Raw genomic sequence first — 57,671 nt, forward strand, 5'->3', positions numbered from 1 at the left:
CTGCACTTTCACTTCTGCCAACCGGAACTCGTTTTTCGCTGTGACCACCACCGTGTCCGCTTCCACTATCTGGATGTTCTGAATTTCGGGAGAATGAAATGCATCCTTTACCGCCATATTATAGGCATTCTGCCCCGGACCTGCTTTAGATTGATAGTAAGCCCGGATCTCCGGATCTTCAAGTATAGCTACCGCATACGCACTCGCCACCTTCATTTTCCACCTTACATCCAGCTGTTTCTGCGTAGGTTTCTTATTTGACGGCCGGCGTTTGGCAGCGATGATCACCTGCTCGTTTCGCTCGTAAATAGTGAATTGTTTGCCTATTGTGCCACGCACAAATTGAAGTAACATGTTGCCTTTTACCAGGGCCATATGCAATTATTTTGAGGTTAAAAACAATACACTGAATATACAGCTTTTATTCGAAGAGTCCGCTAAATTGACAAAATAAGATCACCATATTATCACTTCATTATCGATTGGATAATAAAGTGATAATATGGTGTGTTTATAATGCTGATAACGTGATATTTTCTTACCTTAATTGTGACGATGTTAGCACCACAAACAGGCGAGATTTTCCCCGTTATAAATTTGAGTATGAAAAGACACCTGCTAATTATTTTATTATGCGTTGCCAGCCAGACCAACGCCCAATCTATTGTATTCAAAGGCGATACTGTTTTTACCAATAAATCAAACCTGTCTGTTACGGTTACCCTCCGGCAACCTTTGATGGCATACCTGCAAGCACTGGCACCCGGTCAGGATTCCCTGGCTAAAAAAGGCAACTATCAATTCACGTTCTATGTGGATAACCACCTCGTATATCACACGGAATTATGGCCGGGATTCCCGGATCCCAACGAACAGCAATGGACCAAACCATTGATTGATTACAATCATGAAGGAACCTATTGGAGCCAGTATGCCTGGTACCGCTTCATGAACAACGGCGGGGATAGCGCGCTTACAGAAGGACCACATACGCTGAAGATTGAATTGCGTCCGTATGTAAAGACGCCGGATCTGAGAATAGGCGCGGTCATCGCCGAAGGACAGTTTCCGCTCTACGTAAAGCGTAAAGTAGCCATCAGACCTTTACCGTTGGCTAAAGTACAGCCCTATAGAGACCTGCCTGTTTCTCATGAAAAATTTGATACCAACAAGATAAAACAGCTAAAAGGTGAAATTGATGCTGGCGTATTTCGCCACATTACCAGCATTGTCGCCATCAAACACAACAAGATCCTTTTCGAAGAATATTTCGATAACAATACCCGTGATAGCCTGCATGACGTGCGTTCTGTAGGCAAGACATTTGCAGCTGCATTAACAGGATTAGCCATCCGGGATGGATACCTGCAATCGGAAGATCAGACGTTGGGCGCGTTCTATCCGCTTGCAGCGGAAAAAGCAAAGATCTCGCTGAAACAACTCCTCACCATGAGCTCCCCCTTTGATGGGGATGATGATGACGATCAGTCACCCGGGAATGAAGAAAACATGTACCCTACTCAAAACTGGGTGCAATTCACCCTGGGGCTTCCTGTAGATACGGTTAAATATCATGGCCAATGGCATTACTTTACTGCAGGCGTAATGCTGTTAGGAAGTACGCTCGACAAGATCATTCCCGGCGGATTAGAAAAATATGCAGATAGAACACTTTTTGCACCACTACACATTACCCGTTACCAATGGCAGTACACCCCACAGCATGCTCCCAGTACAGCTGGTGGTATTCGCATGAATAGCCTTGACTTTGCGAAGTTTGGCTTATGCTATGCCAACAGGCTGCTCATTCCTGCTGAATGGATTAAAAAAAGTATGTCTCATCAATTGCCCGTTACTGGCAGGAATAACGAATATTATGGCTACCTGCTCTGGAATAAAAAATACGGTCAGCATGAAACGTACTATTGCTCCGGCAATGGAGGGAATAAGATCTTTATCTTCAATGACCTGGTAATAGTGATCACGGCTACAGCGTACAACATGCCTTATGCACATGGGCAGGTTGATAAAATGATGGAGCAATACATTCTTCCGGCTATTTATTAAGCACGGTGTCGCCGGAAAAGCAAATAGTTGACCTGCGGGTTTGGCTGCCCTTCCTGAAGTGATCCGGCCGGTATTTTTATATAAAGTTGTTCCCGGTATTTTGATCGCAGGTGATTGATTTTAAAGAAGTGACGCAAGCCATCAGGTGAAGGAGAGGTAGATAAATATAAAATAATCTAAATATTATTATACTTTTGCCTGACGGGGAACACCAACATTTAAGAAGCATTACCACTACCCTGTATCTTAATCAGATAACAAATGTCCAAACTAACTAGCCTGTGCCTGTGGCTGATCATTGCATTGTTGCCTGTGCAAGCGGCATTTTCGTTCAATCGTATTTATGTCAATGTGAATAATCCAACACCTGGCGCTGGAAGTAGTTGGGCTACGGCCTATAATGACCTGGCAGCAGCATTGGCTGCCGGCAATCAGGCAGATACTTTTTGGGTGGCACAGGGTACTTACCTGCCTACTAACACGGGCAACAGGATGATTGCGTTTACGCCTAAACCCAGCCAGGTGATCTATGGAGGATTTGCGGGAACAGAAGTGTTGCTTTCACAACGAAACTGGAAAACGAATGTGACGATTTTGAGTGGCGATATCGGTACCGCCGGTATTGCGAGCGATAATTCTTACAATGTAGTTCGTATTGTCAATGCCACAATAGATGGTGTAACAATCCGGGATGGACAGGCTACTTATGGTTTTCCTTCGCTCACTGCCAATCAGTACAATACAGGTGCGGGTATTAATCTGTATGCAGATGCCACTCAACCCACGGTGGCTGCAACGATTGTCAATTGTACATTTACCAATAATTATGCAATATATGGCGCCGGTTTAGGCGTACTGGGCGTCGCTTCAGGCACCACACAACCTCACCTGGCTACGAAAGTGTCAAAATGTATTTTTGATGGGAACTCGGCCGCAACAGCAGGTGGCGCCATCTCCATTTCTTACCAGGGAGCATGCTGGGGAAATGACTATACCGACAACAGTATTTTTATCGGCAATACAACAATATCAGGACAGGGTTCAGTAATAGCCAATATACTGGATGGTAGTACCTCTATACACAGGCCCTGGATGGACAACGTGGTGTTCTGGGATAATGGGGAAAACCTGGCGTACAACTCCCTGGCGAATGGTGCAACAGGAGGCCCTTATATTGAGTTTGCAATCATCTGGCGGTTAGGTGCGAAATATAGCGCTGCTAATTTCAGCGATGCAAATATCACCTGGCATGACAGTGATATCTATGTGGATGACGCAAATTTGCCGGCAAACAACATTAACAGTGATCCGCAGTTTGTAGACGGTCCCGGACATAATTTTCATGTAGCACCCTGTTCTCCGGTCATAGACGCGACTATTTTGCCGGCTGTGGGAAGTAGTACCACCGATTATGACGGGAACCCACGTGTTGTAAAAACGGTGGATATTGGGATCTATGAATCTACAAAAACATTGTCTGTCACACCAACAGCAGCCACCCAGTATTTTTGTCAGCACATGAATGCAACGCCACTGGTAGCAACCGGCGATAATTTACTTTGGTATACCGCGGCTACTGGTGGAACCGGCTCTTCTACCGCACCCACGCCCGTGACCACGGCCACCGGGGCGACTTATTATTATGTAACACAAACAAAGGCAGGTGAGTGTGAAAGTAATCGTACATCCGTAATGGCCTATGTGCGACCACAACCAGCGGCACCGGTGGTAACGGATGTCACTTATTGCGAAAATGCAGTAGCAGCACCTTTAGGAACTACCAGCACCACTTACCTGTGGTATACCACGGCAACAGGTGGAACCGGTGATTATACCCCACCTACGCCAGTTACAACTGCTGTGGGTACAACAACTTATTATAAAGTAACAGTAAGCAGCGGATGTGAGAGTACCCGTTCTCCGCTTGTGGTAACAGTGACCGCAGGTTCCGCCGCACCAGTAGTGTCAGATGTCACGTATTGTACGGGTGCTATCGCATCACCACTGACGGCTACAGGTGTTAACCTCACATGGTATCTATATGCATCAGGTGGGAGCGGTACTACTGTAGCACCCACACCGAATACAAGTGTGAATGGCACAACTTATTACTATGTGACACAGACGGAAACAGGCAGTTGCGAGAGTGCACGTACACCTATAAAGGTGACGGTAACGAATAATCCGCCCATGCCCGTAGTGAGTGATATTGCTTATTGCGAAGGGGCTGTGGCTGCACCATTGACGGCGACAGGGACAGGGCTGATGTGGTATACATCCATTGCAGCTGCTGCCGGTACTTCTGCTGCACCTACACCATCGACAGCGGTAGTAGGTACGGTAACTTATTATGTGTCCCAGAATGTAGGTTGCGAGAGCGATCGCACACCGCTGAAGGTAACCGTCCATGCAATACCTGCCGCACCTGCGGTGACAGATGTAACCTATTGTATAGGATCTGCTGCAGCACCCCTGACTGCAACAGGTACAAACCTGACGTGGTACACAACGGCTACGGGTGGTACGGGTACTGCTACAGCACCTACGCCTTCGACAGCTACAAACGGAACAACAACTTATTATGTATCTCAATATATAGGTTGCGAAAGTGATCGGGCTGCGTTGACGGTGACTATCGGCAGCCAGGCCATGCCACCTGTTACACATGACCTGGCTTATTGCCAGCATGCAGTGCCGGCTGCATTGTCTGCATCCGGAACGAACCTCATGTGGTATACAACCGCTACGGGAGGTATAGGGACTTCAGTGGCACCTACACCATCAACCGCCGCTACAGGTACCATATCTTATTACGTAACCCAGCAGGATGCAGGTGGATGTGAGAGTGATCGTGCCACGCTGAAAGTAACGGTGAGTGCACAACCTGCACCACCTGTGGTAAGTGACCTGGAATATTGCCAGAATGAAGCAGTCCCTCAATTGACCGCTACAGGCACCTCATTGCGCTGGTATACAGCAGCAAGTGGTGGCACAGCTACTGCAACTGCGCCGATACCAGTTACATTGAATACAGGAACGACTACCTATTATGTGTCCCAGACAATAGCTTGTGAGAGTGATCGTGCAGCACTGACAGTAACAATAAAAAAGACGAATGCACCGGTAGTCGGGCCGGTGAAACTTTGCCAGTATGCAACCGCTGCCCCTTTGAGTGCAATAGGTACAAATTTATTATGGTATACAACGGCTACCGGCGGCACAGGTTCATCAACGGCACCAACACCTTCTGCCTTAGTAACGGGAACGACTACCTATTATGTGAGCCAGACCGATGTATGTGAGAGTGCAAGGGCACCGCTGACAGTGACAGTGGTCAGTAGCCCACAGGCAGATTTTACAACAGCTGGCGGATGTGCGGGTACGCCGGTGACAGTGACCCTTATACCTGATGGATCACCTACGGCTATTTATACCTGGAACTACTATAACGCGATAAATGTGACGGGGAATGATCCCGGGCCTTACGAGGTGACATGGCAGGATCCGGGTGATTACAAGGTAACATTGACGACATATGATGGCACCTGTGAAGGAAAAGTGGAAAAAGTGGTGACCATTGGATTGGCACCGGAGATAAAGGTGACGCCCACAGTGGGTGCGTATTGTATCAATGATACGGTGACCTTGCGCGCAACAGGTGCGGAAACGTACGAGTGGAGCCCGGCTACCTTATTGTCCACCAATAAAGGCGATCATGTGACGGCTACATTCAGGGGTGCAACAAGCTACACGGTAAAAGGTAAAGATGCAAATGGTTGTGTAGGGAGTGCAGCGGTGTATTTGGGCCTGAGTCCGGATTGTAAGATCTTTTATATTTTACCTACGGCATTTTCACCAAATGGTGATGGCTTGAATGATGTGTTTAGAGTAAAGACCTCAGACATACCTTTGTCATTTAGTATGCGGGTATTTAACAGGGTAGGGCAGTTGGTGTTTGAGACACATGATATCAGTGAGGGATGGAATGGCTGGCAGAAGAGTCAGCAGGCACCGGTAGGGGCGTATGTGTATATGATTAGCGCGGTGACCTCAGAAGGAAAGCATATAGAACAGCATGGAAGTGTGATGGTCACGAGATAAGGACGGCCGTTGCCTGTCAGCGACCTGCGGATCTGCTATCATCCTGCTTCTCCTGGCAGGATATCAAATATCTATTTCTTCAGATGGATCCCAGAAGATCTTTCTGAAATCCACAACTTTATCATTTTTCACTGCTACGCCTTCCTTCTCCAGCAGCTTTTTCCTGTTTGCAATACTACCAGGATCACCAGTCAGCTGTCCCTGGCTGTTTACAACTCTTTGAAAAGGAACCGCTGGTTTCTCCCCGGCTACAAACCCCATAGCCCGGCCTACCATGCGGGAAAGATTCCCTTTGCCAAGGGCCTTTGCGATGGCACCATAAGAAGTGACACGCCCTTTGGGAATGGCACGGGCGATGTCGAAGACAAGTTTGTTGAAGTCCGGATCGTTTTGCATTTTTCAAATGTAGGAAACAACCGGATAAATCACACAGTTTACAGGTACTAAAAAGAAATATGAAATATTTCTGGTATCTGATAGGACCTGTTTTCCAGGTGATACCTGGTTCCGGTTGTTCATCTGCAAATTGATTTCTCCAATCAGCTTTTTAATTGTAAATTATACAATTAATTCTCACGTTCATGAAAACCAAATTAACCCTCGTTGCGAGCGCAATGCTTGCCTTTGCCTGCAACAAAGAACAGGCAGATCTGTCATCGCTCAAACTAGACAATTCTACGGCTGTAGTAGCCGTTGCTGTCACCTCTGGCGACTTTAAAGGTGTTAACTGGGCGGATAGCAGGGACAACTTTGCCGATGACGCATTGATCCTTTCCGGCACTGTATCGACAGATACGTATGCCAGTATGCAAACAAAGGCTGACTACATTCTCAATGGCTTCATCACTGCCGGTGCAAATACGGTACGGTTGCCGGTCAATCCATCTACGGTCGTTAGTTCTTTCTGGGCCACTTACAAGGGTGCTATTGACAAAGCGACTTCTAAAAACATGAAGGTCCTGCTGGGCTATTGGGAAGGAGCTTCGTCCCGCGATGGCCTGGTTGATAACACCACTACATTCTGGCAGATGTGGGATACGATTGTGGCGAATTACAAATCCAACACACTGGTGTATTTTGAGTGTTTCAATGAACCGCACGGCTATAGTGCGACTAATTTAAAAACACTTTATAACAGCTTTGTGACCCGTTACCCCGGTGTGCCCAAAAATCGCTTCGTGCTGGATGGAGTTGGCTATTCTTCTGATGTAAACACCATTGGTGCTGATTCCCGTTTTGACAGTTGTCTCTTGTCTTTCCATGATTACACCTGGTTTGAAACCAGTAAGACGACTACTGCTGATTGGGAACAACCGGTGAAATCACTGGCTTACCCTACGCGTACAATCGTGACTGAATTCGGCACTGTGATGACGGATGGCACCAATTATACAGGTGCACCGGGTTCAAATGTGAATAACACGTACCTGCAGGGGATGACGAATTCGTTGCACGACCTGGGCGTTGGTGGTGTGTACTGGCCCGGATTGAGAACAGGGGATACTTACAGTATGTTTACTTCTACCGGGTCATCTCTGACCACCAATAATACATCTGGTCTTACTCGTTTGAAATATGCATGGGGTACAGGTTCCATCACGCCGCCCTATGCATCGTTCACAGCAGGTACTTATTACAAAGTGATCAACAGGAACAGTGGGAAGTCACTGGAAGTGTATAATCAGTCTACTGCCAATAGTGCAGCGATTGACCAGTGGGATTACTGGGGTGGAGCAAATCAGCAGTGGACGTTTAATGCACTGGCGAATAACTACCAGTCTATCATCAATAAGAACAGTTCAAAGGCACTGGATGTGAGTGGAGGTGCTACGACTGCGGGCGCGGCGGTGATTCAATATGATTATGCCGGCGGTACAAATCAACAGTGGCAGGTCATTGATATCGGTTTTGGATATTACAAGGTATTGAACAGGAATAGTGGGTTTGCGTTGGATGTGAATTCCACATCTACGGCAAATGGAGCGACCGTGATACAGTGGAACTGGAATAGTGGTACGAATCAGCAATGGCAGGTAACGGCCTTATAAAGTAATACCATCCTGCCGGTAAACAATCATATCGGCAGGATGGTAATCGACTAAACAGGACTATGTTGACAACTGGTTTTAATAACCCGGGTTTTGTGTTAAGTTGGGGTCATTGTGAATATCGCTGAGTGGTATCGGGTATAGTGCATCGGTGGCAGACCAGTTGCTTTTCGTAGCACCTAATACCGCATCAATTCTACCTGTACGTTTCAGGTCCATCCACCTGTGTCCATATTCAGAGAACAACTCCAGTCTTCTTTCTTTTTCAATGGCCAGTTTCAACTGATCTTTTGTAGTGGCAGTTGTATTACCCAGACCAGCACGATTGCGGATAATATTTATGTCGCTGATGGCTGCATCCAGGTTATTCAGTTCCATGTTTGCTTCCGCACGGATGAGATACTGTTCTGCCAGCCGCAGGTAAGTGGCATATTCCGCAGCACCCGGATTATTTGCAGTTACCTTGTACTTATATGGATAATGATAAGTTACATTGTCGACGGTAACAGTGCCTATCCAGTTACTATACCTGAGATCACCTGATTCAAAGGCACCTAACAGCTGGTCAGTGATCAGATAACTCGGCGTAGGGCTCAGCAACAGGTAATACTGGCCTTCAGTAGTATACCCTGTGGTAAAGGCGGCTTCCAGCTGCCAGATGGCTTCCTGGTTGTTCTCAGTCATAATGGTTCCTATATTATCAGACGACAGGAGACTGTACAAGCCATTGCTGATCACAGTATTTGCATAATCTGCAGCCTGCTGCCAGTGGCCCATATAGAGGTGCACCCTTGCCAGCATCGCCATGGCAGCGTATTTATTGGGCATGATCTTTTTGCCACCTGAAAAAGTATAATTGGTATTCAGGTTGGCCGATGCAAATTCAAGATCTGCGATAATCTGTTTGTATACACTATCACTCTTACTGCGCGCAATTGATTTGGTATAGGTGACATTGGTGGTAGTGACAAGTGGTACATCGCCCCATATATTCACCAGGTAGAAGTGGCAGAATGCCCTGATAAAGCGGCTTTCCGCCAGTGCATCCGTTCTTACAGAATCCGAGATCGCTCCGGAGCTCTTATTGATTCCATCAATAATACTGTTTGCCTGGTAGTTGACTTCGTATAAGGCCGTCCACAGACTTTGAACATCCGGGTTATTGGCCCCCAGGGCATTTTTAACGAACGGATCATAGGTGTCAGAGGTATTATTAAATACCAGTTCATCGGCAGTCATCGCGGTAAAGGAAGACAGACCCAATTGCAGCTGGTAGGAATCTGATGTGCCCAATGTACTGAGCAAACCAGCCATTGCAGCGCCTACTGTGGCATCAGTTGTAAATACGTTGCCGGAACTCAGCTGGTTGGAAGGGGCGTCCACATCGGCAAATTTTTTACATCCTGCCAGCAGGAAGAAGCAAACTACCGGTAATATGTATTTTATATTGTGTGTCATGATTGTCTGTTTTTAGAATGTCAATTTAAATCCTCCGGTAATTGTTCTTAACGGTGGAATACCTGCCGCACCCGTCTCCGGATCATAACCATCAAAATGCGTAACCGTCAGCAGGTTTTGTGCCCTGACGTAAATCTGTGCAGCAGTCAACTTCACTTTCGAAATCCATTTGCTGTCAAAGTTGTAGACGAGTGATACATTCTTCAACCTTGCATATGCGGCATTACTATATACAGCATCGGATAGTCCGTACTTGATGGCAGACAGGTAAGGAGTATTCTCGCTGTACGAAAAAGTCCGGGTGGCAATCTTTCCATTCGTTTCCTTAAATAACTTATAAGTAGACTGTGTCATATTCACAGGATTATATCCCGGTACGTTTGTTAATGACTGCGAGTTCTTCTTCAGGTTCCTGCCGGTGAACTGTATAAACACATCCAGCTGAAAGCCTTTGTACCGGAATGAGTTGCTAAAACCGCCGTAATAATCGGGATTGCTTTTACCGAAATACACGTAGTCTCCCAGACCATTTGCCATCAACCCGGTTTCAGTGGTAAATGAAGTGGTGCCATTCTTGTTCGCATCCAGGAAATAGGGGAGGTGGCTGGTAGGATCAATCCCCATGAATTGATACCCATATAATCCGCTCATAGATTTACCTACTACATTTGTATATGCATAGGAAGTACTCTGAATGGAAGGGAATGAGGCGAGTTTGGTGTCGGCAAAGGTGATGTTGAAAGTAGTTGACCAGGAGAAATTTTTCCGTTTGATCGGTTGTGCATTAATGGAATATTCCATCCCCTGTTGTTTTAAGGTAGCCGGGAGGTTCATGAAGGAAGTAGGGAACCCGGTTACTGTAGACAGCGGACCCTGTACAAGGGGATTACTTGTTTTGTTCAGGAACCAGGCACCGGTCAGGAGGACACGGTCTTTCAGAAAACCGAGTTCTAACCCGACTTCTCTTTTTTTACTTACTTCCCATTTCAGGTCGGGGTTGGCAATACGGCTGGGAATGATCGCTCCTACGCCGTTATAACCATAATAGCTGGTGGAGTAGGTGTCCATATACTGGTAATTGCTGATCTGGTCATTGCCGGATGTACCATAACTGGCTCTCAGTTTACCAAAGCTGATAACCTGGCTGAGTGATTGCATAAATGCTTCCTGGGAGAATACCCACGCAGCGCCTACTGAAGCAAAGCTACCATAGCGGTTGTTGATCCCAAATTTTGAACTGGCGTCCCACCTGTAATTAGCATTCAGAATATATTTATCGTCCCATTTATAGTTCATACGCCCGAATACAGACTGATACTTGTACTGGGAGGAGAAGGTATATACACGTAGCGAACCCGCAGCACTGGGGCTGGTCAGCAATGCATCTGATGTATAATTGGTGGCTACCAGGTAATAGGGCTGGTTAAATGAATTCGACTGGAAGGTGGTGCCTGCCAGCACATTTAAAGTACCACGACTGATAGCATGTGTATAATCGGCTTGTGGTTCTATGTTCCAGCCTTCCAGTACATTCTCCATGAAGTATGCGCTGGGCAGGGTATTCTGATAAGGATTAATAGATTTGCTATAAGACAGCTTCTGTGAGTTAGACAGCAATTTGTTGTATGCGGAACTGACTTTTATGTTCAGTCCTTTCACGGGAGTATAGCGCAGGGAGATATTGCCAATCAGGTTGTTATTCTTCATGCTATAGGGCGCATATATATAACCCAGTGGATTATCGTAATTCAGCGAAAAACTGTTCATCCAATATAATCCCCCATTCTTGTCGTATAACGGAAAATTCGGTGCTTTGGTGAGGCCTACCAGGGCCAGGTCATAAGAATATCCCAGCCTGTCGATGTTATTATTTTTATCCCATGACATGGTAGAACTGATGGTAGCGTTGAATTTCCTGTCTGGCGAGGTGTGCTCGGCTGTAAAGTGAATCGCTCCCCGCTGGTAGTTATAGTCACCCGGAATAACGGCAGTTTCCCTGTGGTAAGTACCACTTAGCAAAAAGTTAGTTTGCTGGCTGCCACCGGAAAATGTAATGTTTGCGTCGTGCGTAACAGCTGCCTTGCCAATCATGAGTTTTTGAAAATCGGTTGACTTTGTTGTATCCCATACTTTGAGGTCGGGGGCATTGTTCACCGTAGGTGTCGCATTTGAATTGGCAAAAGCTGTTCTGCGAACTTCCAGGTATTGCTGCAGGCTCAGTGGTTTTACCGCGTGTATATCTGCTACGCGGGTAGATCCGGTGGAGGCTGTGATATCAACATTTGTTTTACCCGGCTTTCCTCTTTTTGTCGTGATCAGCACCACCCCGTTAGAGCCGCGGCTACCGTAGATGGCAGTTGCATCTGCGTCTTTCAGGACGTCGATACTTTCAATATCTGCCGGGTTAATATTATTAAGCGGACTGCTGCCAAAGGAAGGTTTAAGATAACCATTGGTATTCCCCCCGGCTGTATACACAGCTTCTGAGGTAAATGGCGCACCATCAATAATGTATAAGGGGTCCGTACCTGACAGGAGAGAGCCAATACCCCTGATCTGAACGGAGATACCAGCGCCCGGGGTACCACTCTGCTCGGTAATGAGAATGCCTGGTAACCGGCCGGAAAGTGCCTGTAAAGGGTTTGTAACAGGCTGTTGCGCAATTTCTTTTGAACTGATGGTAGAAATACTTCCGGTTGAAAAACGCCGTGTGGTGGTACCATATCCCATTACCTGCACTTCATCCAGCTTGCTGGTAGCTGGTTTGAGGTGGATATTAAGAAAGTTTTTCCCATTATACGTTTGCAGCAGTGTTTCGTAACCTATAAAAGAAACTTCTAACACAGCTTCGGCCGGAATACTTTTAAAGGAGAAGGCGCCCTGTACATCGCTACTGGTGCCCAGTTTTGTATTTTTAACTTTGATGGTCGCTCCTGGCAATGGTACGAAATCATTGCCTGTTACGATACCTCTTACCGTTGAATCCTGTGGGGCACTCAGTGCGCGTTCTACAATATAGATACTGTTTCCGCCTGCAAGATTAAAGGTAAGTGGCTGATCGGCCAGCACCTGTTCCAGGGCACTGGTCACAGGGATATTGACCAATTTGATATTTACTTCATGACTTTTTTGCCTAACCATGGAAACATCATATACCATATTATACCCGCTTTGCTGGCGGATCTGTTGCAGCACTTCTTCGAGTGTAGCTTTCTTCATGGTAAGGGTAATCTGTGCATTGCTTTTGGAATAGACCTGTAAACAGGTTATTAATAAAAGCCAGGCAGTAAGCTTCATAATCAAAAGCGATTTTGGTGACATAAATGGCAATATTTTGCCATTAGCAGGTAACTGCATAATTTTGGTTGTTTGGATGTTAAATAAATTAGTCCCCTCAGACTATGTTTTCTAATGTCCAGCTTATACCGGAAGTGGGTCCAATCACTTCCGGTTTTTTACTGATAATGGTTGGTTCCTGATTACTGTGGTTGAATGATCAGACTTTTTTCCTCCTCATTGATTTTGTAATTTATGTGATAGATCTGTAGAAAGCGCAGTGCCTCAGCCAGGGTGGCCGATCTGGATACGCTGAAGTAATACCTGTGTTCCTGCAGTTTCCCTTGTATGACAACCTTTACATCGTACCATCGTTCAATTTCTTTGAGGATGGTGGCGATATCTGCATTCTTAAATACCATACTACCGTCTGTCCATGCAATCGTTTCTTCAATGTCCGGATGTTTGTTCACTGATATGTCCGCGCTGTTATTGTCAAGAATGGCCTGCTGTCCCGGGTACAGCAACTGAGTGGTGGGACCATTCATTACCTTAACACTGCCTGCTATGAGTGTGATGCGCGTTGTACTTTCATCGTTATAGGCGTCTACATTAAACCTGGTGCCAAGTACAATCACCTTTTTATCTCCTTTTGTTACATAAAATGGTTTGTTCGGATGTGGTGCAACAATAAACCATGCCCTGCCTTGCACCTGCACCTCCCGTTCGCTGCCTTCAAAGCTGACAGGGAAGCGGAGCGAAGAAGACGCATCCAATAATACCCTGGTGCCATCTTCGAGGGTCACGGGATACTGTTGCCCTTTATATGTTGTCAGTATGTTATACCCCGCGCTGCCACTGCTTTTTCCTTCATATTGCAGGCCGGCCGGCAGGTTGTTGACCGTTATATTGCCCTGGTGTGCCAGCAGTCCATGTCGTGTACTATCCAAAGTGAGCGTGCTGCCATCATCAAGGGTGAGTGTAGCCTGCTTACGTCCGGCTGGCAGGTCATGCACTGCCAGGGTGGGGGCGGTAGGTGTGGCTGGTTTATTCCACCACCAATAGGTGATGCCTACACATATCAGTAGTACAGCTGCGGCAGCAGGCCAGTAGGAACGTTCCGGCCTGCTGAACTGGATTTTCTTTTGTGCCAGCACCCGCTGTAGTAATTGCTCACTGTTCAGTTCACTGGCGGGAGATTCATTTTCCCAGTATTCCAGCATGGCAGATTCAAGGAATGCTTCTTCATCCCGTCGCACGCCGGCCATAGCGTCCCAGAATTGCTGTTGCTCTTCCAGGGTTGCTTTTCCCTGCATATATTGCTGAAACAGGTATGCAAACCTTTCCTGATTATTTGCCATAAAATAAATCTCTATTATGATAAGACGAATGAAAAGAGTGGGGGTGGTACTGCCCTGGAAAAATTATTTTCCGGACATTAAATAGTATAATAATATAACACTTTCCACACCGCGTTGTTGTAGAAAAGCACGCATACTTTTGAGCGCTTTAGACATGGTTGTTTTTACAGTTTCGGGAGATAAACTCAGCGCCTGGGCTATTTGTTCATGGGTCATGCCCAATTCGCGGTGCATGATAAAAACCTTTCTACGCTGGGGGCTTAAATGATCGATGGCTTCCTGCAGGATACGTTTGGTCTCAGCTTCCAGCAGCCTTTCATCGGCATTCGGGGTGGTGACAGGGTGTGCCATCCGGGAGGCCACTACTGCCTGTAAACGTTGACGGTTGGCTGCAAGCCTGAAGAAGTCCATCGCCTTGTTGTAAGCAACTTTAGAAAGAAATGCATTCACATTGCGGATGTCTGGTAGTAAGTCGCGACCTGTCCACAGGCCGGTAAAGATATCATAGGTAAGTTCTTCTGCTATTTCCGGAATTTTGGTTGTCCTGTTGAGATAAGCGTATATTTTGGGACAATACCTGTTGTACAGGGCTGTAAATGCGGTTTCATCTCCATCCGCAATCAGAGGAAGTAACATTTCATCATTAAATTGATCATACGCCGCCATATAATTCCGCTGATTACTTGCTCATAAAAGTAGAAAAGATGTGTTGGAATTACAAATGGCCACGTCTTATTTTACAACGTTTGAAAAACGAATGACCCGTTGATTCTTTATTAATGGCGGTTATATAATTTCGCCCACTTCCTCAGCCTTTTGATTTTCTCTTTTTTAAATTGTCCGGCCAGCATCCGCCATTTCCAGTTTTCTTTACTACCGGAAGGATTGTTCATCCTGGCTGCAGCAGGTAATTCTAATACATCCTGCATGGGGAGTATCACGATATCTGCTACGGACGAATAGGCCATCCTGCACAGGATGCGTGCTACTTTTTTAGCAGACACTTTAAGTCCTGTATATTCGCGGAGGTTTAATTTCGTTTTTCGATCTGCTTCTTCCTCAAACCATCCGCGTGCAGTATTGTTGTCATGTGTACCTGTGACCGCCACTACATTTGAAATGAAGTGATGCGGAGCATGTTCATTCTGTGGCATATCGTCACCAAAGGCAAACAGTAGTACCCGCATTCCCTTCGGCTGAAACTGTGCCTGCAATGCTCTTACCGGTTCATCTATTGTTCCCAGGTCTTCAGCAATAAAAGGCATAGAAGGGAATAAGGCCTGCAATTTTTGAAACAGGTCCGCTCCCGGGCCCGGTTTCCACTGGCCATTGACGGCTGTCGTCTCTCCGGCCGGAATTTCCCAGTAAGCAGCAAAGGCGCGGAAGTGGTCGAGTCTTAACAGGTCGAACCGTTCCATATTGCGTTGCATCCTGCGGAGCCACCATTGATAATTATCGGCTTTGAGGGCTTCCCAGTTGTAAACGGGTACATTCCAGCACTGCCCTGTTTCACTGAAATAATCAGGCGGCACGCCTGCTATTCCATTCATGTTGAAAAATTCAGGGTGTGCCTTTATATCACAGGCCTCACTATGTATGTAGAAGGGCAGGTCTCCAAAAATGAGGATGCCCTTGTCATTGCAGTATTGTTTGAGGGCAGACCATTGCTGGTCAAATTTGAACTGGTACCATTTTTCCCTGGGAATTTCCGTGAACTCATCCAGCCAGTAGGCCTGTTGTGTGCAATACGCTTCGAATGCTGACTGATCTTCATGCTGTACGAAGTTCAGGTAAGCAATTTCAAGTAGGGCCGATTTAATAGGAATGGCTTTTTCAAAATCAGCTTTATCAGAATTGGGCAGGTGACATCTTTTGAGTTGGGCCTGTGTGAGCAAACCTTCCTGTTCAAGCAATTCCGGGCTGATCAACATCGGGTCGCCAGCCATACTGCTGATGGGGCTGTAGGGTGATAGTGCAGCAGCATCTACGGGATTGACGGGGAGTACCTGCCAGTAACGTTGCCTGGCTATATGGAGCTGATCTGCGAAATGATAGGCTGCCGGCCCCAGATCGCCGGAGCCAAAGGGGCCGGGCAATGAGGTGATATGTAAAAGTATACCAGCACTGCGTTGTGAAAGAGTTGTCATATGCACATGTACAGCTACTACTGTGCCAGTCCGTTTGAGTAAATACTCAATATATCATTACTTCGTATAGATTGCCGGATCAAACTTGTATAGATGTGGTGCTTTATGCGCCCCTCCTGTTTTTGCTTCTCCCTGTTTAATCAGGATATTTTCTTTCATTATTTTCCTGTAAAAATTGCCCCTGTTGAATTTCTGATTCATAATCTTCTCGTAGAGGGCTTGCAGTTGTGGGAGGGTGAAGATCTCCGGCAACAGGTTATATCCAATAGGCTTATGATATAGCTGATCCCTTAATTTCTCCAGTGCCTTCTCAATGATCTGCTGGTGATCCATGACCATTTGCGGCAATTCATAGACCGGCATCCATTCACAGGCATCACTGAACATATCAGGTACAGGCGTCACCTGCGACTGGTCAATCACTGCATAGTACCCGATGGTGACAAAACGCATTTTATGCCAGAGGTTGTCATCATACTCGACAAAGTAGTCTTCAGAACGATTTGGTTCGCCAAACACGCCAAAAACTTCCAGGAACACTTTCTCCGCACCACTTCTTTCGAAGAGGATCCGCTTGGCTGCATCGTCAATAGATTCTGTTTTTTGTATATAACCCCCAGGTAGGATCCACTTGTCATCTCCTTTCATCCTGGCCAGCAGCACATTAAAGCTGCCCTGGTGATAGCCAAAAACGACACAGTCGACAGATAGGTGGGGTAGGGCATTTTTCCATAACGCCTCGCTGGCTTTTTCAATATCAATATTCCGCATAATGACAAAGATAAACAGATTTAACATTAGTGATGATTTTGCCCGGGGAATTGACTGATTCTCGTTCCCATGGCGGGGAAACTTATATGATTTTGAAAGTTTTTGTCGCTTTTTTTGACAAAAATGATTCAGATAGATGTATGTTTGTGTTTTGCCAACTTTAACAAAGAAACGTAAGTCCGGGTTATGAACAATCATAAGAAAGGAAACAATGCAATTCCACTGATCACGATCACGTTATTGTTTTTTATGTGGGGATTTATCACGTGTATGAACGATATTTTGATCCCTTACCTGAAAGAGTTGTTCCAGCTCACCTTCTTCAAATCGATGCTGGTCCAGTTTGCATTCTTCGGCGCATATTTTATCGGTTCGCTGATCTATTTCATTATTTCCTATTACAACGGGGACCCTGTCAATAAGGTGGGGTACAAAAAGGGGATTATCTTTGGTATTATCCTGTCGGCACTGGGCTGTGTATTGTTCCTGCCAGCTGCTACGTATGGTGTGTATGGCCTGTTCCTGAGTGCGTTGTTCGTGCTGGGGCTGGGTTTTACCGTATTGCAGATTACGGCGAATGCCTATGTATCGCTATTGGGGCCTGAGGACAGTGCTTCCAGCAGGTTGAACCTCACACAGGCATTTAATTCATTCGGTACTACGATCGCGCCTATATTAGGTGGTCACCTGATATTTGAGCTGTTCAAGGATCCAAATGGTGGGTTTAGTGCCGCGGCAACCAGAATCCCTTACCTGATCTTTGCAGGCATCCTCTTGCTGGTAGCGGTGTTGATCTGGCGTGTAAAACTGCCAAATTTTGCACAGGACGAAGAAAATCAGCCTAAAGGATTGGGTGTATTACAGTTCCCTCAGCTGAAAAGAGGTATCCTCTCTATCTTCTGTTATGTAGGTGGAGAAGTTGCCGTTGGTAGCTTTATGATCAGCTTCCTGGGGCTGCAGGATATCGCTGGTCTGCAGGAAAGTGAAGCCAAGAAATACCTGGCGATCTATTGGGGAGGCGCGATGATCGGCCGCTTTGTAGGAGCCATCTCGCTGAGTCATACGATGAGTCAGGCCCGGAAAGCGGCGTATATGCTGGTGACCGCCCTGGCAGTATTCGGGGTGATTTACCTGCTGGTAGGTATGCCATTTGAGCAGATCAGTTTCTTCCTGATCTTTATTGCACTGAACTTTGTAGGATTCCTGGTAGGTCGTTCTGCGCCTGCACGCACGTTAGTTATATTCTCCCTGATCAACATGTTCCTGCTGGCGAGTGCCATCATTAACAAAGGAGAAATTGCGATGTTCAGCATTGTGGGTATCGGTATCTTCAACTCTATTATGTTCTCTAACATCTATACACTGGCGATAGCAAAACTGGGTACCTATACCAGCCAGGGTTCTTCCCTGTTGGTGATGGCGATCCTGGGTGGTGCTATTATGCCTGTCATACAGGGTGCATTGGCTGATGCCATTGGCGTACAGTATGCACTGATCGTTCCGTTGATCTGTTATGCAGTGATTCTGAACTTCGGTTTTTATTGTATGAAGCGGTTCAAAAACCTGGAAATGACATCGGTGAAGTCAGGACATTAATACTGCGCTTTAACCATCAAGATATAAAAAAGCGTTCCTCGTTCTGAGGAGCGCTTTTTTTATGATGATGTAATTGCTGCAACGTGTAATAAATAATCCCGAACATGCCCCCGAAACCGATACTAAAAGCCCATGCTCCCAAATGATGATAGGGCTTAAATAAATGTCCTGCCACGGTAAAAAACAATGTTTCAGGATTTGTCACTGCATCCCAGCTATTGAACCGCAGGTAACGGCCAATATAGACGCCATACCCGCACAACACAAAGCTCACCAGCACAATCGCCTTTACCCACAGGCCTTTCAGATGCCTGGCAAGAAAGTGCTCCACCTGCATCAATGAAATAATCCCTAATAGCAAGCCATTCCACGCCGCAGACGATACAATCAGCAGATCATACCAAAGTGGCACCGGAGGTCGCTCACTAAAATGAAAGATGTCGGTTACCATATAAGCTGCATTTGGAAAGAATACCAGCCAGCAGGCCATGAGGCCAACAGACCGCAGGTGGATCCCCGACATTCCCGCCAGCCGGCGGCTGAAGATTAATGGGAGTATGCCCAGAAATGTATTCCAGATATAAAAAATATAAATATTATCATGGTAACGGAGCACGCGTACCACCAGCAATGTCATCGTAAAAGCAATGGCAACAGCCAGCATTTTTTCAAGCGGAGAAATTCTTTTCAACATAATGGTCAGGCTTTTCAGATCCTTAATTTACGGTTTTAGGCTGCAATGATGGTTCCGCAATATAGCGCGGGTGTGGCACCGGAGATGTAACTCTGGCAATGGTCTTATGATATTTATACGTCATCTTATCAATGAAAGACGAGAACGTATTGCCACCTGCCCTGAATAATTTACGATGTCCCAACCACACAACTACTGCAACAGAGAAGAAGGTAATCTGGTAAAAGATACGCCAGAATGGACGATAAAGCACAAACTTGTCCCGGAATAATATAGCGAGTCGTTCCGTCTGGAATTCAATATGTGGGGCTTCGTCAATGAGGATATCTGTACAAATTTGCCTGAGCAGTGTACAATTGCTGGCATCTTTCAACGATTGATAAAAGATCTGGGCGGCGCTCTCTACCGTGAGCACGGTGAGCGTCCAGCAATCCATACTGGTATTGAAATAGCGGCACTTTCTGAAGAGGGTATCTCCCCAGTCGGACTTAACCCTTGGCTGATGAATAGCATCCAGGTAGCGGCCGAGGTGGTTACCGTGTTTTTGCTCTTCTTTTATAAAGAGCTGTACAGCGGTGATATAAGAAGGATCTTTGATCCTGTTGGCATAATTGGTGGCCGTGCGCAACAGATGACTACCATCTGAGGTTTCCCCGAGTTGCCAGGCCTGAAGGGAGCGGAGGATGGGAGCCAGTTCCGCCGGGGAAATGTTGGGGGCTATGGACCAATCGACCCTATGTTTGGTGGCATTTAGCTCAAAATGAGCGATCCATTGGGTACTTGTTTTCATACTATTGAAAGTGCTTTGTAATACAAAGTAAGTGAAAATTATTTTTACCGGGCAAAAAAAATCGAGGTTGTTTCAAAAGTAATCTGAAGGCTATGAGAATCATTAAATGAAATTCTCTCCAACAGGTATCCGGATTAAATCCGGGAAATTTTACTTTTGAGACAACCTCGATTTTTTAACAAAGCTTTAAAAGCAAGAAGGGATTATTTGCTGGCAGTATCCAGTAATCCCAGGTCCTCTGCATCCAGCTGTAAAGCCGGTGCGGCGACCAGCGTTTCCAGCTGTTGCTGGCTCGTAGCACTCACGATGGGTGCTGCAATAGTCGGTTGCGCCAGCAACCATGCCAGGGCAACAGTTGCAGGTTTAGAATCATGTTTGGCAGCTACTTTATCCAACGCATTCAATACGCCAATTCCTTTTTCATTCAGGTATTTTCGCACACCTTCACCACGCACACTCTTCTTAAAATCTTCTTCAGAACGATATTTTCCGGTCAGGAAACCAGCTGCAAGTGACCAATAGGGCATTACACTCAATCCATATTCCTTTGCAACAGGCTGGTATTTTGTTTCGAAATTTGTCCGCTCTACGAGGTTATAATGTGGCTGTAATGCCTGGTAGCGTGGCAACCCTTTCGTTTCTGCCAGTTTCAGGGACTCGGTCAGGCGTTCCGGTGTTAAGTTGGAAGCCGCAATATATCTCACTTTGCCCGCCTTGATGATTTCATCATAAGCTGATAAAGTTTCTTCCACGGGCGTCACATTATCATCAAAGTGTGTATAGTACAGATCGATATGGTCTGTTTGCAACCGCTGCAATGACTCATCTACTGATTTCAGGATGTGTGCTTTGCTCACATCTTCTTTATGTTCTCTGTTCCGGGCACCTACTTTTGTAGCCAGGATGATCTGATCACGATTGCCACGTGCCTTCATCCATTTACCTATAATTGCTTCTGACTCACCTCCTTTATTGCCTTCTGCCCACCAGGAATAGGTATCAGCAGTATCTATAAAGTTAAAGCCGGCATTGACAAACGCATCTAATATTTCAAATGATTGTTTTTCGTCTAAAGTCCAGCCGAATACGTTACCACCAAAGTTGATGGGGGCTACCTGTAAGTCTGTTTTTCCTATTGTAATCTTTTTCATCTGTCATCAATTTGAGACTATAAAAGTACCCCGAATGACAAAAGTGGGGTTTGTAAAATGGGGGCAATTAATTGTAGATTTCTTTTACTTTTGTTTAGGTAGTGTTTCAACTACATTTTTTTCCAAAGAATCACCCGACTCTCCGTGCAGTTGCCGTAGGCAACTGCACGGAGAGTCGGCATGGGCCTGCGGTTGGCTTGACTTAATTCAAAAATCATACACTACCTTTGTTTATTATGAGTTTTTTAACAGTAACAGGGATCTGTACACAGGTGAATGGAGAATTGGTTTTAAAGGGTATTGATTTTGTGCAGGAAAAGCACCAGCAGATTGCAATTGTGGGTGCCTCCGGTTCCGGGAAAAGTACCTTATTGAAAATTGTAGCCGGATTATTGCAGACGGATGAAGGGGAAGTAAGATTTGAAGGTAACCGGGTGAAAGGCCCACTCGAACGACTACTCCCCGGTGAACCTGGTATTGCTTACCTGAGCCAGCACTATGAACTGCGATTGAATTATAGGGTAGAAGAGGTGCTGGAATATGCCAATAAAATGACGGAGGAGGAAGCGGATGAACTCTACAGCATTTGCAGGATCAGCCATTTGATGAAAAGGAGAACCGATGAGCTCTCAGGTGGAGAAAAGCAGCGTGTGGCGATGGCGCGTTTGTTAATCGGTAACCCCCGGTTATTCCTGCTGGATGAACCATTTTCCAACCTGGATTATTCTCATAAGCAGATATTGAAAACAGTGATCAAAGAAATAGGGGAGAAGCTGGATCTGACCTGTCTGCTTGTTTCTCATGATCCACAGGATACACTGTCATGGGCCGATGAAATCCTGGTTGTAAAAGATGGATTGATCGTACAAAGAGGTACGCCATTTGAAGTATACAATCATCCTGTAGATGAATATACAGCCGGCCTGTTCGGACCTTATAACCTGGTAGCACCCAACGTACTGGAGCAAACAGGCGACAGGAAAATATTTATCAGGCCGGAAAATCTGCAGTTTGGATATAAGGCTGGCATCAAAGGACTTGTAGAAGAAGTGAATTACATGGGAAATGCTTATGAGATTGGTGTGAAAGTGCCGGGTGGGTCTGTGCTGATAAGAACGACTGATTTAATTGCAATACCTAAAAAAGGGAACACGGTATACCTGGGTATAAAACCTGATACAATATGGCATCTGTAGACAAGTTTAACTCAAAGGAGCGATTTTCAGACAGGGTAGACAACTACAAAAAATATCGTCCTACCTATCCGGATACGTTGATTGAATTTTTGCAGACCAAGGCAGGGCTCACGACTGGTTCAGCCATTGCAGACATTGGTTCCGGCACCGGTATCCTGACAGAATTGTTGTTAAAGAAAGGCTGGACCGTATATGCTATTGAACCAAATGCAAAGATGCGCGAGGCGGCGGAGGCACAGTTGAACGATTATCCCAATTTCTCTTCACTCAACGGATCGGGAGAATCGACGGGGTTGCCTGATCAGTCAGTACAACTGATCACCGTAGCACAGGCTTTTCACTGGATTGATCCTGTCGTAGCCAGGAAGGAATTTGACCGTATCCTGTTGCCAGGTGGTTATGTAGCATTATTATGGAACCTGCGTACACTTGAATCACCGTTTGATAAAGGATATGAAACACTCAAGGCGACTTATGGCACGGATTATCATGAAATCCGGAAGGCACATGAACCTGAGTTAACCGCATTTTTTGCACCCGCTGAAATGGAAGTACATTACTTCAGGCATAGCCAGCAGCTCGATTTTGAAGGGTTGAAAGGACAGGTGCTGAGTTCTTCATATATGCCACAGCCGGGGCAGGGAAATTACGAGGAGATGATGCAGGCGTTGACGGAGTTGTTTGAGGTGAATCAGCGGGATGGCGAAGTGACGATCACTTATGATACCAAGTTGTACATCAACAAATAGCGGGTAGATGGGCATGTACAGGGTAATTGAATAAAGGCATGCCATTTATCATTAAAAAGAGCCTGCCGCAGGAGACCCTGCAGCAGGCATTGCATCTTAACGCTCTTCTTTTAAAGACCAGCCGGTCTTTAATCCAATTACAAAAATCACCAGCAGCGATTCACCTGCTGCCAGTAATATATCGCCTGGCACTCTTAACCAGCGCAGTGTCTGCATCGTATCAGTATGCATAAACTCCGCAGATCTTGCATACCAGTAACCATGTTGTATAGAAGCAATCGCCTGCAGGATACCCATTGGCAGCATGCTTACAGTTACCATCACCAGCAACCCTATATTTGTCAGCCAGAAAGACCATCCCAGCAGTTGATCATTCCACTGCCTGCCAGGATATAAGCCTCTCAATACAAACAGCATCAGGCCAATACCAAGTATACCATACACACCGAACAATGCCGCGTGGCCATGAACGGCCGTGGTATTCAGACCCTGTATGTAGTACAATGCAATGGGAGGATTGATCGCAAAACCAAAGATGCCCGCACCCAGGAAGTTCCAGAAGCACATGGCAACGAGGCAATAGATCGGCCATTTATAGGCCCTGATCCAGGGGGTTGCCTTACTCAGCGTATAGTTGTGATAAGCTTCGTAACCAATCACCACCAGCGGCACAATCTCCAGTGCACTGAAAGTAGCACCCAGTGCCAGCACAGAGATCGGCGTAGCACTAAAGTACAGATGGTGGAAGGTACCGATGATACCACCAAAGAGGAAAATGATCGTAGAGAAAAGTACAGCAGTCGTAGCAGACCTGATCTGTAACAATCCAAGCCGGCAAAAAAGGAAAGCCCCCACCACTGTGGCGAATACTTCAAAGAATCCTTCTACCCACAGGTGCACTACCCACCAGCGCCAGTATTCTGCAACAGCCATGTGTGTCTGTCTGCCATACATCAATCCTGCAGCATAGAACACGGCAATTGCAATAGATGCGATCACGAAGAGGGTAAGGAGGTGGCGGCTTTCATCTTTCTTCCGCAATGCAGGCAACAGTGCTCTCAGCATCAGTACCAGCCAGATCACAAGACCCACGAGCAACAGTATTTGCCATATTCTTCCCAGTTCAATGTATTCATACCCCTGGTGTCCCCACAGGAAGTTATCTACGAGTCCTAATTTTTGCATCACACCTAACCACTGCCCGACCAGGGAACCTACTACGACGATGAGCAATGCACCGAACAGGATATTTACACCCAGGCGCTGGAATTTAGGTTCATAGCCGGATACAGCAGGTGCAATGTACAGGCCTGTAGCGAGCCAGGAAGTGGCGATCCAGAAAATAGCGAGCTGCACGTGCCAGCTGCGTGACACAGACGCAGGCAGGAATTTGTCTAATGGCAATCCGTAAAATGCGTTGCCTTCTACGCCATAGTGAGCCGTGATCACACCTGCCAGCATCTGTACGATAATGAGGGCACTTACAATCCAGAAGTACTTTAACGTCGCCTTCATGGATGGTGTAATCACGGTATGGCGCAGGGGATCTTCATCAGGTAGGATAGCAGGATGCTCTTCTGCGTTGCGTGCGTGGTATAAAATAAGCAGTGCGGTACAGGCCAGTAGCAGCAACACACTGAATCCTGACCACAGGTGCAGCGAGGAAGATGGTACGTTGCCCACCGTTTCATCGCCGGGCCAGTTGTTAGTATAGCTCACTGTTCCACCAGGACGTTCAGTAATACATACCCAGGTAGACCATGCGAAGAATGCATTCATCTTACGCATGCGTTCAGGGTCTTTAATGGTATGCCCCGGAATAGCGTATTGTTCACGGAGTTTGGAGAAAGCAGGATCACCTTCCCGCATGAACAGGTTGCCATAATACGTAGCGAGTTCGTTGAAAGCAGTTACTCGTGGAGCGGCAAATATAATAGTGTTAGTTACCGCATCGAAAGTGTTTTTACGAATAATGTTTTTGAGTCGCTGTTGGTACATTGCCTGTATATCATCAGGCAGTTGTGCATAGTCTTTCTGGTCGGCTGTTGCGAGTGCATGCAGCATGATGACGGATTCCCTGTGCAGGTAGTCTGCTGTCCAGTCGGGAGCAATATAGCTGCCGTGTCCCCAGATGCTGCCGACGGTTTGTCCGCCAATGGATTGCCATACGTTCTGTCCGTCGCGGATATCCTGTCCGGTAAAAAGCACATTGCCAGATTCGTCTGTGACCTGATCGGGTATAGGAGGAAGTTGGTGATAAATGTCTCTGCCAAAATAGATTAATACGGCAAAGCTGGATAGTAAGACCATGGCAAGGCCTATCCATAGTTTTCGTACGGTCATTTTTAGTGAATTTAGATAAGAAGAGAGGTGGTATTATGCCTGGCGGGCCACTACATGCTGCATGACAACTGATATTTTTTGCGCCCTGTTCTTGGCTGCCTGTGCCGTCTCACCAGCGAACAGTTCATCGATGGTGCTGTTAAAGATGGAAAGCCAGGTGTTGAAATGCACCGTGTCGATAGCCATTCCGCGGTGTACACTCATGGGATCGCCCTCATAAGTTTTGGTATAGAGCAACAGTGTACTCCAGAAGTTACATAGTTTCTGCAGGTGCGTATCCCAGTCCTGGATGCGGGAGTTGAAGATGGGACCTATAGTATTGTCCGCTCTGACCCTGGCATAGAAGGTATGCACCAGGAGTTGTATGTCTTCTTCGGTTGTGATATCGGTTTGCATAATTTAATACCTTTTTGTCTTTTATTAGTATAAAAAAAATGTCAGCGTTTCAGGAACCCAATGTCCTTGGCGAGTTTTTCGTGAAACTCATCCAGTCTGGTGTTGTTCAGCATATCAGACATCTCTTCCCTGATCTTTTTGAACTCGTGGTGGATAGGGCAGGGTTTGGATTCCGAGCAGTAATCCAGGCCGAGTCCGCAGCCTGAGAAGATCTTGTCGCCGTCGATCGCTCTTACAATATCAGCTATAGAGCATTGAAGGGCTTTTTTGTCCAGGTAAAAACCCCCGGTAGGGCCTTTGAAGGAGAGTAAGAGTCCTTTCCTGGTAAGCTCCTGCAGGATTTTGGCGATGAAGTATTCAGGGGAGTCTATACCCGCAGCAATATCCTTAACGCCCACTTTAATGTCGTTTTTGGATTGCTGTGCAATGTAGATCATTGCCCTGATGCCGTATTCGCAGGTTTTTGAGAACATAGTGCAAAGATAGGGGGAAATAATAAAAGACAAAAAAGTATTTTATTGGGTGCCGGGTAGATTTTATAAGAGCGTAGAATTTATTGCTGCCGATGTGGCGGGGGATTTCATTTTTGGAATTGTATCCTGTATTTTTAAGTGTAGCCTTTACAATCAATTCCATGTTATACAGATTTTTGTTATCCTGTTTATTACTTATTTCTATTACTGCCAATGCCCAGGTTGTATGGAACACACAAAGCCTGCATTCCGGTGAATCTATGCCCTGCGGAGGAGGGGACATTGGTTTGAATGTGTGGGTAGAAAAGGGGGACCTGCTGTTTTATTTGTCGCGTAGTGGCACTTTTGATGAAAATAATGCGATGCTCAAGTTAGGCAGGGTAAGCGTACATATATCCGGACAACCTTTTGACAAAGGAGATTTCAAACAGGAATTGCAAGTGGAAGATGGGCATGTGGTGGTGAGTGGGGGTGGTGTGAACATCCTGTTATGGGTAGATGTATTTCATCCGGTAGTACACGTGAGTATGAAGAGTCAGCATGCTGTGGATGTGCGTGTAGTGTATGAATCCTGGCGATATGAAGATCACGTGATACAGGACGGAGTAGAGTGCAGGGCAAATTCGTATAAGGTGTTACAGGCGTTTCCCCTCATTACTTACAGGGATTCAATTTCATTTGTGAATAACAATGTTGTTTTTTATCATCGGAACAGGTCCGACGTGGTCGATATTTTCGATTATACGGTGAGAATGGAAGGCATGTCTTCCGTGAAAGGGCAGTTGTACAACCCTATTCGTAACAACACTTTCGGAGGCATATTACAGGGAAAGGGAATGGTAGCAGATGGTATAACGAATGGGCAATATGCCGATACAAAGTACCGCGGATGGGCGTTAAAAACACCTGAGCCGGTGCGTTCGCAGGAGATCAGGATTGGTTTGAATGTAGCACAGACAAATACAGTACATGAGTGGGAGCAGGGGGTGCAGGCACTGATGCGGGTACCTGTTTCACAGCAACCTAGTCTTGCCTGGTGGCATCAATTCTGGCAACGAAGTTATATTCACCATGATGCCATTGGCCGTAACTATAAATTATTCAGGTATCAACTTGCCTGCAATGCTTTTGGCGTATGGCCTACAAAATTCAACGGGGGGTTATTCACATTCGATCCGTGTTATGTAGACAGCAGCAAACATTTCTCGCCTGATTTCCGTGCATGGGGGGGCGGTACGATGACTGCGCAAAATCAACGGCTGGTATATTTTCCCATGTTGAAAAACGGCGATGGGGACATGCTAAAAGGGCAATTTGATTTTTATCTGCGTTTGTTGCACAATGCCTCTTTACGTAGTAAGGTGTATTGGAATCATGGGGGAGCCTGCTTTACAGAGCAGATAGAAAATTTTGGTCTGCCGAATATAACGGAATATCACCCGGAACGGCCGGCAGGAACTGATCCGGGGGTGGAGTATAACAAGTGGCTGGAGTACGAGTGGGAAACGGTGTTTGAGTTTTGCCTGATGATGCTGGATCAGCAGCAGTATGAGGGAGGGAGCCTCCAAAGATATTTACCCTTTATAGATAGTTGTCTTTCTTTTTATGATGCACATTATCACACATTCGATGCACAGGGGCATTATATTTTCTATCCTACTTCTGCTGCCGAAACGTATAAGATGACGTACAATTCGACTACAGTCATTGCAGCGATGCAAACCATCCTGAAAAGATTAATGAAAGTGGCAAAGCAGCCAAAGTGGGATACCATGTTTGCACATTTACCGCCTATTCCATTCGGTGAATATGAAGGGTATCCTACCATTTTACCGGCAGAAAAATGGGCGCGCATTCAGAACAGGGAAACGCCGCAGTTGTACCCTGTATTTCCCTGGGGAATTTACGGGATTGGCAAACCGGGATTGGACACCGCCATCAATACCTACAGATACGATCCGCAATCAGTAGCCCAGTGGGATTATGTGGGCTGGAAACAATATGCTGTCTTCGCGGCCAGGCTGGGTTTGACGGCAGATGCCGCAAAACTGAGTGCGTTGAAATTCAAAGATGGTCCACATCGTTTTCCCACATTCTGGGGGCCGGGTTTTGACTGGACACCTGATCACAACTGGGGAGGGTCTGCCATGATTGGGGTCCAGGAAATGTTGCTGCAGACGGATGATCAGAAGATCTATTTGCTACCGGCATGGCCTCAGGACCAGGATGTCGCGTTCAAGCTGCATGCTCCCTACCAGACTACAGTAGAAGCCGAGGTAAAAGGAGGAAAAGTGATCTTCGTAAAAGTAATCCCTGCGGCAAGAGCGAAAGACGTGATCTATCCAAAATGGGGTGGCATATGATTTGATTTAACTCAGTTATCCCCAAATGGATAGCTCTATATATGCAAAACGGTACGATGATCCAGTATTTCCACTGGTATACTCCCGCTGATGGTAGTTTATGGAATGAAGTGAAGAATAATGCCAAAGCATTGGCTGAAATGGGCATCAATGCAGTGTGGCTACCTCCGGCTTACAAAGGCGCAGATGGCGCTAACAGCCATGGATACGACGTTTACGATAAGTATGACCTGGGCGAGTTTGATCAGAAAGGATCTGTACGCACCCGGTTCGGTACCAAAGACGAATACATAGCCGCTGTGAAGGCCATACATGATGCAGGTATGCAGTTGTACATCGATGTAGTGGCCAACCACCTGATAGGTGCCGATGAAACGGAGAAGGTGACGGTGCGTAAAGTAGACCCTGAAAACAGGAATGAGTTCATATCTGAACCTTATGAGATAGAAGCCTACACCAAATTTACTTTCCCCGGCAGGAAGGGCAAATATTCACAATTTGTATGGGATCACCGTTGTTTTACGGGTATTGACTATGCTGCCGACACGCAGGAAACGGGCATCTTTACCATCCAGAATGAGTATGGCGAGGGCTGGGAAGAGGTGGTGGATGATGAAAAAGGTAACTTCGATTACCTGATGGGCGCTGATGTGGAATTCCGTAATCCTGAAGTAAGGGAGGAGTTCAGAAGATGGGGAGAATGGTATTACAATACGGTGAAATTTGACGGTTTCCGGCTGGACGCGGTGAAGCATATTACCCCTCACTTCTTCAAAGAATGGCTGGAGCAGATGCGACAGTTTACAGGCCGGGAGATGTTTGCAGTAGGAGAATATTGGGCACCGGGACAATTGGACCTGTTACTGAAATACATAGATGCAACAGAGGGTAAGATGTCGTTATTTGATTCTTCCCTGCATCACAACCTGCACCATGCATCAAAGAGCGGAAAGGATTATGACCTGAGTAAGATACTGGATGATTCACTCGTATCCTGCAAGCCGTTCCTGGCAGTGACAGTGGTGGGGAATCATGATACACAGCCTTTGCAGGCACTGGAGGCGCCGCTGGATGACTGGTTCAAGCCACTGGCTTATGCTTTGATACTGCTGCGGGAGCATGGTTATCCATGTGTGTTTTATGCGGACCTCTATGGCGCGGAGTATACAGATAAAGATAATGAAGGAAATGATTGCCATATTCTCATTGCGCCGGTGTTAGGGCTTGATAAACTGATCAGGGCAAGGGATCAGTATGCATATGGTATACAGCGTGATTATTTCGATCATCCTAATTGTATTGGATGGACGAGAGAAGGAGACGAGGAGCATGAAGGATCAGGATGTGCAGTGGTAATGTCTAACGGAGAAGAGGGTAATAAGCATATGGAGATCGGTAAACAGCATGCAGGTAAGAAGTTTAAAGATATCACGGGTAGCAGGGAAGAGGAGATTGTAGTGAACGAGGATGGCTGGGCTGAGTTTACCTGTGGAGCCGGATCTGTGGCTGTATGGGCACTGGCGCAATAGAAAGGTTCCCGGTCGGAAACGCCGGGGGAGAATAAAGGAGGCAGGTACAGGAAGGGGCTTTAAGAGAATTGCAGTGACTAATGGATGGAAGGTAGTAGCCAAGGGCTAAAACTTTTTATCTTTACGCTCTCTAAACCTGAATTATGACCAAAATCCTTTGTCTTTCGTTGGCGCTGTCCTGCAGCATACTCAGCCATTTGCATGCACAAAACAAAGAGTCTTTTAAGAATGACGCTCCGGTGTCACCCAGCCGGATACTGAAAATTGATTCTGCCGTTGTCACCCATCATGAAGTTACCATCAAAGGGCAGCGTGTACCATATTCTGCCACAGCTGGCAGTATGCCGATCTGGGATGAAGATGGCCGTCCGGTAGCGGGTGTATTCTACACCTATTATGAAAGAGAGGATATCAGGGATAAATCTAACCGTCCATTGGTAGTTTCTTTCAACGGTGGTCCCGGTACGCCATCTGTATGGATGGAAATAGGCTATACCGGCCCCCGTTTGCTCAACATCGACGACGAAGGTTATCCTGTGCAGCCTTTTGGTATGCGCGATAATCCTAATTCTATCCTGGATGTTGCGGATATCGTATACGTAGATCCTGTAAATACAGGTTATTCCCGCCCGGTGAGCAAAGATGTACCTGGTTCACGTTTTTATGGCGTAAATGCAGACATCAAGTATCTCGCAGAGTGGATCAATACATTTGTAACTCGCAAAGGCCGCTGGGCTTCTCCTAAGTTCCTGATCGGTGAAAGCTATGGTACAACCCGTGTATCCGGTTTAGCATTGGAATTGCAGGAAGAACAATGGATGTACCTGAACGGGGTGATTCTTGTATCACCTACTGATCTGGGCATTGACCGTAATGGTCCGCTGGACCAGGCACTGAGTCTGCCTTACTATGCAGCAACCGCCTGGTACCACAGGAAACTTCCTGCCGACTTACAATCCAAAGATCTGAATGAAGTACTGCCGGAGGTTGAGAAATTTACCATTAATGAACTGGTACCCGCTATTTCCAGGGGTGGTTCACTGGAGGATGCAGAACGGAAAGCACTGGCACAGCGCCTGAGTCATTACAGTGGCTTGTCTGCACAGGTATTCCTCGAAAACAACCTCGTCGTTTCTACTAACTTGTTCTGGAAAGAACTGCTCCGTGACCAGGGGTATACCGTTGGCCGCCTGGATTCAAGGTACAAAGGTCTGGATAAACAGAATGGCGGTAGCAGACCTGATTACAATGCGGAACTGACTGCATGGTTACAGGCATTTACCCCGGCTATCCACATTTACCTGCGTGAGGAGCTGGAATATAAAACAGACCTGAAATATAACATGTTCGGACAGGTATGGCCATGGGACAACCAGAATAATAAAACTGGTGAAAACCTGCGTCAGGCTATTGCACAGAATCCATTCCTGCACCTGTTGGTACAATCCGGTTACTATGATGGGGCCTGTGATTATTTCAATGCAAAGTATAGCATCTGGCAACTGGATCCGGGAGGTAAGCTGAAGAACCGGATCAAATGGGAGGGGTACAGAAGCGGACATATGATGTACCTGCGCAAAGATGATCTGGCTGCGGCAAATGAGAATCTTAGAAAGTTTATTAAGGAGGCAATACCTGCCAAGGGTACGCCAGCAAAATATGAATAGTTTTTAAAGAGGTTGTCTTAGAGGAATTGCAAAGATCCGGGCACTGGCCCGGCCGTAAATTACCTGTAAGACAACCTTCTCTGTTTATACTATGGAAAGACTGCTACAACATGTACAACGGTATGTAGAATTAGACAGTGACGAGCAGGAACTGTTGTTGTCCTGCATGCGGTATGAGGAGGTAGGTAAAAAAGCCCATTTGCTAAAACAGGGAAAGATCTGCACGGGAAGATATTTTGTGATTAAGGGATTATTGCGGCAGTATATTATCGGTGAAAACGGGGCAGAGCAGATCACGCATTTTGCGCTTGAAAACTGGTGGATGGCAGATTATGACAGCCTGGAAAGGCAACAGCCTGCTGAATTCTTTATTCAGGCGGTGGAGCCCTCTGAATTGCTGGTGCTGGATAAAGAGAAGGAGGAAGAGTTGTTTGAGAAAGTACCCAAAATGGAACGGTATTTCAGGTTATTGTTACAGCGGTCTTATGCAGCATCAATGATGCGGATCAAGTATATTTTTACAACGAGTGGAGAAGAAAGATATAATCATTTTAATAGTTTGTTTCCCGAGTTTATACAACGTATTCCACAATATATGTTAGCTTCCTATTTAGGTTTCAGTGCTGAATTTTTAAGTAAAATAAGGGCAAAGAGATCTTGAACTAGTTCAAGATTTTGTAGGGTGATTCTGGTGCAACTTTGTGTCAACAACAAAACATAATGACATGCAAAACAGAATTAACATTAGTAAGGTAGACCCCGAAGCTTACAAAGTAATGATGGCTTTTGAGAAGTATTTACATGGTACAAAACTGACGCCTGTTCAGCGTGAATTAATAAAGATCAGGACTTCACAGATAAATGGTTGTGCCTATTGCCTGGATATGCATACGAGAGATGCGCGGAAATTAGGCGAGACAGAGCAAAGGATCTATACCTTATCTGCCTGGCGGGAAACGCCCTTCTTTACAGCAGAAGAGAGGGCTATACTGGCGCTGGTGGAAGAGGTAACAGAGATCAGTAAAGGACATGTAAAGGATGAGACCTATGCAGCAGCAGCGGAAGTGCTGGACGAGCAAACGATTGCCCAGGTGATCATGGCGACGATAGCCATGAATAGCTGGAACAGGATAGGTATTTCCACCAATATGCAACCTGAAATTGCATAAATTTATGGATGAAAACAATCATCACACTTGAAGAAGTCGCATTCTTTCTGATTGCGCTTGTAGCTTTTCACTTGCAGTCTGCGTACGCCTGGTGGCTTTTTCCCGCTTGCCTCTTACTGCCTGATCTCTCTATGGCAGGATACCTGGCAGGACCTAAAGTAGGTGCGTATACGTATAACATTGTGCATCACCGGGCTATAGCACTTGTAATCTATTGCCTGGGCTGGACGGCGCATAGTGAGTTGTGGTTGTTTGTGGGAATTATATTATTTGCGCATTCTTCGATGGACCGTGTATTTGGGTATGGGTTGAAGTATGTGACAGGGTTTACAGACACCCATTTAGGAAAGATAGGAAAACGCCCCTCGTAAACAAGGGGCGTTTTTACTTATTTACTGAGTTGCCGGATCAGGAATTCGGCCGCTGCTTTATTGACTTTGAGTTCATTACTGTATTTCATCCAGTGATGTGTATCATCAGGAATACACAAGGTTTCATAGTTTACTCCTTTTTTCTCCAAACGATTGATCAGGTCAATACTTTGATTAAACTGAACGTTTCTGTCATCATCCGCATGTATTAACAGCACCGGCGAAGTCCATGTATCCACATAGGCTATGGGCGAAGAGCGTAGTGCTACTTTCTCTGCGGTATCTGCATCGGGTGCAGGAGAGATGGCAGGCGGTGTGGCAAACTGTGAACGATTATGCACGCCATGAATATCCACACCTGCGGCAAATAGCTTAGAATCCCTACCCAATGCATGCGCGGTGAGGAATCCGCCATAAGAGCCACCATAGATTCCTATACGTTTTGCATCTACCTGTGGTTGTGCAGCCAGCCATTCTCCTGCTGCTTTTACATCCTGATACTCTGAAGCGCCTGACACACCGGCATTTGCGGGCTTATGAAATTCGTAACCGTAACCAATGCCGAGCCTGTAATTGATGGCTAATACAATGAAACCGTTGTCTGCGAGGTATTGATTGAGTGCATAATCAATCGAATAATAATCCATCCAGTGCCAGCCTAAGACCATTTGCCGTTGTGGGCCACCGTGTACATAGACGATGGCTGGCTTTCTGGCAGGGCCACCTGCTGGTTGATATAGTTGTGCATGAACAGGCGTACCGTCCGGAGCGTTGAAGATCACCTGTGTCGGCGTGATCAGGTGAGCAGCAGGAAAATCTTTTGGCAGGAGGGCGGCACTGATCAGCGAAGGCTTTCCTTTGCCGAAAGGCATCTTTGCGGTGAGTAATGGCTGGCGGGCAGTAGCGGTGAAAAGAATTACATACTGTCCATCACCCGTCACTACAGGATAGGTTTCTATACCGTCGCCTGTAGTCAGCATCTCCATGGCTGGTTTATCAACGGGAACACGGCCAATATGCCGTCTGTCAATATCCTGTGGAGAGGCGCCATTATTGGCACTGAACACCAGCCATTTTTTATCAGCTGTGAGTGTAATGTGTTCGCACATGAAATTGCCGGGAGTAAGTAGTAATGGGGTACCTCCGTTTCCTGAAATAGAATAGAGATGAGGCCATCCGTCGTGATAAGAAAGAAAGACAACATGGTTGTTAGCACCCCAGTGCAGATTGGTAGCGCCATCTGTTGTGGGAACACCGCCTCTTAATGTGGTAGGTGCTTTCCAAAGTAAGGTGGAAATTCCATCACTGATCTTTGCTGTTCTTATTTCCCATGGCTGGTGATGACGGGCCAGTATGGAATCAGTTGCGCCGCCGGTACCTGGTGTGCGGATAAAAGCAATCTGTTCACCATCGGGAGACCAGCGTGGTGAATAATCCTGCGAAAATCCGGGAGAAATCCACTGGATAGGCGCGGTAGGATGGGTGTATACGCCAATGAAACTGTGGCCATTGCGATCAGAAACAAACGCGAGCCTGTGTCCGTCAGGAGACCATTCGAGTGCGCTGGTGGTACCTTTGATGCTGAATAATACGCGTGCAGGTGCGGAGCCATCGACGGCTATAATATAAGCCTGGCCACCTTTAATAAAAGCGACGCTGTCACTGTTGGGTGAGAGGGCCGGATAATCTCCTTCGGACAATACTTTGGCGGGTCCGCCTTCAAATGGGATGGACCATATTTCTGTTTTAGGAGGTATGGGATCATGCGCCGGGTTGACAGGAGTAAAACCTTCTTTGCCGCTATGATCGCCGCCGCGGGTATACACGACCCATTTACCGTTGCCGGATATGGAGAGGCTGGTTATTTCCTGCCCATCATCCTGAATATAATTACTGAGTTTGCGGGGAGAGAAATCGGGGCCGGTGGCTACATAGATATTTCGTTTTCCCTGTTCGTTCACGGCCCATGCTACTTTTGAGCCCTGTGAGGAAGCGGTGAGGCCGGAGGGAAACGGGTAAGAGGTGACGGCTTCCATGGAGTAGTGTTGGCTATAAGCCATGGCAGCGAAGCATAGATAGAAAGCTGTTAGCAGAGATGGTTTGTGCATGCATTATCTGGTTTACAATGGTGGGTAGGAGGGTGATTGGGGCTAAGATAATGTCAATTTTTAAAAAATGCAGCTAAACATCGCTGAGGGGTGATACATCAGCGATGTTTAGTTGTGGACCTGCATAGATGAAGCAAAAACCAATTGCGATGGAATCAGGATTTTTGTTGCTGGATGATGTTCCGGATCACGAATTCGGTGAGTGCGTTACGTCCGGAAACGCCCAATTTGCCGGCAATTCTGTAGCGATGATTCTCGATTGTGCGGATAGACACGCCCAGTTCGTCTGCCATTTGCCTTGTACTCTTACCTTCAGCAATCATTTTGATGATTCTGTTCTCAGCTTTACCCAATCTGTGATACAGTGTTTGTTGTGCAGTGTTGGGATTAGCCAGCGAGACAGTACTAGTTTCTTCAGGAGGTCTGACATGGTTAAATTTGGCGAAGCGGCCCAGGCGGGAGCGAATGCTAAGTAGCAGGTCGCGTTTTCTGAAGGGTCTTGCCAGGTAGTCGTCGGCGCCGAGGTTCATGGCCATACGCATCTCCTGTCGGTTATCCCGCAAGCTGATGAATATGAGCGGGATGTGATCATAAGCCGGATCATTTCTGAGGGCCATGATAAAATGGTGGCCTCCGGTACCACGCAGGTGGGCACCACAAATGATAAGGTCTGGTTGATGTTGTTGACAGATGATGATCCCTTCTTCCTCTGACGCGGCAGTATATGTGTCATATGATTGTGATACAAGTAACTGACGCGTTTGCCTTACAAATACCTGGTCTTCATCTACAAGTAATATTTTATAGACTGCAGTGTTCATTAGAAAAGTTGATATACAGGTATGAAAAATTTAACAGGCCTAACGTTCAAAGTGTTGCCTGCTCATGCCTGAGTAAATAAATGGGGACAGGAACTGAGTCTTGATAGCGCATAACGCCCGAAAAAAACGGTGTAATCGTGTACATCTTTTACTTGGTTAATATTAAGATTTTTGCTTCCGGTGATATGCAGATAGGAACGGGCAATTTTCAGGTGCCTGTCACAGTCTGCCTCCATCAGTTGATATAGTCAGGTTTCTTTCTAAAAGATATGGGAGTGGTCTTTCTTCTGCGTAAATATGTATGAAATAACGGGTGTGACTTCAAGGAATAGCATTGCATACCTGTAAAATAAGCGCTAGTACTCAAAAATAGATGTGTTGATACTCATTTTAAACAATGGCAAGCGGAAAAGAATTCCCGCTTCCAGCTTGGTTTAACATCTTTCCCGCGCTCAGAATAAGCCCACCGATATTCTTATAACCACTCACTGCCCAGGTCTACCATAGGTATGACCGGCTTATTATATGTAACCTTCCTTATCTTCTTGTGCTATGGGATCATGGTCCTCATTTACAGTACAGAAATTAGACCATTTGCTTAAAAACCAGTTCATTACCTGATAAGCGGGCCACAAATGCATTAGTAAATATACTAATTTTTAAAGTTCTCAGCTAAAGGTCTGTAATTATAAAAACATGCTAAAATAATATCATATTAAAAAAGACAATTCTTTGAGCTGCCCCTTTAATGAAAAAAAGTTATCCACATTGTACGCATTTTTCCGGGAGGCAATTTTTGCAAAAAACTGTTTCAAAAACTGATTCCAACTTACCCTTATGCCTATCCGAAAAACGATGGAGCGGAACATATTATAATTTCCGTCAATCCTTTGCCGGGAGTACTTATTGGGCAGCAGGGCAAGGGTGAGTAGTATTGGATTATTGTAATTATTGACTTGAATTTTGGGGCTATAAAGCCAGACATGAGTCGTGAATAAATTTGTAATGGTTTGATTTATAATAACCAAATGAGGGTATTTGTGAGCTATTAATTTTCTAAAAAATATTGTTTTATCAATAAATATAGATATTTTTATATTCGAATTAACTATATCCTTGACAATCGGGAATTTATAGTCAAAAAACCATAACCAATGATAAACGCTGCATTATATCAAATCTGGACTGCTCTTAACGAGTTGCTGAGGGCGCCGTCATACCGCCTTAGACCTGTGCGGGTACATTATATATATAATAAGGAGAGGGAGCAACGTCGGTTCATGTAACTGAGCAAATCATTGGGACAAAGCATTCGAAACTTACCACTAGTTATAGTAATCCTATGCCTATGCGCAAACATTACAATTCCGCTCGTTTTACCCTGCCGGTTTCCGCGCAGCAGCGAGTAGGCCTGATTCACACTGGCGCCAAAAAAATCTCAGATTATTGTCTGGCCCTGTTTCTGCTGATTGCAGGTCTTGCCTGGATACCAGCCAGTGCTACTACAGTAGCAAACAATAGTGGCCGCCCCACAGCAGGTACTGTTTCCACCTGGATAACTGCGTCTGGTTCCCCAACCGGTGCAGATGGCTCCTACCAGAGTGGTCAAACAATCACTTACTCTATTTATGTACAGAACAATGGTAGTGCCCCGCTCACAAATGTGACTGTGGTGGATACCTTACCTGCCAACACTTCCTTTTATGGTGCTACCAACAGTGTAACACCTGATGCGAATGGCAAAATCACCTGGACGATCCCAACTATTGCGGCTAACGGTTCTGCTTTTGTAAATCTGTCAGTGACTGTTGGTTCCAATCTTACAGGTGTGGCGTACATTAAAAATACAGCGTATGTAGATGCAAAGGATGGTAATGGTCTGTTGCCGACTCCTGGTACGCAGGGCGGTACTTATTCTTCCTGGCCGGCATTGAATACACCGGTAGATAATGGCGCCAACTCTATCGCATGGTTGAGTGTGAACGCGTCCGGTACTTCAAAGGCGGGTGATGTACTCACCTATACTGTACACGTACGTAATAAGGGCACTGTAAACCTGACCAACGTAGTTATTTATGCAAATGTACCTGCTTACACCACTTTTGTAGATGGTGATGACCAGGTAACTGCTGATGCGAATGGCCTGATCACCTGGACAATTCCTACCCTGAATGTAGGCAGTGCCGATGTGACCAAAGCTTACCGTGTAAAGATATCTACTGACCTCACCGGGGTATCTGCTATTACCAACACTGCATATGTAGACAACGGCAATGGTAAAGGAAAAGTAGCTACTTATCCGGCGGTTACGGGCGATGCCAGCAATCCGAATTCAACTTCCAATGCTGGTAACTCTACTTCGGTAGCACTCTCCAAGTCATCAAGTTTTGATACCTGGATGATTGTATTGAACGAGAACCTGAGTAATTATGTAAGCTCCAGCGATGTACTTACATATTATATATACACACGCAACACGGGTAGTGTTACCATTCCTAAACTTCAGATCAACGTAGTTGTACCTACAGGGACCACCTATACACAAGGTTATGATGGTGCTACCCACCCACTGAATACGGAGGTGCAGACTGTGTACTGGACTGTACAGAACCTGGTAGCTGGTGCGATCAGTTATGTGCGTTACACCGTTACTGCTGATGAAGATCTCACCCAGCTTCCGGGTGGAGCGATTACAAGTACGGCAAAAGTAGACAATGGTGATACCATTAAGAGCACTATGCATTGTGATCCTAATGAAAGTGGTTGCGATGGTAAGTTTATTACAAGTATCAGCGTACAGGGTGGTAAACCGGGTCTGTTTGTAAGTAATGTGGTAACTCCGAACGGCGATGGTAAAAACGACTACTTCTATATCAGAAACCTGGATGAATACCCCGACTCCAAACTGTATATCTTCAACCGTTGGGGTGCACAGGTGTATTATTCCAATAACTATCAGAACGACTGGAAAGGAACCGGACTCGCAGAAGGGACATACTATTATAGAATTGAATTACACAAACCTGCCGATAATTCCGGTGGGACAGACACCTACACCACTTACAAGGGTTGGGTCATGATTATTAGATAATTGAATGAACTGTATTTCTAAAAGTGCAAATATGTACACAAGAAAAAATTGGTTTACTGTAGTATTATTACTTTGTCTGGGAGCAGGCGCCAAGGCACAACAAAGTGTTCAGTTCAGCCAGTATATCTTTAATGGCCTGTCAGTAAACCCTGCGTATGCTGGTTATAAAGATGTAATGTACCTGAATGCAACTTTCCGCGACCAGTGGAGTGGTTACCCCGGTGCGCCTAAAACAGGAATGGTATCGCTGGATGGCCCGCTGAAGCGTCCTAACAGGGATGCGAACGTAGGTTTGGGCGTACAGGCCATGATGGATAAACTGGGTCCTCAGAGCGCTATCTCTGTATACGGATCTTATTCTTACCGTATCCGCCTGGACGATGAAGATACCAAACGTATCTGCTTCGGTATCGGTGTGGGGGCTACTCAGTACAGCCTGGATGGTAACCAGCTTCAATACCTGGACCAGGGTGACCGTATCGTTCCTGATGGTGTTGCAAAAGAGACAGCTCCTGATGCACGTGTAGGTATCTATTATTATTCACCTACCTTCTATTTAGGCTTATCTGCACTGGACCTGTTCTCTAAATTTACCAGCAGTGGTTATAAATGGAGAGGATATACTTATGAAAGTATTCGCAGAAGACAGTCTGTTTACCTGACTGCAGGTTATATGTATAGCCTGTCTGAGCAGGTGTCACTGAAACCATCCGTGATGTTTAAGAGTGACTTCGCAGGTCCTGCTGGTTTGGACCTGAACCTGATGATGTACATTGACAATCTGCTGTGGATCGGGGGATCTTACAGAACTAACGTAGGCGTATTAACGAACAAAGCGATCACTGCTGCTACACCGGTAGAATCTACCAACGCTGCAAGTGCTATATTAGAGTACTACATTACTAGCAAATACCGCATCGGCTATTCCTATGATATGACTTTAAATAAACTGGCTGGTATGCAAAGCGGCAGCCATGAAATTTCAATCGGCATTCTATTTAATTCTAAGCAATACAGTACTTCCAATCCCCGGTATTTTTAATCTTAAGATCATCGAATTAATATGCTACGTTGTTACGCAATTTTATTATGCACACTTTTGGTCGTCCCTGCCACACTCTTTGGGCAGGAATCAAAGAGTGTGCGTGAGTTAGCTGACGAGGCTTACGAGAGGCAGGAATTTGCCACAGCCGGGTCCTTATATTCTAAACTGGCTAATAAGCAACGTAATAAGAATAACGTCGAGTTGCTGGAAAGAATCTCAATGTGTTATCGCCAGGTAGGTTACTATGAAGAAGCTGCTAACTGGTTCAAAAAACTCGATGCCTTACCTAACTGTCCTAACGTTGCACATCTGTTATATGGAGAGACACTAAAGAACCTGCAGAAATATGAGCAGGCAAAAGTACAGATAGCAAAGTTTGTCACCACAAAGCCAGATAGCGTACGATTAAAGAATGTAATGAGCGCAGGATGTGATAGCGCCATTATGTGGAAATCTGATCGTGTAGATATGGCAATGGAAGATATTAAAGAGTTGAGCTCCTCCGGCTCCGACTATGTAAGCGGAGTAACAAGGCAGGGGCTTTTGCTCGTATCAAACGGTTACCGGAAAATGGCCATCAGCAATGCTCCGGAAAAAGCACCACAAATTGATACCCGTACCGGGCAGCCTTACTTTAAAGCATATCTTTTTAAACAGTATGCACAGGGTGTTGCCAATACATATGTAGAAGAGATTTTACCGGAACTGCTGGGCAAGATTCCTTATCACGTAGGCCCGGTATGTTTCAATCCAAGAGAAGATACCGTGTATGTAACGCTGAACTCCTGGCAGCAGGACATCGCTAACAAGACCAAGCGTGGTCCTGTAAACGGTGAGCGTGTTATGATCATATTCTGGTCTTATAAAACAGGTGATACCTGGGCGCCACTGGAGCCCCTGAAAGAACTGAACGCCCCTGGGTTTTCTTCTGGTCACGTGGCACTGAGCCGTGATGGTCAGCTGATGTATTTCACTTCTGACAGAAAAGGTAGTGTAGGTGGAATGGATATCTGGTACAGTGAGAAACAAAAAAATGGAAAATGGGGTAAGCCTAAAAACTGTGGCCCTATTATCAATACACCTTTTGACGAAGCATTTCCTACCTATAACGAAGCTGGTATGCTTTATTTCTCCAGTAAAGGACATCCGGGTATGGGTGGTTTCGATATCTACCGTGCAACCGGAACTGGCAGTAACTGGACCAAGCTGCAGAACCTGCGCTGGCCGTTTAACTCCGGTGGAGACGATCTGGGCTTCATCATGAAAGCGAATATGTATGAAGGCTACTTCGCTTCTAACCGTCCTGGTGGTGGTGGTAGCGACGATATCTATCGCTTCATGGATACCCACTTTGCTGAACGCTTCAATGGTGATGGTGGTATGGCTCCATACCAGGCTCCGCCAGTGACTAACGACCCTGCACCGGTAGTACTCGCTGCAGCTGATCCGGTGGCAAAGCCCGATGAAGTAAAGTCCGATACCAGGAAAGGGACTTCCAAAGGTGATAAAGTAAAGAAAGAAGATAAAAAGGAAGATAAAAAAGAAGATAAGAAGGAAGAGAAATCTTCCAGACATCATAGAGAAGATAAACCAGCTGCTGTAGTTCCTGTTCCTGTTCCGGTGCCTGTTCCGACACCAACACCGGTAACTCCTGCACCAGCAGCTCCTGTCAAGAAGGAGGAACCAGTCGTAACAAGTCCTATGCAACCGGTAACGGTTCCATATACAGAGCCAACTGTTACGCCTTCCAAAACATCTCCGGCACCGGCAGAACCTGTGAAAGAAGAAGTGAAGGAAGAGCCAAAGAAAACTGAAACCAGGAAACCTGGACAAGTAAGGCAGCCTGCCACTACTACTAAACGTCCGGTAAGACCTGAGCCAGGTGCAACACTGCCAAAACCGAAACCTGAGCCGGAAGCTGTAACACCGGCTGCGGACCCAATACCAGCACCGGCAACAGTGAAGAAAGAAGATCCGGATGATAGCCAGCCTTTCAGCGATATGGACAATGCGATTATCGACAAGCTGGAGAAACTGATGTTCTTCTACGATTATAACAGTGCCATCCTGACGACCAAGTCAAGGGATATGCTGGATAGGGTAGCGGTGGTGCTGAACCAGTTCCCTAACTGGAAGCTGAATATCACCTCTTATACAGATAGCCGTGGTTCCGATGCTTATAATAAGGATCTGTCTGCAATGAGATGTTATGCGGTAATTGATTACCTGATTAAGAAAGGAGTGGCCAGCAGCAGGTTGTATTATGAAAACATTGGTAAAGATCCGAACGATCCTTGTAACAAGGGCGCAAATTGTACGGAGAATGAGTATAAGATGAGCAGACGTACCATGTTAAAGATCATCCGCAAGAATTAAGATAGACATAAAGGAGAAGAAATCCCCGCAGGCAGCCGCCTGCGGGGATTTTCATTTTTTTTAAGACGCAGATAGTACCTTTTACTCCATCGCCCGACTCCTATATAGTGACTTTATAGCCATATTCATTAAAAGAAGATAACATATCTGGTTCAGGTAGACTGCTTCATTTACCCAAACCCGGTATTGTAATTAAAACAATTATTCTATCTGTGAAACACCGGCTTTATTGCCTGCTATTACAGCTCCCGAAAAACCTTGAAACCCGGCCCTGTAATTACAATAAAGCAAAAAACGTCAGAGAGTCAAGACGTGTGCCTATACCCGCTGCTGCAATTTCGGCGTGAGTGGATCCCTCCCACTTGAAAGCGTGCAGGGTAGTTAATGTGAGCGGCGCAGTCCTATCCATATCGTCTACAAAAATCCAGCGATAATGAAAGTAAACTTTACCTTTCGTAATGCATGGCTATGCACTTATGCGAGACATGCAATTCTTTTCCTCCTGCTAATAACCGGCCTCGGTAAGGCCAGGGCACAGGTAAGCCCTTCAGTGACCGCGACTACCAAGAACCACAAGAAACAGGTAATAGGTTATATTACCCAGTGGGATGCATGGAAAGAAGTATCGGGTATTGTTCCCAAAGGTGGCTATAACCAACTGAATGTGGACTATTCCCAGTACACCATCCTCAACTTCTCCTTTTTTGGGGTAGCAAAAGACGGTTCCCTCCACAGCGGCGACTTCCGCAACAAGAACATTTACCAGGTAGGTGCCGTTCAGGAACCTGCAGCTTTGTTAAACGAAGATATCTACAGCAGCTGGGACCTATACCTGCTCAAAGGAGAACTGGACGCGCCCCTTTATTATATCACTGATGGCAGCTATGCCTATACACTGGGATATCGTAATGCAGGTAGCGGTTGGTCAAACGTAAACACCGGTGCATCCGGTAGTTTTCCGCTAAGCGTACCCAAACAGGGAGGTGCTCCCGGCCTGATCGACCTGTGCCACCAGAAAGGCATCAAAGTGATGGCTTCTATCGGTGGCTGGAGTATGTGTAAGCACTATCCTTCTACCGCCGCCAATGCAACGATGCGTGCTAAGTTCGTAGCTAACTGTGTTGACCTGATCAATATGGGGTTTGATGGTATCGACTTCGACTGGGAATATCCAAACGGAGCTGGTATGAATATCGAAAACTATAGCCAGGCTGACTATGCTAACTTCGCTACCCTCGTGGAAGCTGTAAGAGCGGCTATCGGCAGTAGCAAACTGATCACCGCTGCTTTTTCCGCCGTTCCCACCAAACTTTCAGGTTTTGACTGGACTCGCCTGAACAAATCCATGGACTATTTTAACCTGATGACCTACGACTATAATGGTGGCTGGTCAAATATTGCAGGTCATAATGCCCCGCTGTATGATTACCCGGGTGCTGAATATTCCGGTTTCTCTATCGATGCGACCGTAAAAGGTGTGAAAGCACTGGGCGTGAACATGTCTAAAGTAAACATCGGAGCGCCTTTCTATGGCCGTGGCGTGGTATGTACAGGTACTGCGGCGCTGAATGGTCCTACCAGCAAACGTGCTGAAACCGTACAACCAGATGGTCCTATCTCCACCTGTGCCGACTTTACCAACTGGGCATTGAACCTTTGGGATGGTACACCAAACTATAGTTACATCCTCCAGCAAACCGGCTCCGGCTCTGGTTGGACTGATCATTGGGATGATAATGCGAAGGTGCCTTATATGACGAAAGGTAACTACTTCCTGAGTTATGACAACGAAAGGTCTATTGGCCTGAAAGCGCAATATATCAATGACAATGGCCTGGCTGGTGTAATTGTTTGGCAGGTATTCGGTGATATGCTGAATATGACCAGTAGCACGACTCCCAAAGGTAAACTGATCTATTGCCCTGCTACCACCTCTCCGCTGGTCAACAAGCTGAATGCTGTTTTTGCTAACGGCAGCGGCACCACCAACCAGGCGCCCACTGTGAGCATCACTTCTCCTGCTGGTGGCGCTGCTTACACTGCCGGCGGATCTATTACCATCACTGCATCTGCCGCTGATGCAGATGGTACCGTTAGCAAAGTGGCGTTTTACAATGGGGCTACTTTATTAGGTACTGTTACTGCTGCTCCATTCACTTATACCTGGAGCAATGTAAGTGCGGGTAGCTACACTATAACCGCCGTTGCCACCGACAATGCGGGTGCTACAACCACTTCCGCCGCTGTAGCCTTAACTGTAAAATCTTCTTCCAACGATAATACTTCAGGTAAAGTATTGGTAGGTTACTGGCATGACTGGAACCTGGCCAATGCGCCTTATATCCGTTTGAAAGATGTCGATGCAAGGTATAATGTAATCGAAGTAGCATTTGCTACGACAGGTAGTGACTACGCTACTGTAAGTTTTGTACCTGATCCGGGGCTTACTTCTGAAGCTGAAATCAAATCTGACATTGCTACCTTACAGGCACAGGGCAGAAAGGTTTTACTGTCGCTGGGCGGTGAAAATGGTACCCTGTTGCTGACTTCTGCTACCGCCAAAGCCAGCTTCATCTCCAGCATGAAAGCTGTGTTAGACAAATATAACTTCGATGGTTTTGACCTGGATATAGAAGGTGGTACTTCCCTCCAGCTGGATAACGGAGATAAGGACTTTACCGCGCCTACTACTGCCAAAGTAGTCAACCTGATCGCAGCATGTAAAGAGATCATCACTTACCGTACAGCACAGGGTAAAAATTGCCTGCTGACCATGGCACCGGAAACCTATTATGTGCAGACTGCTTACGGAGCTACTTATTCTCCACTGGTAGGTGCTTATCTGCCTATTATTTATGGTCTGAAAGATCAGCTCTCCTGGATTCAGCCACAGCTGTACAATACCGGTTCTGTAACTGCGCTGGATAATAAGGTATATAGTTCTGCTACAGCCGACTTTATTGTATCTATGACAGAAATGCTGTTGACGGGTTTCCCGGTATCTGGCACCAGCCTTACATTCCCGGCATTACGTCCTGACCAGGTTGCATTTGGCCTGCCTGCAGCTCCGGGTGCAGCAGGTAGCGGGTATACTGCCCCTGCGCAGGTGTTGAAAGCCTTGAATTATTTAGTAAAGGGTCAGTCCTATGGTGGTACTTATACCTTACGTAACAGCGCCGGTTATCCTGGTCTGCGTGGTATCATGACATGGTCTGTCAACTGGGATGCGGTGAATAATAAAGAATTCGCCAGCAATTATTATCCATTCTTCTTTGGTTCTACCGGTGGTAACCAGGCGCCATCTGTGAGCATCACTGCTCCGGCAGCGAATGCTTCTTTCACTGCACCAGCTTCTGTGACTATCACAGCTGCTGCAACTGATGCCGACGGGTCTATTACCAAGGTAGAATTCTACAACGGTACTACACTGTTGGGTACATCTACTACCAGTCCCTATACCTATATATGGAGTAGTGTAGCAGCAGGCAGCTATTCGCTCACAGCAAAGGCGACAGACAACGCCGGTGCAACGACGACTTCTGCTGCTGTTGCAATTGTAGTAAAAAGTAGCACAGGTAGCGGTACTTGCGACGGTATCGCTGCCTGGACTGCTACTGGTATCTACACCAATGGCATGAAGGTAGTTTATAACAGTAAGATCTATACCGCTAAATGGTGGACACAGAATGAACAGCCTGATACCCACACCGGCGATGGTCAGGTTTGGACGTATACAGGTGATTGCTCAGGCGGTAACACTGGTAGTGGTGCCGCGCCAACTGTAAGCATTTCATCTCCGGCTACCGGCGCTTCATTCACTGCACCTGCTACTGTATCTATCACGGCTGCTGCAGCTGACGCTGATGGCACTATCGCCAGCGTAGCATTCTACAATGGTTCCACGCTGTTGGGCACTGTAACTGCTGCTCCTTACACTTACAGCTGGACCAATGTAGCTGCCGGTACTTACTCTCTGACTGCAAAAGCCACCGATAATAGTGGTAATGCTACTACCAGCGCTGCCGTAAGCATCACTGTAGGTGGTTCTTCTAACACGGGCAACTGTGCAGGTGTGGCTGCCTACCAGCCTTATCCAGCTGTGTACAATGCAGGTGATAAAGTAGTATATAATGGATACCTGTACGTGAGCCTTTCAAATGGCCTGTACAACGTAACTCCTGGTACTGCTGACTATTGGTGGCAACCACTGGGTGCATGCACTGCTTCTGCAGCAAGAACGGCTAATACAACTGTAGCTGCAGCTGAGACAACCACCAAAGATCAGCTCCTCGTATTCCCTAACCCGGTAACTGGTAATACTTTGCAGGTAAGCTTAACGGCTGCTGCAGGCGAAAGGATCTGGGTGGAACTGTGGAGCATCAATGGTAGTACACCTGCTATCAGAAAAGAATTTGTAGCAGCAGCCAAAGGCGCACAGGTAATCACACTGGACGTAAGCCGTTTACCTCAGGGTACATGGATACTGAAAACATCCAATGCGAAAACCGGTCGTAATGGCGCCGCTAAAGTGATTAAAATGTAATAAACCGAGCGGAAACGCTCCATCTATCCTTTCAGCGCAGATTAGGAACTGCGGGTGACTAAAGCCCGTAGTTCCTATTGCCGGTTTCTGAAAAACCATCGCAGTAAGATTTTTTACTTTTCCCTCACCGCAGGAACCGCCCTCAAAGCGGGGCGGTCTCCGATGCGGCCTTATTCACCCTTTTAAAATTGAACTTGCATGATTTGAATTTTTACACTCCTACCAATTTAATCTTCCGTTTTCTTCCACGTTAATTCTCATTTGTTAACAGGCTAAAATCATTCGTTATGAATGCCAAGAACTGTATCGTACTGCTGCTTATCGCGCTACTGGGACCTGCTGCGCTCTTAGCCCAATCAGGTATTTATGCTGGTGGACCTGTATATAAAAACAGAAGCTACTCCATCAGTGAACTCAAAAATTCAGGCTTTACATATGTTGTAGTATGGACCATCCACATTGATGCGAGCGGCAATTTTAATTTTAATGCTGAATTCCCGTTAGTGCAAAATGGAGCTTATATAGGTGCCAGTACCTATCCTGATTTTGCAAATGATATTGCCCTGTTGAAATCCGCGCCGACTACTATCAACAGGGTTGAGTTTTGTATCAGCGCATGGGGCTCTGCTACCTTTACAAACATTAAAAACCTGATTGCTGCACAGGGCACAGGTAGTACCAGTATACTGTACAGGAATTTCCAGGCATTGAAGAATGCCATTCCTGCCGTAGATGCCATTGCATTTGATGATGAAAGTACGTATGACGTGAGTTCTTCAACCGCACTGGCCGTGATGTTGGGCAACCTCGGTTACAAGGTAACATTGGTGCCTTATATGAATTCCGGCTACTGGACCAGCGTAGCTACAAATACGAATAATCAGTTAGCCGGCACCGTTACCCGGGTAGACCTTCAATGTTATTCAGGCGGGGCTTCCAACAATCCCTGTAGTAGCAGCTGGAACTTTGGCGCTATCCCCATTTATGCTGGTCTGTGGGATGCAGAGAAATCTACTGCTCAGGTAACAAGTACCCTGAACGGATGGAAGAACAGTTGTAGCAGTAAACTGGGGGGTGGGTTCATCTGGTTATATGATGACATCGACAATTCCAGTTCAACAGCCGGTTATGCATCTGCCGTAAACAATGTGTTTGGTGGCGGCAACAAGAATACAGCTGCAGCTACTTTTTACAAAGATTGTAATTATAGTGGGCTGGGTATAAGTTTGCCAACAGGTAATTACACGCTGGCTCAACTGTTGTCGCACGGAATACTGAATGATGATATTTCTTCTATACAGGTCAGCAGCGGTTACCAGACCACGGTGTATGCAAACGACAATTATGGGGGTAGCTCGCTGCTGGTAAATACAAATAATTCCTGCCTGGTGAATAACAGTTTTAATGATATCATCAGTTCGCTCAAAGTATCTGCTACTACTTCAGCAGCTAGTACCACCATTCAGGCAGAAAACTACAGTTCTATGTCCGGCGTTCAGACTGAAAGCACCACGGATACAGATGGTGGTTTGAATGTAGGATATATAGATACCGGCGATTGGCTGGCGTATTCAAATATTAATATTCCTGTTGCCGGTACTTACCGCATCGATTACCGGGTGGCCAGTGAATCAACAGGTGGTCAGTTATCGCTGGACCTGAACGGCGGCAGTACGATACTGGGATATCAGACAGTACCGGTAACAGGTGGCTGGCAAAACTGGCAGACGGTATCACAAACTGTTAGTATCGCAGCAGGTACATATGCTTTGGGGATCTATGCCCAGTCCGGCGGTTGGAACCTGAACTGGTGGAGCATTACACCTGTGTCTACCGCTACAGCAAGAATGGCTGCCCCAAAAGAAGCGGCAGGTTTTACCATTTATCCAAACCCTGCCCAACAGACATTGAAAGCCAATATAGACCTGACTGGTTCGCTGATACAGGTGTATAATATTTCCGGTCAGCAGATAATGGGCTTTAAACCAAATTCCAATACAATAAATATTTCCCGGTTGACACCAGGAATGTATACCCTGGTTGTAACGAAAGAAGGCAATCGTACTACCCGGCAGTTCATCAAGTATTAATTTTTTCACTCCCTCAAAATAAACCATATGCAAACTAGCAAATGGATAAGGGCTGCATTCCTTGGCATTGCAACCCTTATCTCTTCTTCTCAGGCATTCTCGCAGTTCAAAGTAGTGGGATACATGCCTTCATGGTCTGGTAGTGTGAATGCTATTCAGTATAGCAAGCTTACACATATCAACTATGCTTTTCTGCTTCCAACGGCTACCGGCGGTTTACAGGCCATTGAAAATTCTTCCAAACTCTCCAGCCTTGTTTCCCTGGCACATGCAAACGGAAAGAAAGTACTGATTGCGGTAGGTGGATGGAACAATGGTGATGATAGCGGCTTTGAATCTCTCGCAGCCAACAGTGGTTATCGTACTACGTTCGTTAATAACCTGCTCAGTTTCGTGAGCCAGTATGGATTGGATGGTGTGGATATCGATTGGGAATACCCTGATGCCGGTGCGTCTGCCAATAACTATGTGTCACTTATGACACAGTTGTCCACTGCACTGCATAATCAGGGTAAGCTGCTTACTGCTGCCGTAGTAGGTACAGGTGGAGAAAGCATTCTTAGTAGTGTATTTGCACAGGTCGACTTCCTGAATATCATGGCCTACGATTACAATAACTATGATCACTCCACTTATTCTTATGCATCACAGGCTATTAACTATTGGAAGGGCAGGGGCCTTGCTGCGGGCAAGGCCATCCTGGGAGTACCATTCTATGGCCGTCCCAGCTGGGAAACCTATGCTGCACTGATAGCCAGGGGCGCTGATCCATATAGCGATACTTACAGTGGTGTAGGCTACAATGGTATCAATACGATCAAGGCAAAGACTGACCTGGCTTACAATTCAGGTGGAGGTATCATGATCTGGGAACTATCAGGTGATGCCACCGGTACCTATTCGCTGCTGTCTGCCATCAACACAGAACTGAGCGTATTGCAGGGTGGAACCGGGGGAACGCCTACCACCATTCAGGCAGAAAGCTATAGTTCCATGTCAGGTGTACAGACAGAATCAACAACTGATGCCGGTGGCGGTCAGAACGTAGGGTATATTGATACCGGTGACTGGATGGCTTATGCGGGTATCAACTTCCCATCTACAGGAACATATAAGGTGGAATACCGCGTCGCTTCACAAAGTGGCGGTGGACGGCTGTCCCTCGATCTGAATGCAGGAGCAACTGTATTGGGCTACCTGGATGTGCCATCAACAGGTGGCTGGCAGACGTGGACAACCATTTCTCATACAGTGAGTGTAACAGCAGGTACCTATGCCCTGGGCATTTATGCACAGGCAGGTGGCTGGAACCTGAACTGGATAAGGATTACAAAAATATCTTCATCAGCAAAATTAGCTGGAACAGCTACAACAGTACCCCCTGCTGATAAAGAGCAGAACAGTGTGATTATATACCCTAATCCTGTAGCAAGCGATCTGCACCTGAGAGGAGAATGGACCCAACCAGGCGGTTACCTCACTGTTTACGACCTGAATGGCAAGCAGGTATTAAATGTAAAGAGTGGGGTACAGCAGATCGCAGTATCAGGCTTACCTGCGGGCACCTATCTGTTGATCTATACAAAAGGTGAAAAGCGAATCACGCAGAAGTTTGTAAAACAATAAGGCATGAGATATACCATATCGATTTTTTATTAACCATTTAAAACCAAAACCCTCAATTATGATTCGATCCTTGAAATTCCCTCTATTGTTAACCGCCGTGTTAGCGCTGGCAGGTAGCGCAGCCAGGGCACAAAACTGGCAACTGGTATGGGCCGATGAGTTCACCAGCAGCATTGGTCCTGACTGGGTATTCGAGACAGGTGCCGGCGGCTGGGGCAATAACGAGCTGGAATACTACCGGGCAGAGAATGCCAGTATCGAGAATGGCCAGCTGGTGATCACCGCAAAGAACGAGAGCTTCGGCGGTGCCAGTTATACTTCCACCCGCATGAAGACTCAGGGCAAAAAATCCTGGACATACGGTAAAATTGAAGCCCGTATCGCAATACCCTCTTTTTCTGGTTCATGGCCTGCATTCTGGATGCTGGGCGACAATATCGGTTCTGTAGGCTGGCCTGCCTGCGGTGAGATTGATATTATGGAACACGTCAACACAGACGCTGATGTACATGGTACCGTACATTGGGTAGGTACAGACGGTGGGCATGCCTCTTACGGCAGTAGCACACCTGTATCCGTGACCGGTTACCACGTTTACTCCATCGAATGGACGCCTACCTATATCAGGTGGTTTGTAGACGGGGCGCAATACAATGAAATCAATATCGCTAACAATGTGGGCAGTACAGAAGAATTCCAGAAGTCATTCTTCATCATCCTGAACTTCGCTGTTGGCGGTAACTGGCCAGGTTTCAACATCAACAACGCTGCATTTCCTGCTAAGATGTATGTGGACTACGTAAGAGTATATCAAAATGGTGGTGGTACCAGTACATTTACCAGACAGGTAGAAGCAGAATCTTACAGCTCAATGTCAGGTGTTCAAACAGAAACAACTACTGATACCGGTGGTGGTTCCAACGTAGGTTACATCGACACGGGTGACTGGATGGCTTACAACAGCATTACCATTCCTACGACCGGTACTTACAAAATTGAGTACCGTGTAGCTTCCCAGAGTGGTGGTGGACGGCTCTCTCTTGACCTCAATGCAGGTGCTACTATCCTGGGGTACCTGGATATTCCATCTACAGGCGGCTGGCAAAACTGGACAACGGTTTCCCATACGGTTACCATTAATGCCGGTACTTACAACTTCGGTATCTACGCCCAATCAGGCGGCTGGAATCTGAACTGGTTCAAGATTACAAAATTGTAAAAGAGCATTTGTTTTAATCTATCAACGTAAACCCTTATGAGCACAATTGTAAAATTCCTATCTGGCGCAACCATGCTGATGATGTCGGCGGCACTTGCTTTCGGGCAACAACAACCTTATCGGTTAGGTTCACCTGCCGGGCTCCGCGACGATATCAGGGCACAGGCAAAATCTTCTAATGCACGCCTGACCAGCGCTGCAGAATTAAAAGTAGGCCCTAATACTGTATTGACCGGTAAAGTGAATGCCCGTCGTACAGACAATAAAACGGAAGAATTCGTAGCTGGTGAAATTGATGGTGTACCAGGTTCTTCTTTCTACCTGGAGGTGAAAAACGACGATGTACGTGGTTTTGTGATCCTTCGTAAAACCAGGACCAGTTATAAATACTATACTGAAAACGGTACTGCCTATGTGAAACAGGTACCATTAGATTCAGTACTTTGTGTGGACTACACACCGGCGCCTGCCCCTCAGGGCAATGCAAAGGCGGCATCTACTCCTGCTACCAGCAGTGTAGCTGCACTAGGTTCACTACAAAGTCTGCCAAACGCAAATGGTGTGGTCCTGCTGGATTTCGATGGCCAGGTTGTAACCAGTTCTTACTGGAACAATGGGGTCACCATCACCGCAGCAGCTGCTAACCTGAGCGAGGCTGAACAGCTGGAAGTATGGGAGCTGGTAAGTGAAGACTATCGTCCATTCCAACTGAATATCACGAACGACGAGGCCGTGTACAATTCATATCCTGTCAAAAAAAGAATGCGTTGCATCTTCACACCTACCAACACCGCCGCTCCGGGGAGTGGTGGGGTAGCTTATGTTGGTTCTTTCAACTGGGGTAATGAAACGCCCTGCTGGGTATTTAACGGTGGCGTAAAAGGTGCGGGTGATGCCGCTTCCCACGAAATAGGCCATACATTCGGGCTGGGGCATGATGGCCGTACCAGTCCTTCTGAAGGTTATTACCTGGGTAATGGAACCTGGGCACCTATCATGGGAGCCGGTTACTATGTACCGGTTTGCCAGTGGAGTAAGGGTGAGTACCAATATGCAAACAACACCGAAGATGACCTGGCTAAGATCTCCAGCGCTACTTATGGTATCGGTTACAGAGCAGATGATTATGGTGGCACAATTGCTACTGCAGCTACACTGAATATAAACACATCAGGTGCGGTAAATACAAGCGGCGTAATTGAGCGGACCGGTGACCTGGATTTCTTCAAATTCACGACTGGTGGTGGTAACCTCGCTCTGAACATTGCGACACCTACCCGTCAGCCAGACCTTGACATCCTGGCTACACTGTACAATAGCAGTGGAACCGTGATGGCTACGGGCAATCCGGCAGGTTTGCCGGCTACCCTGACTGCAACACTGCCAGCGGGTACCTATTATGTATCCATTACCGGTACGGGTTACCTGGATCCCCTGACAACCGGTTATTCCAACTACGGGTCATTGGGTAGTTATAAGATCACCGGTACTATTGCATCACCGTCTGCTGCAGCGGCTACTATCTATAAGGATTGTAACTACGGCGGCTATGCGATCACGCTGGGGGTAGGTAGTTATAACCTGTCAGATCTGGTAGCGTTGGGTGCTGTGAATGATGATATTTCTTCCATGAAGATTGCAAGCGGTTATGAAGTGATCCTATATAAGGATATCAACTTTACCGGCGACGCTTACCTGTTCAGGGGCGACTGGTCCTGCCTGGTATCAGTAGGCCTGTCTGACGGTAGCACTGTGAACCTGAACGACTGGACAACTTCTCTGGTAGTTCGCGCTTCCACCGCTTCCGCAGCCCGTACTACAGCTACACCTGCTGCATCGGCAGAGAAAGTACAGGATGAAATAACGGAAGAGCGTAAACTTTCTACATCACTCACAGTAACGCCTAACCCAACCGCTAACGAAGTACAGGTAAAAGCACCTACCAGGGACGGCTATCTGTATGTAAGCATTTATACGCTGGATGGTAAGACTATCCTGGCACCAAAACGTATTGTAAGCGGCGATAAGGTTGATTTCTCGGGGGTAGCTCCGGGAGTTTATCTTGTAAGAGTGTTCAACGGTGTGGAAACTGAAACAAGAAAGATTGTAAAATATTGATCATTAATAACTAAGTAAAAAAGGCATCAGATGCAGTTGCAGCGCGGCTGCGTTGTGATGAGCAAACCCTGCCAAAAGCAAAACCACCGGTTACATTGTTAACTGGTGGTTTTGCTTTTTAATACGTACATTACTTTGCATCAATATTACAAGGGTAAATACATTCCAAATAGTTTTAATTTAATTTTTTATTATAAAATAGTGCACAATAAAAAGAAATGTTACTATTTTATCTGTCGGATTGATGGAGCCATTGTACTGAAACCCGGACCCATTTAAACAGCCATATAATTTGTATTAAACAAATACAGATTATATAAATGTCGTGATATGAATACACAAGATGCCGAGTTAGTAGTATTGTTACAACAGGGCGATGTTAGTGCTTTTGATTCGCTGTACTGGAAATATCACCAGGCAGTGTATCGTAACATTTTCAAGTTTGTAAAGGAACCTATTGGAACTGAAGATCTTCTCCAGGAGGTATTTACAAAACTGTGGGAAAAGCGAAAAGAAATTAATGCTACCCAATCGGTGGCCGGATGGTTGTTTGTAATCAGCTTCAATTTATCTGTAGATTATGTAAGGCGCAAGCTCCGTGAGCAAACCATTCACAAGGAGCTATATAATATTAATCCGGACGAGGATTTTGGGCTGGATAATAAAAATGTCTATGAAGAGCAGTATCAGTTGCTTGAAGAGGCAATTGCACAACTATCTCCTAAAAAGAGGAAAATTGTAACCATGTGTAAACTGGAAGGAAAGACTTATGATGAAGTAGCGGCAGAGATGCAGATTTCCCGGAATACGGTGAAGGAACATCTGTCTATAGCAATGGCCAGATTAAATGAATATATTCAAAAAAACAAAGAACATAAATACATAGTATTATTCCTCCTATTCCTGAATTATCACGACTAGGTTTATCTTTAGACTATCCTTGATCAGGCCCTTCCTAACAGGAGGGCCTTTTTTTTCGTATATACCTGCATAAAATGCACCGTAATTTCTGCAATTTACAAATGTATCTTTTCACAATTCTTTTTACCCAATATATTAGTATTAAGAATATGTGAAATTTTTTAAAAAACTACCCCCCCACATATACCACCTCCCCGTATTTAATGTAAATAAGCAATCAAAATAGTGCAGAACAGGAAGGAATACTTCAAACATCTGTTGCATAATAGAAACTGGACACAGGAAGACAGAGCGTGGTTACTGCAATATTTGGATGAAAAAGATCTTACGGAATTACAGGAGTTTGCCGCGGAGGAATACAATGCGGACCTGATTACCGCCGAGCCGATACTGGCCAGGGAGGACTCTGAGAGGATATTGAGAAATATCCATCAGCGCATCACAGCAAAGCCACAAACTATAGTGAGAAGACTATGGTGGAAAGTGGCTGCAGCAGCCATGCTGGTAGTGGCGGCAGGAATAGGATACTACAGGTTAGCACATCCGCCGGTAAAAGAATTGATTGTATTATCAGGGGAGCAACGAAAGCAAGTGACGTTGCCAGATGGATCGAAGGTATTTATGGAGCCAGGGTCTTCATTAAAGTATAAAGGAGATTATGGTAAAACGGGGCGCGAAGTAGCATTGTCAGGAGAGGCGCTGTTTGATGTTCAGCACGACAATGCACACCCTTTCATCGTGGCGTCACCGTTAATAAACACACGGGTATTGGGTACTTCTTTTAATATAGAAGCCCGGGATTCCCGGGAAGCAAAAGTAGTGGTTTTGACAGGAATGGTACAGGTACAGGCTATAGATGGAAATCGTAAAGATGGTCAGGAAGTGATCCTCACCGCCAATAAAAGGGCCGTATACAACAAAACTACCGACCAACTGCAAATGTCTGATGCTTCTGATGATGCGAGATTTTATTTACAGAAGCAACAGGGCCGATTCACATATGACGGCACAGAGTTAATCAAAGTGGTAAACGACCTGCAAAGGTATTACAATATTAATGTTACAGTAGCCAAACGCTTACAGCATTGCGCCTTTTATGGTGACTTCAATACTATTGATGAACCGGAGAAAGCCCTAAACGTAATAGCTTTATCGTTGAACGCCAGGATCAATAAAGATAGCACCGGAAACGGATTCACCATCAGTGGAGGTAGCTGCCAGTAGAAAAAGAAATTGGAAAAAGAGACACAAACAGTTAACCGAGACAACCTTATGAGAGGATAGGATTAACATTTTTGTACTGTGAAGGTTTGCCTTGCCGGGTGTTGTATGTAACCCCCGCTGCAGGCAGGCATCCTGACCCTGTACTGTATGATTACAATCGGCCTATTGTGATCGCTGTGAAACCCAACCGAGGTTAGCCATTTTAATGTGAAAAAAAGCAAACATTGCAACAACCAAAATGAATCGCAAAAACATGACGAAATCTAAACGCACGCCGTCCGGATAACCATTTCGAAAATCGGTTAATCCATGTAACAATTATGTACTGCACCGCAGCAGGTGCGCTATTGCCCTGGCTTTACCAAAAGCCGGAACGGGCTTTCTATTTCCTGAAACGTACAAAACAATTTATGACCAATGCTTAAAAAGGCGACCCTATTCCTTCAACTAACCGTGTTGGCGTCACTGCTATCTATGCACGCTGCCGGTTTTGGTATACAGGATGCACTTGAAAAGAAAATATCCCTTGAGTTAAAAGACGTGTTGCTGAAAGAAGCATTGGACAAGATCGGGAATCTCGCTGACGTATCATTTATATACGCCGGCAACTCTGTCACTGCCATCGACAAAGTCGATGTGAATGCTCATAATGAAAAAGTAGGAACGCTTCTCAATAGATTATTAAAACCTTATTCACTGTCGTATACTGTACTGTATGATCGTATTATCATCCGGCAGGCTGAAAAGAAAATTAACTCAAGCGTGACCAGTAC

The 57,671-nt window shown here is 46.1% G+C and carries 39 protein-coding genes (2 of these 39 cut by a window edge); 23 read left to right on the plus strand and 16 right to left on the minus strand.

Going from position 1 to position 57,671, the window contains the following annotated elements:
* Positions 1 to 375, minus strand: the 5' portion of a protein-coding gene (locus ABDW33_RS00230) for a hypothetical protein (RefSeq protein WP_343688049.1). The gene continues 168 nt to the left of window position 1, outside the view; 375 of the gene's 543 nt are visible here — the first part of the coding sequence; it begins with the start codon at positions 373 to 375; its stop codon lies off the left edge, out of view.
* Positions 376 to 603: 228 nt separating this feature from the next.
* On the opposite strand from ABDW33_RS00230, the gene ABDW33_RS00235 reads away from it, so the two are divergent.
* Both ABDW33_RS00235 and ABDW33_RS00240 read left to right on the plus strand, forming a co-directional pair.
* Positions 604 to 2,067, plus strand: a complete 1,464-nt coding sequence (locus ABDW33_RS00235) for a serine hydrolase (protein WP_343688050.1) — start codon at positions 604 to 606, stop codon at positions 2,065 to 2,067.
* Positions 2,068 to 2,328: 261 nt separating this feature from the next.
* Positions 2,329 to 6,168: a gliding motility-associated C-terminal domain-containing protein gene (locus ABDW33_RS00240; RefSeq protein WP_343688051.1), complete on the plus strand. Its 3,840-nt coding sequence runs from the start codon at positions 2,329 to 2,331 to the stop codon at positions 6,166 to 6,168.
* Positions 6,169 to 6,231: 63 nt separating this feature from the next.
* On the opposite strand, the gene ABDW33_RS00245 is transcribed toward ABDW33_RS00240, so the two are convergent.
* Entirely contained in the window at positions 6,232 to 6,564 is a 333-nt protein-coding gene (locus ABDW33_RS00245) for an MGMT family protein (protein ID WP_343688052.1), read from the minus strand.
* 185 nt (positions 6,565 to 6,749) lie between these two features.
* On the opposite strand from ABDW33_RS00245, the gene ABDW33_RS00250 reads away from it, so the two are divergent.
* Entirely contained in the window at positions 6,750 to 8,216 is a 1,467-nt protein-coding gene (locus ABDW33_RS00250) for an RICIN domain-containing protein (RefSeq protein ID WP_343688053.1), read from the plus strand.
* A 78-nt stretch (positions 8,217 to 8,294) separates the two neighbouring features.
* Here ABDW33_RS00250 and ABDW33_RS00255 read toward each other — a convergent pair whose 3' ends face one another.
* The 6 genes from ABDW33_RS00255 to ABDW33_RS00280 form a co-directional block, all read right to left on the minus strand.
* On the minus strand, positions 8,295 to 9,674 hold the full coding sequence (locus ABDW33_RS00255) for a RagB/SusD family nutrient uptake outer membrane protein (RefSeq protein ID WP_343688054.1): 1,380 nt from the start codon (positions 9,672 to 9,674) through the stop codon (positions 8,295 to 8,297).
* Between the two features lie 12 nt (positions 9,675 to 9,686).
* Positions 9,687 to 12,971: a SusC/RagA family TonB-linked outer membrane protein gene (locus ABDW33_RS00260; protein WP_343688055.1), complete on the minus strand. Its 3,285-nt coding sequence runs from the start codon at positions 12,969 to 12,971 to the stop codon at positions 9,687 to 9,689.
* Between the two features lie 182 nt (positions 12,972 to 13,153).
* Complete coding sequence (locus ABDW33_RS00265; protein WP_343688056.1) at positions 13,154 to 14,311, minus strand: FecR domain-containing protein; 1,158 nt, start codon at positions 14,309 to 14,311, stop codon at positions 13,154 to 13,156.
* 63 nt (positions 14,312 to 14,374) lie between these two features.
* Complete coding sequence (locus ABDW33_RS00270; RefSeq protein ID WP_343688057.1) at positions 14,375 to 14,947, minus strand: RNA polymerase sigma-70 factor; 573 nt, start codon at positions 14,945 to 14,947, stop codon at positions 14,375 to 14,377.
* A gap of 140 nt (positions 14,948 to 15,087) precedes the next feature.
* A complete protein-coding gene (gene malQ / locus ABDW33_RS00275; protein WP_343688058.1) occupies positions 15,088 to 16,458 on the minus strand; it encodes a 4-alpha-glucanotransferase in 1,371 nt (456 codons plus the stop codon).
* Between the two features lie 57 nt (positions 16,459 to 16,515).
* A complete protein-coding gene (locus ABDW33_RS00280) occupies positions 16,516 to 17,256 on the minus strand; it encodes an NUDIX domain-containing protein (RefSeq protein ID WP_343688059.1) in 741 nt (246 codons plus the stop codon).
* A gap of 159 nt (positions 17,257 to 17,415) precedes the next feature.
* Between ABDW33_RS00280 and ABDW33_RS00285 the strand changes: the two genes are divergently transcribed.
* Positions 17,416 to 18,825 carry a sugar MFS transporter gene (locus ABDW33_RS00285; RefSeq protein WP_343688060.1) on the plus strand — a complete coding sequence of 470 codons (1,410 nt, stop codon included), beginning with the start codon at positions 17,416 to 17,418 and terminating at the stop codon, positions 18,823 to 18,825.
* A gap of 16 nt (positions 18,826 to 18,841) precedes the next feature.
* Here ABDW33_RS00285 and ABDW33_RS00290 read toward each other — a convergent pair whose 3' ends face one another.
* The 3 genes from ABDW33_RS00290 to ABDW33_RS00300 form a co-directional block, all read right to left on the minus strand.
* Positions 18,842 to 19,519: a DUF1361 domain-containing protein gene (locus ABDW33_RS00290; protein ID WP_343688061.1), complete on the minus strand. Its 678-nt coding sequence runs from the start codon at positions 19,517 to 19,519 to the stop codon at positions 18,842 to 18,844.
* A gap of 22 nt (positions 19,520 to 19,541) precedes the next feature.
* Entirely contained in the window at positions 19,542 to 20,309 is a 768-nt protein-coding gene (locus ABDW33_RS00295; RefSeq protein WP_343688062.1) for a ferritin-like domain-containing protein, read from the minus strand.
* Positions 20,310 to 20,512: 203 nt separating this feature from the next.
* Entirely contained in the window at positions 20,513 to 21,460 is a 948-nt protein-coding gene (locus tag ABDW33_RS00300) for an aldo/keto reductase (protein WP_343688063.1), read from the minus strand.
* 236 nt (positions 21,461 to 21,696) lie between these two features.
* Here ABDW33_RS00300 and ABDW33_RS00305 point away from each other — a divergent pair, with 236 nt between their 5' ends.
* Together ABDW33_RS00305 and ABDW33_RS00310 are read left to right on the plus strand one after the other, a co-directional pair.
* The gene (locus ABDW33_RS00305) at positions 21,697 to 22,656 is read left to right on the plus strand and encodes an ABC transporter ATP-binding protein (protein ID WP_343688064.1); all 960 of its coding nucleotides are present in this window, start codon (positions 21,697 to 21,699) and stop codon (positions 22,654 to 22,656) included.
* Positions 22,644 to 23,405: a class I SAM-dependent methyltransferase gene (locus ABDW33_RS00310; protein WP_343688065.1), complete on the plus strand. Its 762-nt coding sequence runs from the start codon at positions 22,644 to 22,646 to the stop codon at positions 23,403 to 23,405. The genes ABDW33_RS00305 and ABDW33_RS00310 overlap by 13 nt, the downstream gene beginning before the upstream one ends.
* Before the next feature lie 96 nt (positions 23,406 to 23,501).
* Here the strand turns inward: ABDW33_RS00310 and ABDW33_RS00315 are convergent, their stop codons facing one another.
* The 3 genes from ABDW33_RS00315 to ABDW33_RS00325 are packed head-to-tail and all read right to left on the minus strand — an operon-like array spanning position 23,502 to position 26,617.
* A complete protein-coding gene (locus tag ABDW33_RS00315) occupies positions 23,502 to 25,748 on the minus strand; it encodes a nitric-oxide reductase large subunit (RefSeq protein WP_343688066.1) in 2,247 nt (748 codons plus the stop codon).
* A gap of 33 nt (positions 25,749 to 25,781) precedes the next feature.
* Positions 25,782 to 26,144, minus strand: a complete 363-nt coding sequence (locus ABDW33_RS00320; RefSeq protein WP_343688067.1) for a group III truncated hemoglobin — start codon at positions 26,142 to 26,144, stop codon at positions 25,782 to 25,784.
* 41 nt (positions 26,145 to 26,185) lie between these two features.
* Positions 26,186 to 26,617 (minus strand): Rrf2 family transcriptional regulator, encoded by a 432-nt coding sequence (locus ABDW33_RS00325; RefSeq protein ID WP_343688068.1) that lies wholly within the window; start codon positions 26,615 to 26,617, stop codon positions 26,186 to 26,188.
* 161 nt (positions 26,618 to 26,778) lie between these two features.
* Between ABDW33_RS00325 and ABDW33_RS00330 the strand changes: the two genes are divergently transcribed.
* The 6 genes from ABDW33_RS00330 (at position 26,779) to ABDW33_RS00355 (ending at position 33,716) form a co-directional block, all read left to right on the plus strand.
* The gene (locus tag ABDW33_RS00330) at positions 26,779 to 28,980 is read left to right on the plus strand and encodes a DUF5703 domain-containing protein (protein ID WP_343688069.1); all 2,202 of its coding nucleotides are present in this window, start codon (positions 26,779 to 26,781) and stop codon (positions 28,978 to 28,980) included.
* Between the two features lie 41 nt (positions 28,981 to 29,021).
* Positions 29,022 to 30,509 (plus strand): alpha-amylase, encoded by a 1,488-nt coding sequence (locus tag ABDW33_RS00335; RefSeq protein ID WP_343688070.1) that lies wholly within the window; start codon positions 29,022 to 29,024, stop codon positions 30,507 to 30,509.
* A 143-nt stretch (positions 30,510 to 30,652) separates the two neighbouring features.
* A complete protein-coding gene (locus ABDW33_RS00340; protein ID WP_343688071.1) occupies positions 30,653 to 32,176 on the plus strand; it encodes a carboxypeptidase in 1,524 nt (507 codons plus the stop codon).
* A gap of 91 nt (positions 32,177 to 32,267) precedes the next feature.
* Positions 32,268 to 32,837: a Crp/Fnr family transcriptional regulator gene (locus tag ABDW33_RS00345; protein WP_343688072.1), complete on the plus strand. Its 570-nt coding sequence runs from the start codon at positions 32,268 to 32,270 to the stop codon at positions 32,835 to 32,837.
* Positions 32,838 to 32,901: 64 nt separating this feature from the next.
* On the plus strand, positions 32,902 to 33,345 hold the full coding sequence (locus ABDW33_RS00350) for a carboxymuconolactone decarboxylase family protein (RefSeq protein WP_343688073.1): 444 nt from the start codon (positions 32,902 to 32,904) through the stop codon (positions 33,343 to 33,345).
* An 8-nt stretch (positions 33,346 to 33,353) separates the two neighbouring features.
* Positions 33,354 to 33,716, plus strand: a complete 363-nt coding sequence (locus ABDW33_RS00355) for a DUF4260 domain-containing protein (protein WP_343688074.1) — start codon at positions 33,354 to 33,356, stop codon at positions 33,714 to 33,716.
* 17 nt (positions 33,717 to 33,733) lie between these two features.
* Here ABDW33_RS00355 and ABDW33_RS00360 read toward each other — a convergent pair whose 3' ends face one another.
* Positions 33,734 to 35,824, minus strand: coding sequence for a prolyl oligopeptidase family serine peptidase (locus ABDW33_RS00360; RefSeq protein ID WP_343688075.1), 2,091 nt, complete (start codon positions 35,822 to 35,824; stop codon positions 33,734 to 33,736).
* Positions 35,825 to 35,979: 155 nt separating this feature from the next.
* Positions 35,980 to 36,645 (minus strand): response regulator transcription factor, encoded by a 666-nt coding sequence (locus tag ABDW33_RS00365; protein ID WP_116851867.1) that lies wholly within the window; start codon positions 36,643 to 36,645, stop codon positions 35,980 to 35,982.
* Positions 36,646 to 37,993: 1,348 nt separating this feature from the next.
* On the opposite strand from ABDW33_RS00365, the gene ABDW33_RS00370 reads away from it, so the two are divergent.
* The 11 genes from ABDW33_RS00370 to ABDW33_RS00420 form a co-directional block, all read left to right on the plus strand.
* Positions 37,994 to 39,736: a gliding motility-associated C-terminal domain-containing protein gene (locus ABDW33_RS00370; RefSeq protein WP_343688076.1), complete on the plus strand. Its 1,743-nt coding sequence runs from the start codon at positions 37,994 to 37,996 to the stop codon at positions 39,734 to 39,736.
* A 31-nt stretch (positions 39,737 to 39,767) separates the two neighbouring features.
* A complete protein-coding gene (locus ABDW33_RS00375; RefSeq protein ID WP_343688077.1) occupies positions 39,768 to 40,778 on the plus strand; it encodes a type IX secretion system membrane protein PorP/SprF in 1,011 nt (336 codons plus the stop codon).
* Between the two features lie 99 nt (positions 40,779 to 40,877).
* A complete protein-coding gene (locus ABDW33_RS00380) occupies positions 40,878 to 43,157 on the plus strand; it encodes an OmpA family protein (protein ID WP_343688078.1) in 2,280 nt (759 codons plus the stop codon).
* 433 nt (positions 43,158 to 43,590) lie between these two features.
* Positions 43,591 to 47,700, plus strand: coding sequence for a glycosyl hydrolase family 18 protein (locus ABDW33_RS00385; RefSeq protein WP_343688079.1), 4,110 nt, complete (start codon positions 43,591 to 43,593; stop codon positions 47,698 to 47,700).
* Positions 47,701 to 47,987: 287 nt separating this feature from the next.
* Positions 47,988 to 49,790: a carbohydrate-binding protein gene (locus ABDW33_RS00390; protein ID WP_343688080.1), complete on the plus strand. Its 1,803-nt coding sequence runs from the start codon at positions 47,988 to 47,990 to the stop codon at positions 49,788 to 49,790.
* Between the two features lie 27 nt (positions 49,791 to 49,817).
* Positions 49,818 to 51,416 (plus strand): glycosyl hydrolase family 18 protein, encoded by a 1,599-nt coding sequence (locus ABDW33_RS00395; RefSeq protein ID WP_343688081.1) that lies wholly within the window; start codon positions 49,818 to 49,820, stop codon positions 51,414 to 51,416.
* 58 nt (positions 51,417 to 51,474) lie between these two features.
* A complete protein-coding gene (locus ABDW33_RS00400; RefSeq protein ID WP_343688082.1) occupies positions 51,475 to 52,635 on the plus strand; it encodes a carbohydrate-binding protein in 1,161 nt (386 codons plus the stop codon).
* A gap of 36 nt (positions 52,636 to 52,671) precedes the next feature.
* Positions 52,672 to 54,753, plus strand: a complete 2,082-nt coding sequence (locus tag ABDW33_RS00405; RefSeq protein WP_343688083.1) for a T9SS type A sorting domain-containing protein — start codon at positions 52,672 to 52,674, stop codon at positions 54,751 to 54,753.
* Between the two features lie 330 nt (positions 54,754 to 55,083).
* Entirely contained in the window at positions 55,084 to 55,674 is a 591-nt protein-coding gene (locus ABDW33_RS00410; RefSeq protein ID WP_343688084.1) for a sigma-70 family RNA polymerase sigma factor, read from the plus strand.
* A 225-nt stretch (positions 55,675 to 55,899) separates the two neighbouring features.
* Positions 55,900 to 56,898, plus strand: a complete 999-nt coding sequence (locus ABDW33_RS00415; RefSeq protein WP_343688085.1) for a FecR domain-containing protein — start codon at positions 55,900 to 55,902, stop codon at positions 56,896 to 56,898.
* A gap of 417 nt (positions 56,899 to 57,315) precedes the next feature.
* A protein-coding gene (locus ABDW33_RS00420) for a SusC/RagA family TonB-linked outer membrane protein (RefSeq protein WP_343688086.1) crosses the window boundary here: on the plus strand, positions 57,316 to 57,671 show its start. Its footprint extends 3,280 nt past the window's final position; only the first 356 of its 3,636 coding nucleotides appear in the window; the start codon lies at positions 57,316 to 57,318; its stop codon lies off the right edge, out of view.

The sequence above is a fragment of the Chitinophaga sp. genome, assembly GCF_039596155.1.
In the GTDB taxonomy this organism is placed as follows: domain Bacteria; phylum Bacteroidota; class Bacteroidia; order Chitinophagales; family Chitinophagaceae; genus Chitinophaga.

Bases quoted from the DNA above. Each gene is read 5' to 3' on its own strand.
- ABDW33_RS00235 (WP_343688050.1), top strand. From the start codon at position 604: ATGAAAAGACACCTGCTAATTATTTTATTATGCGTTGCCAGCCAGACC.
- ABDW33_RS00240 (WP_343688051.1), top strand. From the start codon at position 2,329: ATGTCCAAACTAACTAGCCTGTGCCTGTGGCTGATCATTGCATTGTTG.
- ABDW33_RS00245 (WP_343688052.1), bottom strand. From the start codon at position 6,564: ATGCAAAACGATCCGGACTTCAACAAACTTGTCTTCGACATCGCCCGT.
- ABDW33_RS00250 (WP_343688053.1), top strand. From the start codon at position 6,750: ATGAAAACCAAATTAACCCTCGTTGCGAGCGCAATGCTTGCCTTTGCC.
- ABDW33_RS00255 (WP_343688054.1), bottom strand. From the start codon at position 9,674: ATGACACACAATATAAAATACATATTACCGGTAGTTTGCTTCTTCCTG.
- ABDW33_RS00260 (WP_343688055.1), bottom strand. From the start codon at position 12,971: ATGAAGCTTACTGCCTGGCTTTTATTAATAACCTGTTTACAGGTCTAT.
- ABDW33_RS00265 (WP_343688056.1), bottom strand. From the start codon at position 14,311: ATGGCAAATAATCAGGAAAGGTTTGCATACCTGTTTCAGCAATATATG.
- ABDW33_RS00270 (WP_343688057.1), bottom strand. From the start codon at position 14,947: ATGTTACTTCCTCTGATTGCGGATGGAGATGAAACCGCATTTACAGCC.
- malQ (WP_343688058.1), bottom strand. From the start codon at position 16,458: ATGACAACTCTTTCACAACGCAGTGCTGGTATACTTTTACATATCACC.
- ABDW33_RS00280 (WP_343688059.1), bottom strand. From the start codon at position 17,256: ATGTTAAATCTGTTTATCTTTGTCATTATGCGGAATATTGATATTGAA.
- ABDW33_RS00285 (WP_343688060.1), top strand. From the start codon at position 17,416: ATGAACAATCATAAGAAAGGAAACAATGCAATTCCACTGATCACGATC.
- ABDW33_RS00290 (WP_343688061.1), bottom strand. From the start codon at position 19,519: ATGTTGAAAAGAATTTCTCCGCTTGAAAAAATGCTGGCTGTTGCCATT.
- ABDW33_RS00295 (WP_343688062.1), bottom strand. From the start codon at position 20,309: ATGAAAACAAGTACCCAATGGATCGCTCATTTTGAGCTAAATGCCACC.
- ABDW33_RS00300 (WP_343688063.1), bottom strand. From the start codon at position 21,460: ATGAAAAAGATTACAATAGGAAAAACAGACTTACAGGTAGCCCCCATC.
- ABDW33_RS00305 (WP_343688064.1), top strand. From the start codon at position 21,697: ATGAGTTTTTTAACAGTAACAGGGATCTGTACACAGGTGAATGGAGAA.
- ABDW33_RS00310 (WP_343688065.1), top strand. From the start codon at position 22,644: ATGGCATCTGTAGACAAGTTTAACTCAAAGGAGCGATTTTCAGACAGG.
- ABDW33_RS00315 (WP_343688066.1), bottom strand. From the start codon at position 25,748: ATGACCGTACGAAAACTATGGATAGGCCTTGCCATGGTCTTACTATCC.
- ABDW33_RS00320 (WP_343688067.1), bottom strand. From the start codon at position 26,144: ATGCAAACCGATATCACAACCGAAGAAGACATACAACTCCTGGTGCAT.
- ABDW33_RS00325 (WP_343688068.1), bottom strand. From the start codon at position 26,617: ATGTTCTCAAAAACCTGCGAATACGGCATCAGGGCAATGATCTACATT.
- ABDW33_RS00330 (WP_343688069.1), top strand. From the start codon at position 26,779: ATGTTATACAGATTTTTGTTATCCTGTTTATTACTTATTTCTATTACT.
- ABDW33_RS00335 (WP_343688070.1), top strand. From the start codon at position 29,022: ATGCAAAACGGTACGATGATCCAGTATTTCCACTGGTATACTCCCGCT.
- ABDW33_RS00340 (WP_343688071.1), top strand. From the start codon at position 30,653: ATGACCAAAATCCTTTGTCTTTCGTTGGCGCTGTCCTGCAGCATACTC.
- ABDW33_RS00345 (WP_343688072.1), top strand. From the start codon at position 32,268: ATGGAAAGACTGCTACAACATGTACAACGGTATGTAGAATTAGACAGT.
- ABDW33_RS00350 (WP_343688073.1), top strand. From the start codon at position 32,902: ATGCAAAACAGAATTAACATTAGTAAGGTAGACCCCGAAGCTTACAAA.
- ABDW33_RS00355 (WP_343688074.1), top strand. From the start codon at position 33,354: ATGAAAACAATCATCACACTTGAAGAAGTCGCATTCTTTCTGATTGCG.
- ABDW33_RS00360 (WP_343688075.1), bottom strand. From the start codon at position 35,824: ATGCACAAACCATCTCTGCTAACAGCTTTCTATCTATGCTTCGCTGCC.
- ABDW33_RS00365 (WP_116851867.1), bottom strand. From the start codon at position 36,645: ATGAACACTGCAGTCTATAAAATATTACTTGTAGATGAAGACCAGGTA.
- ABDW33_RS00370 (WP_343688076.1), top strand. From the start codon at position 37,994: ATGCGCAAACATTACAATTCCGCTCGTTTTACCCTGCCGGTTTCCGCG.
- ABDW33_RS00375 (WP_343688077.1), top strand. From the start codon at position 39,768: ATGTACACAAGAAAAAATTGGTTTACTGTAGTATTATTACTTTGTCTG.
- ABDW33_RS00385 (WP_343688079.1), top strand. From the start codon at position 43,591: ATGAAAGTAAACTTTACCTTTCGTAATGCATGGCTATGCACTTATGCG.
- ABDW33_RS00390 (WP_343688080.1), top strand. From the start codon at position 47,988: ATGAATGCCAAGAACTGTATCGTACTGCTGCTTATCGCGCTACTGGGA.
- ABDW33_RS00395 (WP_343688081.1), top strand. From the start codon at position 49,818: ATGCAAACTAGCAAATGGATAAGGGCTGCATTCCTTGGCATTGCAACC.
- ABDW33_RS00400 (WP_343688082.1), top strand. From the start codon at position 51,475: ATGATTCGATCCTTGAAATTCCCTCTATTGTTAACCGCCGTGTTAGCG.
- ABDW33_RS00405 (WP_343688083.1), top strand. From the start codon at position 52,672: ATGAGCACAATTGTAAAATTCCTATCTGGCGCAACCATGCTGATGATG.
- ABDW33_RS00410 (WP_343688084.1), top strand. From the start codon at position 55,084: ATGAATACACAAGATGCCGAGTTAGTAGTATTGTTACAACAGGGCGAT.